38 protein-coding genes, 3 tRNA genes and 3 pseudogenes are annotated in these 50,469 nt (G+C 49.0%); 21 read left to right on the top strand and 23 right to left on the bottom strand.

The genetic code is table 11. The annotated features are described in order from the left end of the window. Window positions 1-164 precede the first annotated feature (164 nt). The 5 genes from BSZ32_RS17425 to BSZ32_RS17400 all read right to left on the bottom strand — a co-directional run bounded on the left by BSZ32_RS17425 (window position 165) and on the right by BSZ32_RS17400 (window position 7,150). Entirely contained in the window at window positions 165-1,895 is a 1,731-nt protein-coding gene (locus BSZ32_RS17425; protein WP_105044597.1) for an AIPR family protein, read from the bottom strand. Beyond that, on the bottom strand, window positions 1,892-3,070 hold the full coding sequence (locus BSZ32_RS17420; RefSeq protein WP_105044596.1) for a restriction endonuclease subunit S: 1,179 nt from the start codon (window positions 3,068-3,070) through the stop codon (window positions 1,892-1,894). The genes BSZ32_RS17425 and BSZ32_RS17420 overlap by 4 nt, the downstream gene beginning before the upstream one ends. Beyond that, entirely contained in the window at window positions 3,067-4,692 is a 1,626-nt protein-coding gene (locus tag BSZ32_RS17415) for a class I SAM-dependent DNA methyltransferase (protein WP_105044595.1), read from the bottom strand. The genes BSZ32_RS17420 and BSZ32_RS17415 overlap by 4 nt, the downstream gene beginning before the upstream one ends. Before the next feature lie 874 nt (window positions 4,693-5,566). Then, window positions 5,567-6,589 carry a class I SAM-dependent methyltransferase gene (locus tag BSZ32_RS17405; RefSeq protein WP_105044593.1) on the bottom strand — a complete coding sequence of 341 codons (1,023 nt, stop codon included), beginning with the start codon at window positions 6,587-6,589 and terminating at the stop codon, window positions 5,567-5,569. Window positions 6,590-6,643: 54 nt separating this feature from the next. Then, the gene (locus tag BSZ32_RS17400) at window positions 6,644-7,150 is read right to left on the bottom strand and encodes a hypothetical protein (RefSeq protein ID WP_105044592.1); all 507 of its coding nucleotides are present in this window, start codon (window positions 7,148-7,150) and stop codon (window positions 6,644-6,646) included. A 76-nt stretch (window positions 7,151-7,226) separates the two neighbouring features. On the opposite strand from BSZ32_RS17400, the pseudogene BSZ32_RS19920 reads away from it, so the two are divergent. Then, window positions 7,227-8,215 (top strand): annotated as a pseudogene (locus BSZ32_RS19920) (histone deacetylase family protein). Between the two features lie 638 nt (window positions 8,216-8,853). Here the strand turns inward: BSZ32_RS19920 and selA are convergent. Beyond that, window positions 8,854-10,236: an L-seryl-tRNA(Sec) selenium transferase gene (gene selA, locus BSZ32_RS17385; protein WP_105044589.1), complete on the bottom strand. Its 1,383-nt coding sequence runs from the start codon at window positions 10,234-10,236 to the stop codon at window positions 8,854-8,856. Continuing rightward, entirely contained in the window at window positions 10,236-11,036 is an 801-nt protein-coding gene (locus BSZ32_RS17380; protein ID WP_105044588.1) for a rhomboid family protein, read from the bottom strand. Before BSZ32_RS17380 ends, selA begins: the two co-directional genes overlap by 1 nt. Window positions 11,037-11,237: 201 nt before the next feature. Here BSZ32_RS17380 and gcvT point away from each other — a divergent pair, with 201 nt between their 5' ends. From gcvT to BSZ32_RS17335, 9 genes are all read left to right on the top strand, one after another. After that, window positions 11,238-12,323, top strand: coding sequence for a glycine cleavage system aminomethyltransferase GcvT (gene gcvT, locus BSZ32_RS17375; RefSeq protein ID WP_105044587.1), 1,086 nt, complete (start codon window positions 11,238-11,240; stop codon window positions 12,321-12,323). Between the two features lie 46 nt (window positions 12,324-12,369). Beyond that, window positions 12,370-12,750 (top strand): glycine cleavage system protein GcvH, encoded by a 381-nt coding sequence (gene gcvH / locus BSZ32_RS17370; RefSeq protein ID WP_129589820.1) that lies wholly within the window; start codon window positions 12,370-12,372, stop codon window positions 12,748-12,750. A 102-nt stretch (window positions 12,751-12,852) separates the two neighbouring features. Further along, entirely contained in the window at window positions 12,853-15,684 is a 2,832-nt protein-coding gene (gene gcvP, locus BSZ32_RS17365) for an aminomethyl-transferring glycine dehydrogenase (protein WP_105044585.1), read from the top strand. Between the two features lie 202 nt (window positions 15,685-15,886). Next, window positions 15,887-16,312, top strand: coding sequence for a DUF5069 domain-containing protein (locus BSZ32_RS17360; RefSeq protein ID WP_165788923.1), 426 nt, complete (start codon window positions 15,887-15,889; stop codon window positions 16,310-16,312). Window positions 16,313-16,389: 77 nt separating this feature from the next. Then, entirely contained in the window at window positions 16,390-17,406 is a 1,017-nt protein-coding gene (gene pyrC / locus BSZ32_RS17355; protein ID WP_105044583.1) for a dihydroorotase, read from the top strand. 98 nt (window positions 17,407-17,504) lie between these two features. Next, complete coding sequence (locus tag BSZ32_RS17350) at window positions 17,505-18,353, top strand: hypothetical protein (protein ID WP_105044582.1); 849 nt, start codon at window positions 17,505-17,507, stop codon at window positions 18,351-18,353. A 149-nt stretch (window positions 18,354-18,502) separates the two neighbouring features. Beyond that, window positions 18,503-18,579 (top strand) — tRNA-Met (locus tag BSZ32_RS17345). 187 nt (window positions 18,580-18,766) lie between these two features. Beyond that, window positions 18,767-20,101, top strand: coding sequence for a sulfatase family protein (locus tag BSZ32_RS17340; protein ID WP_206018893.1), 1,335 nt, complete (start codon window positions 18,767-18,769; stop codon window positions 20,099-20,101). 130 nt (window positions 20,102-20,231) lie between these two features. After that, window positions 20,232-20,816: a pyroglutamyl-peptidase I gene (locus BSZ32_RS17335; protein ID WP_105044581.1), complete on the top strand. Its 585-nt coding sequence runs from the start codon at window positions 20,232-20,234 to the stop codon at window positions 20,814-20,816. A 171-nt stretch (window positions 20,817-20,987) separates the two neighbouring features. Here the strand turns inward: BSZ32_RS17335 and BSZ32_RS17330 are convergent, their stop codons facing one another. After that, window positions 20,988-21,395 (bottom strand): metallophosphoesterase family protein, encoded by a 408-nt coding sequence (locus BSZ32_RS17330; protein ID WP_105044580.1) that lies wholly within the window; start codon window positions 21,393-21,395, stop codon window positions 20,988-20,990. Window positions 21,396-21,598: 203 nt separating this feature from the next. Beyond that, window positions 21,599-23,734, bottom strand: coding sequence for a hypothetical protein (locus BSZ32_RS17325; RefSeq protein ID WP_129589818.1), 2,136 nt, complete (start codon window positions 23,732-23,734; stop codon window positions 21,599-21,601). A gap of 444 nt (window positions 23,735-24,178) precedes the next feature. On the opposite strand from BSZ32_RS17325, the gene ftsY reads away from it, so the two are divergent. Continuing rightward, window positions 24,179-25,030 (top strand): signal recognition particle-docking protein FtsY, encoded by an 852-nt coding sequence (gene ftsY / locus BSZ32_RS17320; RefSeq protein WP_105044578.1) that lies wholly within the window; start codon window positions 24,179-24,181, stop codon window positions 25,028-25,030. A gap of 262 nt (window positions 25,031-25,292) precedes the next feature. Continuing rightward, the gene (locus tag BSZ32_RS17315; RefSeq protein ID WP_105044577.1) at window positions 25,293-25,496 is read left to right on the top strand and encodes a hypothetical protein; all 204 of its coding nucleotides are present in this window, start codon (window positions 25,293-25,295) and stop codon (window positions 25,494-25,496) included. Window positions 25,497-25,643: 147 nt separating this feature from the next. Here the strand turns inward: BSZ32_RS17315 and BSZ32_RS17310 are convergent, their stop codons facing one another. Further along, window positions 25,644-26,561, bottom strand: a complete 918-nt coding sequence (locus BSZ32_RS17310; RefSeq protein ID WP_165788922.1) for a thioredoxin family protein — start codon at window positions 26,559-26,561, stop codon at window positions 25,644-25,646. A gap of 125 nt (window positions 26,562-26,686) precedes the next feature. On the opposite strand from BSZ32_RS17310, the gene BSZ32_RS17305 reads away from it, so the two are divergent. Together BSZ32_RS17305 and BSZ32_RS17300 are read left to right on the top strand one after the other, a co-directional pair. Further along, window positions 26,687-28,441: a putative Na+/H+ antiporter gene (locus BSZ32_RS17305; RefSeq protein WP_105044575.1), complete on the top strand. Its 1,755-nt coding sequence runs from the start codon at window positions 26,687-26,689 to the stop codon at window positions 28,439-28,441. Window positions 28,442-28,495: 54 nt separating this feature from the next. Beyond that, window positions 28,496-29,080 carry a riboflavin synthase gene (locus tag BSZ32_RS17300; RefSeq protein ID WP_105044574.1) on the top strand — a complete coding sequence of 195 codons (585 nt, stop codon included), beginning with the start codon at window positions 28,496-28,498 and terminating at the stop codon, window positions 29,078-29,080. Window positions 29,081-29,339: 259 nt separating this feature from the next. On the opposite strand, the gene BSZ32_RS17295 is transcribed toward BSZ32_RS17300, so the two are convergent. The 4 genes and pseudogenes from BSZ32_RS17295 to BSZ32_RS17280 form a co-directional block, all read right to left on the bottom strand. Beyond that, on the bottom strand, window positions 29,340-29,909 hold the full coding sequence (locus tag BSZ32_RS17295; protein WP_338066261.1) for an FAD-dependent oxidoreductase: 570 nt from the start codon (window positions 29,907-29,909) through the stop codon (window positions 29,340-29,342). A gap of 42 nt (window positions 29,910-29,951) precedes the next feature. Further along, window positions 29,952-30,338: an FAD-dependent oxidoreductase gene (locus BSZ32_RS17290; RefSeq protein WP_105044572.1), complete on the bottom strand. Its 387-nt coding sequence runs from the start codon at window positions 30,336-30,338 to the stop codon at window positions 29,952-29,954. Window positions 30,339-30,547: 209 nt separating this feature from the next. After that, a complete protein-coding gene (tmk, locus tag BSZ32_RS17285) occupies window positions 30,548-31,156 on the bottom strand; it encodes a dTMP kinase (protein WP_105044571.1) in 609 nt (202 codons plus the stop codon). A 98-nt stretch (window positions 31,157-31,254) separates the two neighbouring features. Continuing rightward, window positions 31,255-32,837: pseudogene (locus BSZ32_RS17280) on the bottom strand (SulP family inorganic anion transporter). 650 nt (window positions 32,838-33,487) lie between these two features. On the opposite strand from BSZ32_RS17280, the gene BSZ32_RS17275 reads away from it, so the two are divergent. Then, a tRNA-Arg gene (locus tag BSZ32_RS17275) sits at window positions 33,488-33,564 on the top strand. Between the two features lie 257 nt (window positions 33,565-33,821). On the opposite strand, the gene BSZ32_RS17270 is transcribed toward BSZ32_RS17275, so the two are convergent. From BSZ32_RS17270 to BSZ32_RS17260, 3 genes are all read right to left on the bottom strand, one after another. Continuing rightward, window positions 33,822-33,897: transfer RNA gene (locus tag BSZ32_RS17270), tRNA-Phe, on the bottom strand. 157 nt (window positions 33,898-34,054) lie between these two features. Continuing rightward, window positions 34,055-35,038: a M28 family peptidase gene (locus BSZ32_RS17265; RefSeq protein WP_165788921.1), complete on the bottom strand. Its 984-nt coding sequence runs from the start codon at window positions 35,036-35,038 to the stop codon at window positions 34,055-34,057. 104 nt (window positions 35,039-35,142) lie between these two features. Beyond that, on the bottom strand, window positions 35,143-36,060 hold the full coding sequence (locus tag BSZ32_RS17260) for a ParB/RepB/Spo0J family partition protein (protein WP_105044569.1): 918 nt from the start codon (window positions 36,058-36,060) through the stop codon (window positions 35,143-35,145). A gap of 170 nt (window positions 36,061-36,230) precedes the next feature. Between BSZ32_RS17260 and BSZ32_RS17255 the strand changes: the two genes are divergently transcribed. After that, window positions 36,231-36,845 carry a hypothetical protein gene (locus BSZ32_RS17255; RefSeq protein WP_129589817.1) on the top strand — a complete coding sequence of 205 codons (615 nt, stop codon included), beginning with the start codon at window positions 36,231-36,233 and terminating at the stop codon, window positions 36,843-36,845. An 18-nt stretch (window positions 36,846-36,863) separates the two neighbouring features. After that, window positions 36,864-37,397, top strand: a complete 534-nt coding sequence (locus BSZ32_RS17250; protein ID WP_240610677.1) for an SET domain-containing protein — start codon at window positions 36,864-36,866, stop codon at window positions 37,395-37,397. 732 nt (window positions 37,398-38,129) lie between these two features. Here BSZ32_RS17250 and rlmN read toward each other — a convergent pair. Together rlmN and BSZ32_RS17240 are read right to left on the bottom strand one after the other, a co-directional pair. Then, a complete protein-coding gene (rlmN, locus tag BSZ32_RS17245; protein ID WP_105044567.1) occupies window positions 38,130-39,212 on the bottom strand; it encodes a dual-specificity RNA methyltransferase RlmN in 1,083 nt (360 codons plus the stop codon). Between the two features lie 272 nt (window positions 39,213-39,484). Next, a complete protein-coding gene (locus tag BSZ32_RS17240) occupies window positions 39,485-39,982 on the bottom strand; it encodes a methylated-DNA--[protein]-cysteine S-methyltransferase (protein WP_105044566.1) in 498 nt (165 codons plus the stop codon). A 124-nt stretch (window positions 39,983-40,106) separates the two neighbouring features. Between BSZ32_RS17240 and BSZ32_RS17235 the strand changes: the two genes are divergently transcribed. Genes BSZ32_RS17235 through BSZ32_RS17225 form a run of 3 tightly spaced genes read left to right on the top strand, consistent with a single transcriptional unit; the run spans window position 40,107 to window position 43,115 of the window. Beyond that, window positions 40,107-41,600 (top strand): cryptochrome/photolyase family protein, encoded by a 1,494-nt coding sequence (locus BSZ32_RS17235; protein ID WP_105044565.1) that lies wholly within the window; start codon window positions 40,107-40,109, stop codon window positions 41,598-41,600. Window positions 41,601-41,625: 25 nt separating this feature from the next. Further along, window positions 41,626-42,066: a deoxyribodipyrimidine photo-lyase gene (locus BSZ32_RS17230; protein ID WP_105044564.1), complete on the top strand. Its 441-nt coding sequence runs from the start codon at window positions 41,626-41,628 to the stop codon at window positions 42,064-42,066. Further along, window positions 42,063-43,115 carry an FAD-binding domain-containing protein gene (locus BSZ32_RS17225; RefSeq protein WP_165788920.1) on the top strand — a complete coding sequence of 351 codons (1,053 nt, stop codon included), beginning with the start codon at window positions 42,063-42,065 and terminating at the stop codon, window positions 43,113-43,115. Before BSZ32_RS17230 ends, BSZ32_RS17225 begins: the two co-directional genes overlap by 4 nt. An 84-nt stretch (window positions 43,116-43,199) precedes the next feature. Here BSZ32_RS17225 and BSZ32_RS17220 read toward each other — a convergent pair whose 3' ends face one another. Continuing rightward, entirely contained in the window at window positions 43,200-43,448 is a 249-nt protein-coding gene (locus BSZ32_RS17220; RefSeq protein ID WP_105044562.1) for an HP1242/YdcH family protein, read from the bottom strand. A 944-nt stretch (window positions 43,449-44,392) separates the two neighbouring features. Here BSZ32_RS17220 and BSZ32_RS17210 point away from each other — a divergent pair. Next, complete coding sequence (locus BSZ32_RS17210) at window positions 44,393-45,766, top strand: sulfatase-like hydrolase/transferase (RefSeq protein ID WP_105044560.1); 1,374 nt, start codon at window positions 44,393-44,395, stop codon at window positions 45,764-45,766. Window positions 45,767-46,968: 1,202 nt separating this feature from the next. Here the strand turns inward: BSZ32_RS17210 and BSZ32_RS17205 are convergent. From BSZ32_RS17205 to BSZ32_RS17200, 3 genes and pseudogenes are all read right to left on the bottom strand, one after another. After that, window positions 46,969-47,643 (bottom strand): annotated as a pseudogene (locus BSZ32_RS17205) (nuclease-related domain-containing protein); the annotation flags it as partial. 12 nt (window positions 47,644-47,655) lie between these two features. After that, window positions 47,656-47,823: a hypothetical protein gene (locus BSZ32_RS19010; protein WP_165788919.1), complete on the bottom strand. Its 168-nt coding sequence runs from the start codon at window positions 47,821-47,823 to the stop codon at window positions 47,656-47,658. Between the two features lie 50 nt (window positions 47,824-47,873). Then, window positions 47,874-50,402, bottom strand: coding sequence for a DUF3427 domain-containing protein (locus tag BSZ32_RS17200; RefSeq protein ID WP_484592880.1), 2,529 nt, complete (start codon window positions 50,400-50,402; stop codon window positions 47,874-47,876). Window positions 50,403-50,469 lie beyond the last annotated feature (67 nt).

The following is a 50,469-nucleotide window of genomic DNA, read 5'->3' as shown; positions in this document are numbered from 1 at the left end:
GGGTTAATAGAACAAAAGTCGTCTGGTAGGTAAACCAATCATCCCAACTCTCTTCCACTAAGAAAAAGTCAGTATCATGGGGGACAGAATTTGGATAGTTGCTGTAGGATCGAAAGATCATGGAGTTAGGTGGACGTGGGGGACGTGGAGGTTTGTGTATATTATTAAATAGGTAGGAAGCCTTGAGATAGGTTAGATGGCGCCTCTGGGTATGAGCCTTGATGCAAAATTCTGGTTATTTCAGTCTCTAGTATGTTGGACTTCAAAGCTCCATCGAGGTCTCTCATGAATACATTATTAGACTCAATAAGTTCTGTTAAAATAGTGAGAGTTTGAGGTAGGTGACTAACTAAAACTTCGGGGGAGTTTAAAACTGCGGAGATGTTCTCACTTAGGTTGTTAGTAGTCCAAGAATCAGTGCCTCTCCATAAGAAGGCTACTATCCTTGTGATGTGAAATATCCCATTGTTAACAAGTTTTCGTTCTAGATTATTAGTACTTTTAGAAATGTTATTGTCATTAATCCATGATTTAGCTCCTTCATAAATCAGGAAGCTCAATAGATGCGGCTCTATGGAATTTCCTGAAAAAATATGGTTATAGTAATCAGACCAGACTTTATACTTACGACGTCTAGCGTCGGCTGGTTTCTTCATTACGGTAGCAAGATAGCATTGGCCAATAACCTCGTTAGCGACAACCCTTTTACCCTCTAGGGAGATACTTCTGAATTGGTTTACTTTGCGCTCATACAGAAACCCATAAGTTAAGAAAGCTGCTTCCATATCAACTTGCACAGAGTCGTTGGCTTTAAGGTCACGATTACTGATCCTATTTTGGTTGTTTGTAGTAAGGACGATTTTATCAATCAGCTCAGGGTCCTGTGTTTCGTAAATTCTTAGTAGCACTCGAGTATCAGCTTTCAGGCTGCCGCTGTTAGCTGCAATTGCTAGGGCTGACGCAGTTTGGCAGCCGTTTACAATTTGGAGATTTGTAACCTTTACGTGGGGGTTGTCAGGGTCGGTCGTCGGGTCGAACTTGTCACAGATGATTGTGATACCATTATTAAGGAACCAGAACTGGTAGCTTGAAGATGCGTCAGAGCAAGTATTGTTTATGTCCCTATTGACCTCTCCTGAACTACCTAAAAATCGTCGAATGTTAGAATCGAATATTACACCGCTTCTATCTTGATTAACAATTGTCGCGATATCGGTTGCTGCGGCGGAGCACACTAGACCTTTTAAGCCTTCACTGTGATACCGAATAAGTGAGGGGTTGTTGGTGTCGTACCTTATCGGGATTTCGGCGTCGATTGATCGATCTGTTTTTTCAAGCATATTAAGCATGCTGATAAGTTCATCAGCGCCAATACTTTCGAATGTGAAATCCTGAAAGGTTGAGTTGTCGTACTCTTGAAGAATTGTCAGCACCTCACGGTCATACTCATTAGATAAATTGGAACTTAATCCGTTAGTTATAAAGGCACAGTGGATCCTTGCGTTGGAGTATCCTATACCGTTGATTGTTGATCTAACTTCATTGATTTTATCTTTAAATCGGACGTTTTCAATGGATTCAATGTCAGATCGTGATTTGTTGAAAATCCAATTCAGGCCATTTCTGAATTGGATGATCGCGTTAGAAGAGAAGGATTTAACGAATTTCGTAGAGATGATGTAAATGTCGGCTTCACCTTCATTGTCAACGATTGTAATCAAGTCTATCTGTTTGTCTTCAGCCCCATCTACCCAATCACCAGCTTCAAATGCGTGAGAGCTAATACCAGTATAAGTAGTGTGGCAAAATCTTTCAAAAGCTTCGTCACGAGGTAGGCCTAGATCTTGCTCTGTTATGCTTACGCGTTCTTCAACTAGTTGCTGTCTTAGGTTCATGATGATGGTGTGAGTAGTTTCGGGAGGAGGAGGTCGCGGGTGGAGCGGAGGTTTTGGTTCTTGTGGGCGAGCGTCTGATGCTCGTCGAAAAGGCTACGCCTGATACTTGAGTAACGTTGAAGAATAGCAGAGGGTGGGATCACGAATTCAAGGTTGTTTAGAGTTGTCTTCGTGAGCGCTTCTCTAGTAGCTCCGCCTTGTGCCATGGCTAAAATAGCTCGTTTCCTTTCGTCGCTGTTTATTCCATCTAGGATATAGAATGAATCACAATCCTGATTGGCTCTAATAATTGCAACGTGCTGATTTACGCGTGCTGGGAGAACCACTGGGGGCACCATCGTACATCTGGCAACAGAGGCCCCAGTAATGTTGAGAAGTACATCGTTTTCCTCGACAATGACGTTGTTCAGTTTCTTGGCCTGAGCGTCGTCAATGAATGCGAGATTCTTGTGCTTAAACTCGTGGTCGAAAATATTAAGACTGCGGATTAGGCTGATACCTTCTGATTTGTAGGCGTCCTTACCTCCTTTGGGAGTTGCTCCGCTTCCTATCTTAGAGGTGACATCTTTAAGTTTCTTTACTTCCCAGCCTTGGGGGATGGGGCCTTGGGGGGAGTCGGTTAGGGGTGTGTCTTGGTGGCCGGGGAAGCGGAAGTGGACGAACCATTCGCGGTAGAGGGACTGGGCCATGTCTTCGAGGATCTTGATGCGGCGCAGGTTGTTCTCGATAAGTTCATCGTAGGCCGAAAGGATGCCAGCAATACGCTTCTGCTCAGCGAGTGGGGGGACTGGTAGTGAGAGGCTATTCAATAGGCCCATCGTTAAGAATTTAGTGGCAGCTCCAGTAGAAATACTGCGAAGGTGGTCTAGTTGAGGCCTAAGGACGTAATAGAGGTAACGAGTCGAGAGAAACTTGGTGTCTATCGGGCGTATAACATAAGTTCTTTGATAGGCGTCAAATTTACCTTTGAAGTATTTTAGCGGAAATACACCGTTAGCATTGTTACCAGCAAGTAAGACTACCTCGTCATCGAAGCTGTATGTATCAGTTCGGAAGGTGTCACGTGAGCAAGTGAAGAAAGGGTAGGCCCCGTTCTCAGTGGCCGCATTAGAATCCAGCTTACCTGTTTTAAAGGTGGCCAGTTCTCCTAAAGGAATTTCTTTCCACTCACTCATGCTCCCAAGATCTCCGTTACGTTTGCAGCAATAGTGTCTTCTAGCTCACGAGCTTCGGCGTTGAGGACGACGAGTTCTTCGTTGAGGCTGATGAGCTTCTCGTTGAAGTCTTCGTCACTGAGCTCTTCACCCGGTGCAGCACCGACATAGCGGCCAGGGTTCAGCGAATATCCCTGTTCGGCGATCTCAGCACGCGTTGCCGCGCGGCAGAGGCCGGGGATATTCTTGAATGGTGAATTTTGAATGGTGAGTGGTGAATTGTCTGAAGGATCACCAAAGACCTCCTTGAGCTTGGCTTCTGAGCCGTGGGTGAGTTCGGGCTGCTCGCCTCGGTGGAGGCGGACGATATTGGCAATGAACTCGGTCTGGGCGGGGGTGAAGTCGCGGTGGGCGCGGTCGATCTGGCGGAAAATGTTGCGGGCGTCGATGAAGAGCACTGTGTCCTCGCGTGGTGTGGCGATGGCTCCTTTATCAAAGAACCACAGAGTCGCTGGCAGGGTGACGGTGTAGAACATGTTCGACGGGGCGGCGATCATGACATCGACAGCACCGGTCTCGATGAGCTTCTGGCGGATGTCAGCCTCTGACGAGCGTGCATCGGAGGCGGAGTTTGCCATCACAAACCCGGCTCTGCCCTTTTCATTTAAAGAAGAATAGAACTGCTGAATCCACAGGTAATTGGCGTTATCCGTCTTTGGCATCCCAAATGGATACCGCCCGTGCGGCCCGCACTCTGTGCTGAGGCGTTCTTTGTCGACCTTGCTGACGTTGAACGGTGGGTTCGCCATTACGAAGTCGAAGCGGCCGGGGCAGTCGTGGAGGTCCTCGTAGAAGGTGTTGCCCTGGCGGATGTCGCCAGTGAGGTTGTGGACGGTGAGGTTGAGGCGGGCGAGCTTGGAGGTGGCGGAGGTTTTCTCCTGACCGTAGACCGAGAGCTCGGTGGTGGGGTTCTTCTGGTGTTCCTCCACAAAGCGGGCGGACTGGACGAACATGCCACCGGAGCCACAGGCTGGGTCGAGGATGCGGCCGTGGTAGGGCTCTAGGATCTCGACGATGAGCTTGACCATGGAGACTGGCGTGTAGAACTCGCCGCCCTTCTGGCCCTCGCTCATGGCAAACTTTCCAAGGAAGTATTCGTAGATGAGTCCAAAGGTGTCGCCGCTCTCGCTGAGTGGGATAGAGGCGATGTCCTTGAGCAGGGAAGTGAGCGTGCGGTTGTCGAGGATGTGGTAGGTCTTCGGCAACACGTCTGCGAGGTCCGGGTTGTCGGACTCGATGGCTTTCATCGCCTCGTTGATAGCCTGACCGATAGCCTCGCCCTCAGGCAGCTCTAGAATATTCTGGAAGCGTGCAGATGCCGGCACGTAGAGCACGCCCTTTGCATGGTAGTCAGTAGGCCCAATAGCCCGGCGACGGCGCGAACCCTCGGCTGGCTGGATGTCGGCCTCGACCGCTGCGAACTTGGCATCGGCAAAGCGCAGGAAGATGATGCCGAGCACGATAGGTGAGTACTCGGAGGGCTTGAGGTCAGCATCCGCCCAGAGCGTGTTAGCAGTCGCCCATAGGCGCTTCTCTAGCTCGGCGGATGTGTCAGATGTGTCAGCAGGTTCGTTCCAGATCATGAAAGTAGTTTAGGGAAAAGTGTGAAGTGGTGAGGAGAAAGGATAAAGGTGTGAGTGATCGCGCAGTTGCGCGTGGGAGTAGTGATAGATTGTTAGGGGGAAGGATAAAGGAGAAAGGGGGATGGCTGTGGCAGCAGTGTTCAGAGTTCAGTTTTCAGACAAGACTGATGAAACGGGTGAGTGACGACATGGGAGTAATGATGCAGGGTAGTAGCAAGTTCTAGCAGGTGTGTGAAGGGGGAAGTTTCGACGGGCAATGTCGCTGGTTGGCTGCTGATATTGCGCCGTTTTGATAGGTGTGCTGAACGAGCTATTGATTAGTGTGTTAGGTGTTCCGTTTGTTTCACGTTCCGTTTCAATTTTTATTCAAGTGATGAGGGGGGGATGCCTGCGGCGGTCGTAGATCCGCGTATAGAGCCATAGGCTCACGCGATTGGCGGACAGAGTTCGAGTGCAGAGTTCAGACTGAACTGAACTGAACTGAAAGAAGACCAGCCAAACTCAAGGCCCCTGCAAAATTATCCGCCTAACTGATAGAATGTTAAGCGATGTTATTCGTTGGTGCATTGTCAAGAATGATGGGTCGCGTAAAACGCCTTTGGCGCACGCGATTTGAAGTTGAGTTTTTAACTTTCATTTTTCAGAGAGCCTGTGGCGGTCATTAGTCAAGAGTCATGGGTCCACGTATAGAGCCATAGGCTCACGCGGTGACACACGCGGGTCATTGGTATCCCTGCGGGAAGAGTTCAGAGTTTGAGTTCAGGCAGAACTGATGAAACGGGGGGCGTATCACGTATAGAGGCTAAGCCTCACGTGACTATATGCACGCGATTGGGTGTGGGAGGTCAGTTCGCACATTTCGCGGCTAAAAAAGCTAAGCTCTAGCAAAAATGCACTTAAATCCATTCTCCTCACCTAGGAGCTTGTGGGATCTAAACTCTGTGCGGATGAGTTCTTCATACGGGAGGTGGAGATTTGCCACGAGGTAGAGACCACCACCGGGCTTGAGAATTCGGGCAGCCTCGCGGATGAATGTTTTGCCAAGCTCATAGCTCTGGTCCTGCGCTTCGTGGAAGGGTGGGTTCATCACTACCCAGTCGAACTTGCGCTCGTGGTGGGTTCCTGCTGTGACATCACACCATTGGAAAAGGGTTTTGTCGTGGTCTGCTAGATTTTGTTGGGCACAGTCGAGAGCTCGCTTATCGAGTTCGTAAAGAACGATTTCGCGGATTCTGTTGCGAGGTGTTTCCAGTACTGATTTGCTAAGAAACCCGTAGCCAGCACCGAGGTCGGCGCCAGATCCATAGAATGATTCCTTCTTAAGAATCTCTGCGAGCAATTGTGATCCTTTATCAATCTTCTCAGCGGAAAATATTCCAGGAGTCGTAAGGAACTCGGTGTCCTTGATCGCTTTGATCTTACCGAGGCTAGCCCACTTGCGAGCGAGTGGTGCATCAATCGTAGAGTAGGTGTCGAAAATCCGGCACTTTGATTTGCTGCAGGTCTCGACTTCATTGAAGAGTTTTTTGATGTCCTTCTTTAAGCGGGACGCACCCATCTTATTAGGGACGACGGAAATCCAGCGACCATTCGGGTTAAGTTGCTGGCTGAGCTTGCCGAGTGAGCTTAGATTCTCGGTGGCAAATTTTGTAGCAAAATGGATGATCAGATCATACTTCTCGTCACTATTCTGTAGGGGAGTGACCCCAGCTTGTTGCCACTGCGCGTTCTCATTTGCTAGATAGCTAAGCACGTCGGGGGTGTCGCATTCTAAGTAGTCGAGCCAAGTTCCAGGTGTGCCTTGTACGATCAAGGTCTTCCCGCACGGTTTGGCTACTTCGTCTTGTTCGAAGTAGTACTTGAGGGCGCTAGCGGAAAGTTTGGTGGCTTGAGACATAGTAGTGAGACCGCTGGAGTAGTCGATAATCGAGACTTTGGCTAGAGCGATTTATTATTCAAATGTGGCTTGATCCACCAACCATCGGTTGTTGACGTACTGGAAGCTAAAAGTCCCTTGCATTGCTGAGGATTGCTCGGGTTTACCCTTGAGCTTGGCCGCTAGATCGAAGCTTACCTTCACCTCGGCTGATTTATCATCGGTTTTGAGGACTTCTATCGATTCATTCTCGACAGTGATCCACTCGGCCATTTCCGTGAGATAGAGCAGCGTAGTCTTGGCGCGATCTTCACTGAGAGTGATGGGCTCGTTGCTTGATCGGCTGTGAGAAAAAGTGGATTCCATCTGCGGGTAGGTGATGGTGATTGCGCTGGCCACCAGATCGCGCAGGTTCTCAGCCTTGAAGGCTCGCTGAATACGTCCCGTGTCCTTTTCCATTCGCACACAGTCGATGAGATCCGCGCTGCGACGGAGCAATACTTGGGTGGTGGAAAACCACCACATTAGAAAACCAATGATGCAGACGAGGGGGAGAAGGATAAAGATGAGTTTCTGTTTCATGGTAGCAAGCTGAGACTAATAGTTGTATTGAATAAATCAATTGTTGGAGGGGTTCAATCTATGTTGCTATAAACTCATGTTGAAAAGGATATTGTTAGCCAGTGTCGGGCTCGGAGCCATGACGAGTTGTCAAAGTGTGGGTCAGACACCTCCAAAAAAGCTCATCCCTGTCGTGTATTCTAGCAAGTCGACGATCGAATTATTTGGTTTAGAAAGAATGCATCCATTCGACATCAAAAAATACGATAAAATCCATAAAGGATTGAAGGCTGGGGGATTTATGACCGAGGAATCCAGTCATGCGCCAGAGGAACTCACACGTGAGGATTTGTTGTTAGTCCACTCTGAGCAATACCTAGAGAATTTAAAAGATAAGCAGCTCGTAGCTACTTATCTAGAAGCACCGATCATAGCTAAAATCCCAGGGATCAATATTGAAAAAAATGTGGTCCAACCATTCATCACCGCATCCGGTGGAACATTGACTGCTGCGCGTTTAGCATTGAAGCTGGGTGCCGCTGTCAACTTAGGAGGTGGCTACCATCATGCCATGCCCGACAAAGGTGAAGGTTCTGCATCATCGCCGATGTGCCTATCACTATCCGTAAGCTACAAAAGGAAGGGGTGATCAAACGAGCTCTGGTGATCGATACAGATATTCACCAAGGCAATGGTACAATTGTTTGCCTGCAAAATGACCCGACCACCTACACTTTCTCGATGCATGAAATGGATATCTATCCATGGCCAAAGCAATTGGGAAATCTTGATTTACCCGTGCAAAAGGGTGTGACCGATGCGGAATTCAATGCCTCTTTAGAGAGGGTGCTGCCACGTGTTTTCGCCGAATCTAAGCCAGATATCGTTTTCCACGTAGCTGGTTGCGATTCTCTAGCAGGAGATCCGCTAGCCAATGGGAGGATGAGTGCCGCAGGCATCGCCGCTCGGGACCTTCTCGTCTATCAATATTGCCAGAGACACAATGTTCCCTACGTGATGACTCTAGCAGGTGTGGCTACAGCAAGAACGCGTGGAAAGCCCAAATGGATAGCATCAAAGGGCTGATGAATGCCGAGTAACGTGCCTCCACATTTCTCAACTGACTGTAGTCGCGCTCTTTCAGGTTGAATCTCCAAATTTAATACAGAGATCGTTTCGGTATAAACTTAATATGGGATGTTGTTTTGTTCGGCAGATTTTTAGATAATGTTTGGATCTGGGAGTCATTCTATTTGGCGCAATGCGGGGTTAGATTTGACAGCGAGGAGCAAAGCTTTAGTGTCACGCACATGCAAGCAATTTGGAAACTCTGTATCGCGACTCTAGCCCTTTCAGCTTTGAGTTCTTGCAACGCCCCTTTGGTTAGAAATACTCTAGCTTTACCTGGGAAGGTTGTCCGTGGAGCGGCACAAACTGTTGGCATGGGTGGTGTAGGTGGCTTGTAGGCCGCCAATAGGTAAGTATCCAATCTCACTCAGTTACTTAAAATAGCTGATCGAGCAGTCACGATTTTTTCTGATTGAGTCCATCGACTTGGTAGATGGTGGGCGTTTCACTAAAGCAGTGAGAAAACCTGCAGCAAAGACATTGGTGACGATGATGCAGAGTGCGTTGTTTTGGAGCTTGGGTATTCCATCAGTTTGTCTTTTTTGACCACAAACAACAGTTTCACCCAGGGATGTGTGCTGCCGCGTTGCTTATGTTTACCCATTGAGAACTTCTTTAAGCCTTTGACTAACAAGCGGATCTTGCCAATCGAATAGCGTGCGGAGGTCTAACTGCAAGTTGTCATCCTGTGTGTAGCCGACGATGGCTGGTGAGCCTGTACGCAGGAGTTTTGCTAGCTTATTGAGGCTTATCCCAGTGGGTGTGATTCGTAGAGCGATGGAGGGTATTTTTGATCGTGGCATGGTGCCGCCACCCGTGGTCGCGACAGATTCGGCGATGCTGATATCGGCTTTGTCGGTAGCGCCAATGGCTTCTAACATTATCTCAGCACGTGCTCTCAGTTGGTCAGAGGAAATGGCGAGCGCTTTGAGGTTGGGTACGTCAGTGTCCTTCGGTGAAGCTTGGGTTCTGAGGTATTCATCGATGCTTTCTTGCAGCACGGTGAGGATCAGCTTGTCACAGCGGACGGCTCGGAAAAATGGCTCAGACTTAATTCCGGCAATTAGGTCACCCCGGCCTGCGATGATTCCTGACTGTGGACCGCCTAGCAGCTTGTCACCAGAGAAGCAGATCAGGTCGACACCTTTTGTGAGGGCCTCTTGCGGGGTCGGCTCGTGATCAATTGGAGCAAGCTCGTCGGTATTCATCATAGCTCCTGAACCGATGTCTTCAACGAGCGGGATGTTGTGCTCTATACAAAGGGTGGAAAGCTCGGAGATGTCTGGCTCAGAGGTGAATCCTTCGATGTAAAAATTAGACCTGTGTACTTTGAGAATAAGAGCTGTGTTAGGGGTGATCGCTTTGGCGTAGTCCTTTAGGTGTGTTTTGTTAGTGGCTCCTACTTCGACTAACTGTGCTCCCGATGTCTCGAGGATTTCAGGAATTCTGAAGCCACCTCCAATTTCGACTAGCTCAGAGCGTGAGACGATGACTTCGTTTTTTTCGCCCTTACACAGGTGTTTGAGAATGAGAACCAGAGCAGCAGCGCAGTTGTTTACAGCTGTGGCGGCTTCTGACTGAACCAGACATGCGAGTGCTGTTTCTAAATAGCCAGCGCGCTTGCCACGGGTTCCTTGTGGCAGGTCGAATTCTAAGTTTGAGTAGCCTGTAGCAATTTGCTCGAGCGCGGCGGCAGCAGTTTTGCCAAGTGGCGACCTACCTAGGTTGGTGTGGATCAAAACTCCGGTGGCATTGATCACTGGCTGCAGTCGAGAGTTAGCAAATTCCTGCAGCTTCCCAGCGATCGATTCCTCGATGGCTGCGCGTGTGCTTTCCACACCAGAGAGGATCTCTTTACGCCAAGCTGTCACTTCATTTCGGACGAAGGACACCACCAATGGCTTGGGGAGTTTTACCGTGACCGCGAGCTTGTTGGAGAGCGGCTCGATAGGTGGTAGGATTTTTAGAGCGGAAGACATTATGATTTAGGAAGGTGGTCTGAGCAGTAGTCATTGCCATCTGGGGCTACTCTAAATTCGGCATCGGGATGGGTGATGTCATTGGCTCCACAGCTGTGGCAGGTGTGGAAAGCCTCTCTTTTGTTGGAAAACTGGTGAGCGTGGCGCTTCCTGCGTATGTGAGTGGAACTGCGGTTTTTTGAATGGGCTATGAATAGCGGGATTGCCACGAACAGATAGTTGGAAATACAGATGGTTAGGAAGAGGAAAGTCAGAGGGCTGCCTAGCGATCCTAACACCATAAGCCCACCAGAGATAGCTGCTATGACCCAGATAGGGCAGGGGATGAACATCATCAGCATCAGTGTGTAGCGCGGATTATAGGTGGCGAAAGCAAACAGGATAGAGCTGGCGAGATAAATACCACTCATGCTGGAGGGTTGGTTAAATACAATGGCGAAGAGCAGATTTGCGCACAGTGTGCTGAGAATTCCCCAGTAAACAAAAAGGTTAGTTCTGAAGACCCCCCATTGTTGTTCGAGTCCGTCACTGAACATGAACATCAGCATGGTTCCGAAAAAGAGGAAAAGTATGGAGAGCCAGTTAAATGAGCCTACTTGCGATGCAAAGATGAACGTGAAGAGTCGCCACCATTCACCGGCTTGAATTTTGGGGTAATCGAAATCGAGCGTTTCAGCAAATGCCGGGTTGAATGCTGTCAGTAAAAACACACCAACAAAAAGAATGGCGAGATAGCGTATAAGGCCCGGAATGGACCATCGGGAGAATTTACGTTCTAGTTGATCGAGTAAGGTATTCATGTGGTGGAATGACTGGACTATACGTTGCTCTATGTAGAGGAGGGTGCAAGCTAGAAATGTGAGTAAATATCCGAGCGAATTTTAGCCGAATTGTGCTGGAAATGGCGTTTTTAGTGATGAAACTAGCAATCTTCAATAAAGCTAAGCTGGAGTGTTGGACTAGGGTTGACAGAGTATGACACACTTTGCATCTTGCGCTCGATGAGTGCAGACAAAATTCAACAAACTCCTTTGGCTGATCTTCACGTGGAGCTCGGGGCTAAGATGATACCTTTTGCGGGCTGGAACATGCCGGTGCAATACACAAGCATCATGGACGAGCACGCAGCTGTGCGTCAGGCTGTTGGAATTTTTGATATCTCCCATATGGGCCAGTTTTTCCTCAGTGGTGCTGGTGCAGAGGAATGGCTCAATACCATCCTAGCGAATGACGCGAAGAAGCTCGCGATCGGCGAAGCCCAATACACATTCATGCTAAACGAGCAGGGTGGAGTGATCGACGATCTTATTATTTACCGTTTCGGTGACGACCAAATCTTCCTCGTGGTGAATGCATCGATGATCGATGTGGATTTTGCCTGGCTCAATAAGCATCTAGTAGATGGACTCACACTGACTAATGAGAGTGACGCATGGGCTGCTATGGCGGTGCAAGGACCAGACGCTGTCGCTTGCTACGCTAAACTTTTCCCTGGCCGCACGCTTCCTAAGCGTAACGGTATTGATACCTGGGAAGAAAATGGTGAAAAGTGCATTGTTTGCCGCACCGGTTACACTGGCGAAGACGGCTTCGAGTTCTTCAGCTCAGCGGAGAGTGGTTCAACTTGGTTTAAGAAATTTGTCGACGCAGGCGCCAAGCCATGTGGTCTCGGTGCGCGTGACACCCTTCGCCTAGAAGTGTGCTACCCGCTCAACGGCTCTGACCTCTCACCCGAGCGCACACCGCTCCAAGCTGGTCTAGGTTTCTTCTGTGCACTCGACACCGACTTCATTGGAGTTGATGTGTTACGTAAGCAAAAAGAAGAGGGGCTCATTGAGCGTCTTGTCGCCATTAAATACACTGGTAAAGGCCCGCCGCCACGTGCGCACTACGGTGTCTTTACTAAAGACGGTGAGCAGCTAAGCGAACTCAGCAGTGGTGCCATGTCACCAAGTCTTAAAGAAGGTGTCGCGATGACTTACCTTCCTGTCGACTCGGCAAAAATTGGCACTCTCGTTGACATCGATGTCCGAGGCCGGCGCTATGAAGCAAAAGTTGTTAAAAAACCTTTTTACAAGAAGGACTAATTCTTATCCTATCCATCTATCAATATAACAAAAAATAACTAGTATTATGAGCGTCCCAGAAAATTTCCGTTACACGTCTGATCACGAGTGGGTTCTTCTTGAAGGAGAAGTCGCAACTGTTGGTATCACACACCACGCGCAAGATGAGCTTACTGATATCGTATTTGTAGAGCTTCCAGAAGTTGGCCGCGAGTGCGAAACCGAAGAAGCCATCGCTGTGGTTGAGTCCGTCAAAGCGGCGTCTGATATTTTTGCACCAGTTGCGGGTGAAATCGTAGAAGCAAATGGAGAGCTCGAATCTGATCCAGCATTGGTAAACACAGATCCACATGCCAAAGGCTGGATCTTCAAAATTAAGGTCAGCGATCCTGCTGAGGTGGCGGCTCTTATGGATGCCGCTGCATACTCCGAGTTTATCGGGGCTTAATTCTCATCTGAATTTAAATTTACCTAGAAGACAAGGGCGTGCTGCGTACTCAGTACGCCCTTCGTACTACTCTTTAATCTAACAAATAATACTATTTAGAATATGTCAGTTTATACAGACTTCTGTAGCCGTCACGTAGGTGTACACGGTGAAACTCGCCAGCAGATGATCGAATCGCTTGGCTATGAGCGCATTGTCGATCTCATCGCAGACGCTGTGCCTGCTGAGATCCGCGAGGAAAAAGAAATGGATCTTCCCGCAGCTCTGAGCGAATCAGATGCTCTCGATCTATTGAATATGCTGATGGATCAGAATGAAGTGGTAAAGTCCTTCATTGGCCAAGGCTACTATGGAACTAAAGTGCCAGCAGTGATTCAGCGTAATGTGTTAGAAAATCCAGGTTGGTACACAGCTTACACGCCATACCAGTCTGAGATCGCTCAAGGCCGTCTCGAAGCATTGCTTAATTTCCAGACTCTGATCACCGATCTCACTGGTCTTGATCTAGCAAACTCATCACTGCTCGATGAGGCAACAGCTGCTGCAGAAGCTGTCGCTCTCGCGCGTTCCACAAAGCCAAAAGGAACGACAGTTTTCGTTTCTGATAAAGTTTTCCCACAGACAATCGACGTTGTTAAAAACCGCTGCGAGCCACTCGATCTCAAAGTGATCGTCGGTGATTGGAAGTCATTTGACCCAAGTAGCTGCGACGGACTTTTTGCAACCATCGTTCAGTACCCAGATGCTGATGGTTCCGTTGAAGACTACACGGCATTCCACGAAAGTGTGCACGCTGCAAAAGCGACAACCATCGTTGCTGCTGACATTCTAGCGCTCACAGTTCTCACTGCTCCGGGTGAATTTGGGACAGACATCGCAGTGGGTAGCAGCCAGAGATTTGGTGTGCCTCTCGGATTTGGTGGGCCACACGCTGGTTACATCGCATGTATCGATAAGCTCAAACGCAAGCTTCCTGGCCGTATCATTGGTGTCTCTATCGACCAGCAAGGCAACAAAGGATATCGTCTAGCTCTCCAAACCCGTGAGCAACACATCCGCCGTGATAAAGCGACTTCTAACATCTGTACAGCACAGGTATTGCTCGCAGTGATGGCTTCTATGTACGCAGTCTACCATGGTCCTGATGGCCTCCGTAATATTGCGTATAATGTGCATTACATGGCGCAGGCATTCGCTTCTTCAATTTGCGCGAACGGCTACGAACTCGTCAACGAAAGCTTCTTTGACACACTCACTATTAATACTCCGGGTAAAGCTGAGGATCTCCACGAGCAAGCGCTCGCAGCGGGCTATAACCTGCGCCGTATCGATGCTGACCACGTAGGTATAGCATTCGACGAAACCACAGTGACCGACGATGTCGTGACACTACTCGCCATCTTTGGTGTTGAGGAACCAGTGCTTCCTGGAGAAGACGAAGTTGCTTGGGATGAAGTCAACGAGCGTACTTCTGATTTCTGTACGGCAGAGGTATTCCATAGCTATCGTTCAGAGACCGAGATGCTCCGTTACCTAGCACGTCTCGAGAAGCGTGACCTAGCACTCAATGAGTCAATGATAGCGCTTGGTTCATGCACTATGAAGTTGAACGCGACATCAGAAATGATTCCACTCAGCTGGCCTACCGTTTCTAACATGCACCCATTTGCGCCTGAAGATCAGACTCATGGGTACCTGGATATGCTCGACAGCCTGTCTGATTGGCTCGCTGAAATCACAGGATTTGCGGCTGTTTCACTTCAGCCAAATGCGGGCTCCCAAGGTGAGTACGCTGGGTTGTTAGCGATCCGCCGCTATCACCATGCAAATGACGATAAACAGCGTATAGATTGCCTCATTCCAACATCCGCTCACGGAACTAACCCTGCCTCCTCGGTTATGGCTGGCTTCAAGGTGATTCCTGTAAAATGTGATGAGCAGGGGAATATAGATGTGGCTGACCTTAAGGCGAAAGCTGAGAAGTCTGGTGAGAATCTTGGCTGTTTGATGGTGACTTATCCGTCCACCCACGGTGTTTACGAATCTACCATTAAAGAAATCTGCCAGATCATTCACGACAATGGCGGACAGGTTTACATGGATGGCGCCAACATGAATGCGCAGGTTGGTCTCACTAGCCCAGGTGCAATTGGGGCAGACGTATGCCACCTCAATCTTCATAAGACATTCTGTATTCCACACGGTGGTGGTGGTCCAGGTGTTGGGCCTATCGGTGTTGCTGAGCAACTTGTGCCATACCTTCCTGGTCACGTTGGTGAAGAGAACAAGGTTGGAGCAGTCAGTGCTGCAGCCTATGGTTCAGCTTCCATCAATGTCATTTCATGGATGTATATCGCTATGATGGGCAGCGAAGGTCTCACTGAGGCAACCAAGATTGCTATCCTCAATGCCAACTACGTGGCTAAGCGCCTCAACGAGTTCTACCCAGTTCTCTACACAGGTAACAAAGGTCTCGTAGCCCATGAGTGTATCATCGACCTCCGTCCGCTTTCTGCTGATTCTGGAATTACCGTTGAAGACGTATCTAAACGTCTTATGGACTACGGCTACCATTCACCAACCATGTCTTTCCCGGTAACTGGAACACTCATGATCGAGCCTACTGAGTCTGAGTCAAAGCAGGAGCTCGACCGCTTCTGTGACGCACTCATCAACATCCATGGCGAGATCCAAGAAGTGATCGATGGCACTGCTGATAAAGAAAACAACGTTCTCAAGCTCGCACCGCACACCGCACAAATTGTGATCAGTGATGCCTGGGATCGTCCATACTCACGCGAGAAGGCGGCTTATCCTGTGGATAGCCTTCGTAGTCATAAGTTCTGGCCATACATCGGGCGTATCGACAACGTCTACGGTGATCGTAATCTCGTCTGTTCCTGTGCAGGAATGGAAGAGTACGGCGATGCCTAATTATTGAAATGAATTCAAATATTTCAGCCCCTTTAGCAGATCAATGCTGGAGGGGCTTTTTTGTGTAACGAACTGACTCTGAGTCGCAGGGGTGAGAGTAAATTAGGCATTCAATCGACTCATTGAAATATGCTGTCGGTTGGCGGTGTCTGAGCGGGACATCCAGCTTGACGAAAGGGTGGTAAAATTGATGATGACTTCTATGGCTGAAAACATCACATTTCCACGTAGTTCAAAAGATGAGATCGATGAACTCCCGTATTTTCTTAGAATGTGTCACAAGATCCGCCTTCGCGCAGTGGGGGAGCTACACCAAGATTATCACAAGAACTTAGGTAAAGTACTCGACCTCTATACCTGCCAACTACTTAAAATTGAGTATGCGAGTCTAGTAGAAGCGATAGTCACACAGGGTCTAGACGATCAAGGAGCTCTCGACTGGGCCTACGAAAATGGAGTAAAGCCAGAATCTCCTCAGAAAGATTGGTGGTGTAGTTTTGCTCGGAATCTGGGTTTCCGTGATCACTTGTCCGAGCGTCTTGCTGACCGTAAGAAAACTGCTGGTCTTGCCCACCGTAACGACATTTGCAGCTTCTTTGATTTCATGGATGCCGAGGAGGGCCGCTAGGGGATAACTCCAACTCACGCATAACTTTTCCGTGACACTTTTATAAGCTGTGTCACCTTCACTTGTAGACCATTTATATGCCTAAGCAAATCACTCTCCGCTCACCACTGGATATGCACCTTCATCTGCGCGATGGAGATATGCTCAAGCTGGCCGCGCCATTGACTGCTGAATCCTTTTCAGGAGCAGTCATCATGCCAAACCTTGTGCCACCAGTGGACAATCTTGACCGATTATTGGAATATAAGCAACGTATCGTAGATGCTGTCGGTCAGCATCAATTTGATCCTTATATGGCGTTGTTCTTCCGTCAGTACTCAGAACAAGAATTAGCGATAGCGAAGGAACACATGATAGGTATTAAGCTCTATCCAGCTGGAGCTACCACAAATAGTGAAGCAGGCGTCAAAGCGATTGATGCAGTTGAGCCGACTTTCAAAATGATGGAGGAAATGGGAATCCCACTCATGGTGCACGGTGAGACACACGGTTTTGTGATGGACCGCGAGAAGGAATTTCTAGAAAGCTACGACTACTTAGCAAAAAAGTTCCCCAAACTAAATATCACCATGGAGCACATCACCACCGCTGATGCTGTGGAAATGCTCGATAAACACGAGAATCTCCGAGCCACAGTAACTCTCCAGCACCTCATTATTACCTTAGATGATGTCGCTGGTGGTATGCTCGATCCACACCTTTTCTGTAAGCCAATCGCTAAACGACCTGAAGACAGGGAAGCTCTTCTTCAGGCCGCTTTAGAGGCTCACCCAAGATTGATGTTTGGTAGTGATTCTGCACCTCACCCGATTGAGAAAAAAGAATGCTGTGGGTGTGCTGCTGGTGTCTTTACCGCACCGATCGCCATCGCCCGATTGGCACAACTCTTTGACAAACACGATAAGTTGGATAACCTACAGGTGTTCATCAGCGATAATGCTCAGAAACTCTATGGAATAAAACCTACAGAGAAGCTGATCACGGTCACTAATGAGCGTTTTCAAGTGCCGCCAGCCTATGTCGGACATAATCAACATGTAGTCCCCATGCATGCAAATGAGGAACTAGAGTGGAGTATTAGCCAGATTGGTTAAGCTTTGTTCGGAGTATCAAAAGCCGCAGCCAGAAATCGACTTGTCTCTTTCTGGTAGATAACCCAGAATAAAAATTCCCCCAAACATGTTTACTAACAATGAGCGACGACGTTCTTAAAAATAAAGTACAGGACCTCCTGGAGAAGATAGAGCGCGTATTCCACACGGAATGGCGTAAAACGAAGTTGAACCTAGATCATGAAATGATTGAACATTTCATTGATGGGAAAGGTACATTTTTTGAACCTGAGGGTTCAAATACAGTGATACCTTGGACCAGCAGAGATGAATTACTCATCAGCTATCGCAGCCTACTCGAAGAGTTTGGCGGCAGTGTTGAAGGTGCTGGTGTTGTTTCTGAAGAAGCCGCAGATCGTAACTACGCTGATGTGGTCAGCGCTGTAGATCACGCAGTGGAGGAAGAGACAAAGCAACAGGCGACTAAGTCAGCAATACCCAATCCAGCTAAGGCTGAAATCCCAGGACCTCAGACCGGGACTCAAGCGATTCCTGGACCGGGAAATGTTCAGTGGCCTGGCCCAATAACAGGCCCAGTAGCCATTGGCCCCGCCAGCGCTCAAGGCTTTCACAATCCATTCGCCGCAGCAGTCAATGAAAAGGAGCCTAAACCCCCCACTTCCATGCAGGGGCCAGATACTGGTATGCCCAAGGTCGAAGTTGACCCGGCTGCACTTCGTGCAATCGTATCGATGGAAAAATTTGCGCACTTACTTAAAGGTGTAAAACACGAAGTTATCAGAAACTTTGTGTTAGCTGAGGGAACTAACTCAGGAACAGGCAAGCCAACTATCGTCATTTACACTCTTGAGAATGTTTGGATGGAATTTGCGTTCCCATATGAAGAGGGGCAGCGCATCCTCAATAAATATCCTCAGCGTGATCCTGAGCTCATCGAATTCATGAAGTCATCTGGCCACAAGGAGTAATGAAGATTTACTCTTCACTGCTTAAAGAAAGTTTACTTTTTAATGCAGAAAGAGCTTGCGGAATCCTAAAATCAGTACTAGCTTCCGGCGCACCCGAGAGGGTCTCGCCACTGGGGTTTAACCACTCTGGCGACTGGCAAAATTTCAATCGCGGGATGGAGCAGCCAGGTAGCTCGTCAGGCTCATAACCTGAAGGTCGTAGGTTCAAATCCTACTCCCGCAACCAATTTAAACGCTGTAACTCTAAAGGTTACAGCGTTTTTTTTGTCGGTGTTGATTTTGTAAGAATACGCCTAAAGTGCACCGAGATGAATCCAAAAGTGTGGGGGGTAGGCTGTGACTTCCAAGTTTACTATTTCAAAGAGTTCTTTTTTACTGGCAACGGAAATAAGACGGCATAGCCTGCCAAAGTTATGAAGAATTTTCTAATCAAATGTCAATATCTGTGGATGATGGCATGGCTCGTTGGCTCGTTAGCCGATGCGCGGACGGACCAGCCCAACGTCATCCTAATCATGGCCGATGATCTGGGTTTCGAGTGTATCGGTGCCAACGGATCCGATGATTACCAAACCCCAGTGCTGGATAAACTGGCAGCCAACGGTGTCCGTTTTACCAACTGCTTTTCAAATCCGATTTGTACTCCTAGCCGGGTGAAGATCATGACGGGTATGTTCAATGTCCGCAATTACGTGCGCTTCGGAAAATTGGATCGGACACAAAAGACGTTTGCTCACGCGTTCAAGGCGGCCGGATACACTACCGGTATCGCCGGAAAGTGGCAGCTTGGTAGTGAAAAGAATGCCCCGCAACATTTTGGCTTCGACCAGTCGTGCCTCTGGCAGCACACGCGTAAACGCACCCGCGAGGGGCAAGACCATGACACTCGTTTCAGCAATCCAAGGGTTGAGATCAACGGTGAGCTCAAAGATTATGACAACGGCGAATACGGCCCCGATGTCTGCGCCGACTTCATCTGCGACTTTATAGAAAAAAACAAAGCAAAACCCTTCCTCGCTTACTACCCGATGCTGCTGACCCACTGCCCGTTCACCCCGACTCCGGATAGCAAGGACTGGGATCCCAAATCGAAGGGGGCGGAAACCTACAAAGGCGATCCGAAGCACTTCGCCGATATGGTTCACCACATGGACAAGGTGGTCGGACGCATCATCGCCAAACTTGAGGAACACAAACTGCGGGAAAATACCATCGTCATTTTCACCGGAGACAACGGCACTGACAGGCCCATCATCACTTCACTCAATGGGAAAAAAATCAAGTTTGGCAAGGGACAGATGAACGACAACGGCACGCGCGTCCCTCTCATCGTCAGCTACCCAGGGAAAGTCCAGAGCGGCGCCGTCAGTGATGCCCTGGTCGACTTCTCAGACATGTTTCCCACCATGTGTGAGGCCGGTGGAATCGCGATTCCGACTGCACGCCCCATCGATGGCGTCAGCTTCTGGAGCACCCTCCAGGGGAAATCTGGTCGCAAAAAACCGTGGACCTACGTCTGGTGGGAGGGCAAGGTGTTAGCCCGAACCCAGACGCACATGATCCGCCGGATGAAGGGGGAGGGGAAGATCGAGTTTCTCGACTATTCGGTTCCCTACCAGCCAAAATCGTTAGAGATCGACCAACTAGAGGGAAAAGCAAAGGCCAGTTACGAAACCCTGCTTGGCGTCATTCGCAAACTCGACCAGGCCCGACCCGCAGAATTATCCGAGTCATATAAGAAAAAATAACCTTGATCACCTTAGCCAAAAAACAAATTCCTAGCAGTCGGATCATATTGGGTTTGAGGACTCACTATCGGTTTTCTGGGGGATGGTCCATGGGCAACCCCGGGCCAAACTTTTCTGAACGTTTTTGACGATGCCAATCATTCTTGTCAGTGGATTCGATGCTTGGGGTGATCTCACCGCCAACCCTGCATGGCTTGCCGTAGAGGCCGCAAAGCCCGTTCTCCCTGCTGGTTGGGAGCTGTGCAAAGTGCGACTTCCTGTATCATGGGACGAGGCATTGGATCTCCTTCTTGAAGCCTGGACTGAGGACGTAGCTGCCGTCCTTGCCTTTGGCGTCGCCCCCATCGAAGGCATAGCACTCGAACAGATCGCCATCAATTTGACTGGAGGTGAGGACGTCGACGGTAAGCTCCCATCCAACACGCAGGTCATCCCCAATGGCCCAGCCGGTTACTGGAGCACCCTGCCCATCGAGCTTCTCAACGAAGCCTTGGCCCACGCCAATCTACCCGTCACAAATTCCGCCCACGCTGGCACCTTCCTCTGCAACTTTCTCTTCTATCAGATCATCCACCAGGCACTCTGGGTGTCACCGGAAATCCCCGCTGGGTTCATTCACCTGTCGAATCTGAAAGGGGAATGCCTCGTCGACCAAGACGCGCTGACTAAGACGGTCGAGGTTGCCGTAGAATTCACAGCGATGAGCCGGAGCTGACGGCAAACCAATCGCCGCCTGCCAGCTATCATTGATGTGGCTGAGCAGGTGCGTCACTTCGCCTTCGTCATTCCCTCTAATTCTACAAATTGGTGACGCAGCCCGTTCTTGGAGTCAACATTCCAGAGCCGGAAACCCATGGGGCGGCGGTCATTGTTCCTACTGGTTGTTTCACCATTCACCATTCACCAATTGAATGCCTTTGTATTCGTTGGTGATCTGTTTGTGGGTGTGTCCGGCGGCGCAGTGGCAGGGTAGCACGAAGCCGGCTTTTATGGCTTTGAAGTCAGCGAAGGACTTGTCGTTGGCCTTTTGCACAAGATCGCCACAGATGACGACAAAGTCGGGTTTCATCGCGTTGATCTGTTTGACCGCCAGTTTGAAGGTCATGACATCGTGTTCGCAGCCGCCCATACCCAGTTGAGTATCGCACATTTGCACGAATGAAAACGGTGCTTGTTTCTCCGCTGAGGTTTTTATTTGAGCTGAGTCTTCTGCCAACAACGACGAGGCGAAGAGGAACAAAGTTACGGCGACTGGGAAATGCGCCAGGAAGTTGCACCATAAATAATTTTTCATCTTCGATCACATTAGTGTTGGAATGAGGAATATGTCATGAAATTTCTGACCAGCGCTATGGGTGAATTTTCGTGCGGCCAATGACAAACTGGACGGACGGTCGGCAATGTTCATCTCAGTGACCAACCAGCACATAAACCGGCAGACAAAAAACGGCGGAGCCTTAGCCCCGCCGTTTGAGATTAGATTAAGATAATCGTTTCTTAGTTCAAGGGTGTCAGTGTGAAATCCTTGATGGACACTCCCTTGAGGCCTTCATGATCGCGTGAGAAAGCCAGTACGTTCTTGCCTTTGACGAGCGTAACATTAGCCGGTTGGGTCTTGTCCCACATACCGACGGTGTGAGGTAACGCGATATCTGTCTGCTTTTCAGAGCCATTCACTGCGAGCTGTAACTGCTGTTTCCAGCTAGGTGAAACTACTCGTGCGGTGAGCACGTATTCGCCTGCAGCAGGGGCGTCGAAGGTGTATTCGAAGGTCTGATTTCCGCCGGTACGGCTGTAGTGTAGTTGCTTACCGCCGAGATGGCTGTTCATGAAGATAAGTTTGGCTGTACTCTTGGTTGGCTTGCTGGTGGCCACAGCAGGGATGGTGATCACGCCTTGACTGTCGACGGAGACCTTCCGGTCTTTATCGGACATAGTCACCTTGGCTATGACAACTTTCTCTTTAGTCTCGTTAGCTTCGCCGATGTCCTCGCCGACGGCGGCTAAGGTTTTAGTCTTGGCCGCTTCGATCATACCTTTCTGAGTATAGAGAGAGGCTCCATACCATAAGCCGGGCTTGGTTTTGGATTGGAAACCGAACACCCGCGACTCACCTATGCTGTCACCAATCCACTGAGCACGCTTGACCTGCATGAATGGTTTGCCGACTGCACGCGCTTGCGTGGTGGCGAGGAAATCAAGATCTTTGTTATATTGAGTCTTCGTCCATCCGCTACCCCAGCCTGCGCCGAGGCAGACCACCCAGCCCTTGGGTGTCCAGTGTGCCAGTGCAGCATGACCGCGCTGAGGACGCGCCGTGACCGGGATTCCGAAGGAGCGAAGAATGAAGCGGCCGTAGAAAGCGCGCCGTCCACAGACTCCGCCATTCATCAGGATATTTTGGAAGAATTGTAGCTCAGGTTTGTCGTATTTGTTGTCCTGTGATCCATAGCGAATATCGCTCCGAACTGCCTCGACGTAGCGCCAGCGGTAGTCGGGCTTGGTGATTTGGTCGGGACGGTAGTTGCGCAGCATCTCGCGACCCCAGGTGAGGATTTCATCCGGTTCCTCGCCATCGATTACCATGCGGTAGTCCCATGTGCTGAGATCCTTGAAAGCTGGATCGAGATCACCAGCCAGAAAAGCCTTCTCAAAATGCAGGTAGCGTTTGACCGGATCTACGGTGGCGGCTGCCTCTGTATTGGCGACAGCGTTGCGCTGCTTAACGGGAACTGCGTGTTCCAAGCTGATCGCTAGTGCTAATCGGTGCAATGGACCTTCAGCAACCTTTTCACTCGCCTTAGAGATGTTTTGGTAGATCTGCATCGCCTGGCCGTATTTGCCACCCTTGGCACCGTCTGCGACTGCCATTTGCACCAGCAGATCGTCAGTGGACAACATCTTATCAATAAGCTTCCGCTGCTCATCACCTTTTTGGGAGAAGGCCGCCAGACCGCGTGGAGTGGCTTCCATAAGTACGACATACTGCGCAAGTTTGGCATCCAGTTTATCACTTGAAAGTAAAGAATTCAGACCGAGGTTCTTAATTGCCTTCGAAGTAGCGGCCTTGGCCTGAGCAAGCGCTTCCTGCGCATCCTTCAATGCCTTCTTCGTTTTGGACTCATCACGTTTGGCCTCGTCCAAGATTGCCTGGCGCTCTTTGAGCGCTGAGACTCCGGCTTCGCGATTCTTCTGCCATGTGACTAATTCTTTTTGCGCGGCTTGGCGTTCGGCATCCGTTTTAGCCATTTTCAGCTTTGCTGTCGACGCTTTGATCCCCTTGTCGGCTCCACCGATCCACTTGCCTGTTGCATGCTTGACTGAAGCTTCCGCCTTATGGATACCACTCATAAGATTCTGAGCCGCACTGACCGCAGCCTCTGCAGCCACTTCGACCTCACGAGACTTCAGAAAGTCATACTTCTTCCGCCCGTCGACTGTCGGTAAGGCCTTGGATATTTCTGCCTTGAGGGATTCGAGTTGCTTGGAGTACTGAGACTCGAGTTGCTGGCCCGCTTGGGTAAGTTGCACTTCGGGCGTTTTGGGATTCTTTTTCTTTGCCCATACGTTTGGTGTTCCGATCACTGTGGCGACCAGTAAAACGCAGATAGCTGTCATCTTCTGTTTTTTCATAAGTTTGTTTATGCTTTGCAGTTGAGTTGATTTTTTCTGAGGGCTTAGGTTCTTGTAACGTATTTCATAAAAGATATTTCGTCTGATGAGACCGCACAAGTGAAGAGTCATACACGGATTCCAACGGTAATCTTTCGGTAATCTATGCTTGATTACTTATCCAGCAGGGGGCAAAGCCAGAAAATTCTGAAGCTGATAGAAAGTCAAATTGAATTGAATAGACAGAGCTTGAGACGGAGATTGCTAGAAATTGCTTTTGGGATGGCGCCCTTGAGGGCACCGCTGATGGTTTTTAACGGAGGTTCCCTCTAGTGAATTTTCGTGAGAATTTTCGTAAGTCCAGAGGGATCCTGATAATTCAGTCTAATAAATTGCTGTGTCTGCGATATTCAGTGCCGAGCAGTTCTTGACCAGATCTGGATCTGGGCGTAAGGGGGACTAGTTATGGCAGGATTTTTTAAGAAGTTCATCAACAAGGTCCGCAACCGCGCGGAAATCGACTGGGAAGAGCTAGAAGCAGATCTCATAGGGGCCGACCTCGGCGCTCGTCTGACAATGACTATTGTCGATGAACTACAAGACCTTGGACGCAAAATTTCTGGTGAAGATGTGGTGGAGTCTGCTAAGAAGCACATCGCTGAGATTCTTCCTGATGATCTCAGCGATTTGACTCCGCGCACTGATGGACTACCTCACGTCATTTTGATGGTGGGAGTCAATGGTACTGGTAAGACCACTTCGACCGCTAAACTGGCGACCTCATTTAAAGAACAAGGGTATTCCGTAGTGGTAGCCGCCGCGGACACCTTCCGTGCTGCAGCAGTAGAGCAGCTCGAAGTCTGGGCTGAGCGAGTGCAAATCCCTATCGTCAAGGGTGCTCCCAAAGCCGATCCATCTTCCGTCTGCTACAAAGCCCACCAAGAGGCAATCAACACGGGTGCACAATTCCTGATTCTCGATACTGCTGGCAGACTCCACACTAAGCACAACTTGATGGCTGAGTTGAAAAAAATCGAACGCACCATCGCTAAGCAAGACCCTAGTGCACCACACACAAAGATGATCGTGGTAGACGCTACTACGGGTGGTAACGCGCTGCAGCAAGCACGCGAATTTAACAAGGTAATCGAGCTCGATAGCCTAGTTGTCACCAAACTCGACGGCTCGGGTAAAGGCGGCATTATCGTCTCGATTTACCAAGATCTCAATATCGCCCCACGCTATATCGGCATGGGCGAAGAAGCCCACCAATTCAAACGCTTTAATAAGCAAGAATTCGTGGAAGAAATCATGTAGTTTCTCCTCTCACAGCTAAAGGCTGTTGCGATGATACTCTTTACAACAAATAGCACGAAAGCTGCCGGAACGATGAAGCTAGTCTCAACCACAGATTTAGCAGACTATACAGATTACTTGTTAGTGTTACTCACACTGCTGAATGTTGTTGCGTTGAAATTCCTTTACCACTCATAACACGAAATCCACGAATACTCGAGATTCCCTAGGCTGGCTACTCGCTAGTTAAAGGGGAGAGATTTACCACACATTATACTACACCATGATCATAAAAATCGGACTCATCCTCTTTCTTCTCTTTTGGTTTTCACTCGGAGCTTGGCTGGTGGCTCGCTACAATGTTTTGTTTGGCCCCCATAAAGATGATCCAGCCGAAAGCCCTGGTGCACGCTCCTTTGGTGTAGCCCACATCATTGCGGTTTGGATTGGCGGCGCTGCAATCGGGTTTTACTTCCTGCTTAGGTAGTAGGAAAGAACTCTGCTCAACAATCGCGACCACGCGATGAAACCTGACTTTCGACTTTTAGACCTTTGACATTCCCACTGACCTCGGACTTCATCCGTGTCGAACGTCTACTCAGCCTATAGCTATTATACCACTCGGTGTTAGAGACTACTTCTTTTGCTTTTTCACATAGTCGGCGACCCAAGCTTGGTCAGCGGGTGATAGCTTTTTGAGGCTTGTTTTTGAGCGTTTCCCCTCAGGGTTTTTGAGGGTAATTTCGCCAGATTTTAAAGAAACGGGCTTGGCAAAAACCTTACGGCCTTTGTTGTCGTGCCAAATCCTGTAGCCTTTTGCTTCATATTCTTCGCGCCAGTTGCCGTAGTCAGCCAGAGCATTGCGATGGGCCGACTTCAATCGGCCAAAATAGAAGAGAGACCCTCCTGTCTTGTAGCCTCTGTACTTGCCGAATTGTGTCCCACGAGGTGACAGCATCAGTACAACGGGTGAGCCCATAACCTTGTATTGCTTGCGGAGTTGGTTGATGTACTTTTGTTTTTTATCTTTCCGCCGCTCATCATCCTCGTTAATATTACTATCCATGCGCAGTCGTACGACATTTTCGGCAGCCCAGTCCTCAAATTCTGAATGAGAAAAGAGCTCATTATCCAGAGACTTGGCCGCTGTATTTCGGTGTGAATTGGTGAACCATAGCAGAACCGGTTTGCCATTTTTACGCGCTAATCGCATGGCCTCGGTATAGCTCTCGTGCCAATTATCTTGCGGGCCTATTTTCCAAATTTCTTCGAGCTCAGCCATCGGCTTGTCAGGATCTTCGTCAGCCCAGACGATTTTATCTTCACTGTAGAGCTGGCTAGAGTCGGTCGTCAAGGTAGCTTGGATGTCTGCTAGATCCTTCAAGCTCGAGCTGTTTTCCTTTTTTTCATCGTCCTCGCCGAACCCCGTGAGGTTCTTGAGCTCATCCCCTACACCTTGCGCATTTCTACCGATGACAGCACAGCTAGTGAAGCCAAATGCTATGGTGCATGCCGTGGTTGCCAGAGCGAGTAGACGAAGGAGTTGCTGCATGCTCTCAGGCATATCAAAGCGGGCAGGCAATTCAAGCCACCATTCTCGGAAACAACGACACAAATAAGCATTGCTGGATTGACAATATACGTTTATTTCACAACACACACAAACTTACATTTATTATGAGCACCTACAAACACCTCATTTTCGCCATGATGGCCCTCATTGGGCTTAGCTCACTAGCCATGGCGTCCGCACAAAAGCAACCAGCCTACAAAGCTGGTGAATACGGTCTCACAGAAGACCAATTTGCCGAATTCCCACTCCCCTTGGGCTACTATGATAAAAAACTCACCGATGATGGTAAAATCGACCTTGGTGAGACTCTTTCCTACCGCTCAATGCAGCAAAATGGCTTCAACCTTGTCGCCTCAATCATTTTCGTTTGCGCTATCCTTCACACATTCTTGGCTGGATTTTTTGTAAATATGGCGCATCACCATCAAGAAAAACACGAGGTCCGCATCAAAAAAGAAGGTCGCACAGCCTGCGCTAAACTCGAAGATGACGCGCAGGATGATGTCTCATTCAGAGCTCAGGCTCTGCACTTCCTCGGAGAAGTCGAAGTTATCTTCGGTCTCTGGGTAGCAGCTCTGGTTATATCCATCTACTATTTCTTTGGTTTCCTCGGTGAAGGTCTTGATGGATTCCTAGATGGCTACCATCAGATCCAGCTCTACTTCGGTAGTGACGTGAACTTTATCGAGCCTGTGTTTGTCGTGGTCATCATGGCGATTGCTGCAACTCGCCCAGTGGTTCGATTCTCAGAAAGAGTCATCGGCTCAGTGGCTCGACTCTTTGGTGGCGGCCCAGCAGCTTGGTGGATCTCCATCATCACTATCGCTCCGATTCTTGGTTCATTTATTACCGAACCTGCAGCGATGACAATCGCTGCTATGTTGCTCGCTAAGCGATTCTTCGATAAAAATCCACCAGCGAACTTCGCCTACGCCACACTTGGCTTGCTCTTCGTCAACATATCTGTCGGAGGCACGCTCTCACACTTTGCGGCTCCACCAGTCTTGATGGTTGCTAGTAAGTGGAACTTCGGACTGGAATACATGTTCCTCAACTTTGGACTCAAAGCTGTGGTCGGTATCTTCATTGCCAACGCCCTCTACTTCTTCATCTACAAAAAACATTTCAAAGCATTGGCTGCAGAAGACGGTCAGGAAACACGACGTCCACTGTGGGCTGAGCGTGAAGACGCCATCCCATTTTTTGTCACATTCATCCACATCGTATTCCTTGCATGGACTGTGCTCAACGCGCACGATCCACCACTCTTCATTCTTGGATTCGTGTTCTTCCTCGGATTCACCCAGACTACTGGTCATCACCAGAATGAGGTGAGTATGAAGTCGCCACTCTTGGTTGGTTTCTTCCTCGCAGGTCTCGTGATTCATGGTAAGTGCCAGTCCTGGTGGATTGAGCCATTGATCACATCAATCGATAACAAGTACATCCTCATGATCGGCTCCACTGTGCTCACAGCATTCAACGACAATGCCGCGATCACCTACCTTGCCTCACAAGCGCCAGGTCTCTCTATTGGAGCAAAGTACGCTATCCTAGCAGGTGCTGTTACTGGTGGAGGTCTCACGGTCATTGCCAACGCGCCTAACCCAGCGGGTCAGTCAATCCTCGGTAAGCATTTCAAGGGTGGTGTAGTGCCGTTCAAGCTGGTGAAAGCAGCCCTAATCCCAACGGTCATTATGGGAGCATGTTTCATGCTTATTCCATCCAAAGGTATGACTGTGGATCCTCTTGACGGTGTAGAACACCACGACGAGCATGCTGAAGACCAGCACGATGCTGAACATACTGATGCAGGCCTCAACACTCATCACGACGCTCACAGCGGTCTCCCTCACTAAAATCAATCTACAGGCCTCGACAATGTCGGGGCTTTTTTTTACCATCACATCATCATGTTTACAGGACTTGTCGAAACTACCGGCACCATCACTCACATCGAAAACCTTGGCGAGCAATCACGCTTCACCATTGCTATACCTTTCGCTAGTGAACTCGCACTCGGTGACTCTGTAGCCACCAATGGATGCTGTCTCACAGTCGCTGAATTTGATGATGATTCAGCCAAATTTGATCTCCTAGCTCAGACGCTCAAAGTCACCTCACTAGGTGAGCTAGAAGTGGGTTCTGTGGTCAACCTCGAGCGCGCTCTTAGAGCACACGACCGCCTCGGCGGACATTTTGTACAAGGCCACGTCGACGACACTGGCTCGATTCTCGATCTCTCCAAACACGGGCAGGACCATCGTTTCGAAGTCGCTCTCCCTGAATCAATTCACAAGTATTGCATCGATAAAGGCTCCATCGCTATCGATGGTATCTCACTTACAATCGCTGAACTCACAGACAGCAGTGCGGTCTTCTGGATCACACCGCACACTTTCGAGCACACACACTTACACGCTTGTCCCGTAGCCAAGCCAGTAAACCTCGAGGCTGACCTTCTGGCTAAGTACACCGAAAAATTACTCGCCAAATAGCTCCAAGCCTTTAGTGCTTTTTGTCGTATAACATGATTCTCATGATATGGATAGGTGCGAGTTTCTATTCGCTAGTGACCTCCGTGGCGGTGGTTTCCAACCGCCAAACCAAAATATATCAACTACGGACTAGGCGGTTAGAAACCACCGTCACACGACCTCTCCAACGGAGAAATCAAGGCATCGTTTAAGATTTTTTGAATTCTGTCAAAATTCTGATAACCCTGCATAAAATAAATACATTCGACTAGCTCAGATGCTAAACGAAATTATCCGGAGACAGTATGCCGAACGGGCCGGTCTTCAGCCCAGCCATTGTCGCCGTCATCTGCTTTCTTGCCCATGGCAGAGAATTCATCACTGGGAAGGAGAGATCTCTGGCTGTTCCTAACAACCTGTAGTCTGATTGGAAAAATGGCGTCGCCCAGCGTGTGGCACGTTGGTAAAAGGCGAGATGCTTTTTCCGCCTCTCGGAGTAACTCGTGAGCGCCTCGGGGAGATCTAACTCTCTTAGGCATTGCGCTAGGGTGCTAGCATCCACCAAGGCGAGGTTGACTCCTTGTCCCAATTGCGGGCTCAGAGCATGGGCAGCGTCTCCTAATATAGCCACATTGTTAGTGTGCCATTTTTTCATCACCACATCGTGGTAACTAGCGACAGACAAGTCATCGTGGCTGTTGATTTGCTGTAGAAATCCCTCTGCCTGCGGTGCGAGCTTGAGAACCGACTCCTTCCATTCATCGAGCGGGGTGTCACGCCATTGCTCGACTTTATCCATCCGTATCGACCAAAAGAGGCTTAGTAAATCGTGCTCGGTTCCAGTCGGCAGCAGCCCGCAGAGCTTATCGGTGGAACTGACCGGCTGCCACAGCTAATTAGAGTGAAAGGCCTCAGTGCGTTTCCCGATAAACCACAACGCCCCCCACGGGAATTGTCTATGCGAGTAGGGGAGACCTATTTGGTCACGCAGAGTCGAGCGCGATCCATCACAGACTAAAAGTAAATCAAATGGGCCATGGCCGTTAGCCTCTGTGTCGATCAGCTGATCGATATTTCCCTTCGTCTGAATTTTGGAGATTTCGGTCCCCCAGTGAAGACGAACACCAGCCTGAATGACGGCTTTCTCCAGATGCTCAAAAAGTGTGCAGCGGTGGGTCCCAGCCCCAGCGATGCCCTGGCAAAGTTCTCCGTAGTGAAGGTCTGGCATGGTCGCTCCACGGTCGTTGATGCAGTGGAGTTGGTTGATGACCGTCGTCATAGGCAATACATCATTGTATATCCCAAGCTCTTTGAGGACTGCTAGACCAGTCGGTTGCAGTAGAAATCCAGCGCCGATGGGGGAGTTTCTGGAGCCCTTTCAAATAGGCTCACGGCATGGCCATCGCGTGCCAGTAGAATAGCACTCGCGGCGCCGGCACTACCGAAGCCAACAATAGCGATACGAAGTGGCTTGCTTATCGCGTCACACTAATGAATTTCAGCCAGAGCTAATTTCAGCATCTCAGCATGAATCGTCTCGATCGATGGGCTGGAGTCGATGACCCTCGCGTAGGACTCATCTTTCACACTCAGAAAGACATCGCGGCAGAATTGAAGGGCATCGCGTTGTTCAAATTCGTTGGCCTCGTCGCCACGTGTGCCAATGCGTTCGAGCGCTTGGTCGACATCGAGATCGAGGATAAATAAAATATCGGGAGCTGGAGCGAAGGACTCATTCGTCTCGCGCAACTCAGCAACATCAAAGCCATTAGCACCTTGGTAGGCCATGGTGGAAAAGTAATACCGATCCAGCACCACATGCGTACCAGCCTCAAGAGCAGGAAGAATGACATCATTCACATGTTGCCTACGGTCTTTATGAAACATCTCGAGCTCTGCATCAGGAGAAAATCGGCCCTCAGTCATTGAAGCCCGGAGTATTTTTCCAAATGGTCCATCGGATGGCTCACGGTCCTGGAGGGCGTCCTCACCGATTGAGCGTAGCGCATCAGCTAGCATTTTGACCTGCGAGGACTTTCCTGTGCCGTCAATTCCTTCCACCACAATCAATAGCCCACGCTTCTTTTGCTCATCCATTGGATTGTTAGTACGAAAGCCAAGCTAGTGGCGCAAAACAAAAAAACTCCAACGTGAAAGAATCACGTTGGAGCTGTAAAAATGGGCACTGCGCGGACTTACTTGTCTGAACGAAGACGCGCCACGCTGTAGTCTGGATCGTCAGGAAGAACCTCGATATCTACCAAGGTGCCAGCACGCTTGATCATGTTGCGGCAGTCGGCCGAGAGATGACGCAGGTGCAGTGTCTTGCCAACCTTGCGGTAGCGCTCGGACATCGCATGGATGGCATCAATACCTGAGTGGTCACAGATGCGCGCCTTCTCAAAGTCGATTACTATGTTTTTGGAATCGCTCCTCGCTTTAAAATTCTCAACGAAGTCACTGACGGAGGCGAAGTAAATCATACCTTCGACCGCGTAAACTTTCTCATCGTCCGTGTCCTTGACCACATCAACTGTGACGTGCTGTGAGCTCTTCACTGCAAATGCGAGTGCTGAGACAATGATGCCGCAGAGCACTGCCAGTGCTAAGTTGTGTGAGAAAATGGTCACTAAGGTCACCACTAGGATCACGAAGATATCAGAGTTGGGAACCTTGCCGATTGTCTTGAAGGTCGACCACTCGAAGGTCGCAATAACAATCATGAACATCACACCCACAAGGGCGGCAATAGGAATCGCTAGGATGAATTTAGATCCGAATAGAATGAACGCTGCCAGCGAAAGCGCACCGACGATGCCTGATGTTCGGCCACGACCACCAGACTTCATGTTGAGAAGCGATTGACCAATAGTAGCACAACCACCCATGCCGCCGAAGAAGCCTGAAGCCATATTAGCAGCACCCTGAGCCAGACACTCACGGTTGGATTTACCTCGGCTGTCAGTGATCTCATCGATCAGTTGGAGAGTAAGTAATGACTCGATCAAACCGACAATCGCAATTGTGATAGAGATCGGCAGGATGCCTTTCCAGAAGGCCCAATCAAAAGTCACACCGCCGAACAGGCCTCCTTGAAAGGTTGGAAGGCCTGTATCAAAAGTCCGTGAGCCATCTTTAGAGAGAGTTTCCAAGACGTCAGCCACAGTACGTCCATCCACTACTCCGAAGTACGTGGCAAGACCCACTGCTAAAATAGCCATGAGTGAAGGAGGGACAGCCTTAGTGAGCTTAGGTAGGAACACGATGATAGCCATCGTAAGAACCACCAAACCAACCATCATTGCTAGTGACGATCCCTCAATCCACGAGCCATCCTTATTTTTAAAGAAGACTAACTGGCCCAGCGCGATCACTACCGCGAGGCCATTAACAAATCCCATCATAACCGGGTGGGGGACCAGTCGAATCAGCCGTCCCAGTTTGCACAGGCCAATAGTCGTCTGAATGATACCAGCCAGAATCAGCGCGATGAAGAGGTACTTGTAGTCCATCCCTTCGATCCCAGTAGCGGCGCCGAGCTGGTATGCCTGAGCAGCGACGATTGCGATAGCACCAGTGGCACCACAGATCATGCCTGGGCGGCCACCAAAAGCAGCTGTGATGAAGCCGACAAATACGGCTGACCAGAGGCCAATGATCGGGCTAACCCCCGCAATAAACGAAAAGGCAATAGCTCGGGGACAAGTACTAGAGAGACAGTGAATCCCGAAAGACAGTCGTCCTTCAGGTTGCCGCGTTTTTTTTTAAATTGAAACATAGAAAAACTTTGTGTGTGGACTGGCTGGACTAAAGAGAAAAACCCACACAAGCAACCCCGAACTCAGTAATCAACAGAATAGATCGACCCTACACCGCTTTAGACAGAATTATCAGAATTCCACTGGATTCACAAAACTCATCAGCTGATACCCACTAAAATGAACTAGGAATCCATGGCTCTATCGATGAGTAATTATGATTATTTACTCAATTCTGAAAAAGTTGGTTAATCCTGTCGAGCGCCGCAGCCACCGAGCACTCACATTTATTGGCTCTTCACGCGCTATGCATGACGTATGCCTACGCATCTCTCCAGTCTGCAAATTAAAGAGAATGGATCAAAATCTACCGCCATATAGCTTAGCGGTAGTTTTGTTCGATCTGATTCAACTCAAGTTGAAACCTAAGAATATTGAGTAATATCTAATATCCACCAATCTCTAGCAAACCCAATTCGTATATAGGAATTCTTCAGCCTTTATCTAGTTTGATCATGCGTAGCGCGTGAAGAGCCCATTTATTGTCGTATGGAGGAAATTTTACCGCAAATACAAGATTCAGCTTGCCATCGACAAATTATGGAAGTACCAAATCCCCGCTGCCTCTGGCTCCACTCCGGGGGTGGCACTTTTTTTACTTTTTTAATGCGCTCCCTTAGCTCAGCTGGATAGAGCAACGGATTTCTAATCCGTAGGTCACAGGTTCAAGTCCTGTAGGGAGTACCATTGATTCGCCCTTATACCGTATAGGTTTAGGGGCTTTTTTTCATGGTTTTCTTACTCTATAGCCGTGAGGCCGCTTCCAATTTATCACTAGGCTCGACTTATTGGCCAATAGAAATTGGTATTGAGAGTGTGGGTTGGGCGTCTCACACTTTCCATCGAAAAGGCGAATGGTTGGAGTGCCACGGAAAGGACTACCACCACTCCTCCGAAGCTACAATCTGGACACAAAAAACCCTGCGTAGAAGCAGGGTTTAAAGTGGTGGCCCATCTCGGATTCGAACCAAGGACACACGGATTTTCAATCCGTTGCTCTACCAACTGAGCTAATGGGCCACTTTGTAGTGATTACCGCTAGCAAACATTAGCTGCTTTGCGGTGCGCGTTGTGTAAGGGGTGGCGCTGGATTTGACAACCTAAAAGTGCTGTGAAAGTGTTCTTTTTTTCGCTGTGAGAATTACGGTAATGTCAGTATTTTTCGCGTGTCATTCACCTAGAGATGGTTGGAGAGGATTTCCAGAGTCATATGGATGCTCATGCTGAGACTCTTTTTCGAAATGAGGTCCATGTTGTCGGCAGAGGTATGCCACCATTTATTGGCGGAAAAATCACCGATGAGGTCGATTGTTGGGATATCTGCGATGACAATCATGGGGTAGTGGTCGTCGAGGAATGAGCCAGAACTTTTGCCAAAGTGGTTTTTGAGCTCAAGCTTGCTGCGTGCGGCATCATAGCTGCGTGCGAGTTTCTTAGGAGTGTCGGAGGGGATTTTGATGGTGAGGTTCTTGTGACCGATCATATCGAGCACGATACCGAACTGTGGTGCTTTCTTGTAGGGGCTGATGGCTTGCGCGACACTTGACTGAACGGCGCGTGAGTAATGGATGCTGCCGTAGAGTCCATCGACCTGAAATGCCATGTTAGGTCCGACCGCTTCTTCGCCATCGAAGAAAACGAGTTCGAGTTGTTTGGCTGCGGTTGGATGGTTTTTGTGCAGGTGCTCAGCGAGGGCCACGATGGTGGCAACACTGGACGCCGCGTCGTCGGCTCCGAGGAAGTTTGGCAGGATCTTAGAGTCAATATGGGCGGCTAGGACACCAGTGACACTGCGGCCCCATGGGTTTTGGCCAGGGTTTGGAGCGTAGCGGGCGATGACGTTAGAGAATTGAATTTCTCCTTTGGGTGTCATCTTTTTGAATTTCTGTTCGACGCTAGTCCAGCCGTGCTTTTTAAGTTCAGCGATGACATAGGCTCGGGATTGATCGAGTCCAGCGGATTCTGGCTGGCGGTGACCGAAACTAAGAATAGTTTCGGTGTGGGAATAGGCTTTGCGCGCTATCCTATCGGCAATTTCTTTTCCGCCGAGCTGAAGTGGGACACCTTGGCTGACACTTTGTGGGGAAGACGAACTGTCTTTGCAGCCACAGAGTAGGAGAGAAAGGAGGGAGAGTGCGAGAAAACGCGCTGGAATGAACATAGCTTTAAATTGAAATGAAAAGCGTGCTCGAGTGCTTAGACTCTCGATCATGCTTGTCGTGGATCGGTGAGAAGGTGGGCAAGCAGAGGGTTAGGGGAAGGGGATCAATGCGCGATTGATACTCCGAGGAGTTCGAGGATGCGATTGAGGTCAGCGTTGCCGCTGTATTCGATCTCGATCTTTCCTTTTTTACCGGTGTGGTGGAGGTTGACCTTGGTGGCGAAGTCCTTTTCTAACTGACATTGAACCTTCTTGATGATGGCGAGGTCGGCTGCTGAGGGGGCGTGTTTGTTAGGAATTGGCTCGGCTGGCGGATTGTTGAAGTCCTGAGCGAGCTTCTCAGCTGCGCGGACAGTGAGCTTCTTCTTGATGATGATTTCAGCGGTTTGGACTTGGGCGACTGGTTCTTTGATCGCTAGGACAGCCTTGGCGTGACCTACAGTGATTAGCCCTTTTGAGAGGAATACCTGAACTTCAGGGGTGAGGTCGAGCAGGCGCATAGCATTGGCTACGCTGGCACGGGACTTACCCACGCGCTCAGCAATTCTGTCCTGCTTCATTTTAAATTCCTTGGCGAGGCGGATGTAACCGGCTGCTTCTTCGATAGGATTGAGATCTTCACGCTGGAGGTTCTCGATGAGTGCCATTTCTAGCACGTCTTGGTCGTCTACCTTGCGGATGATGACTGGGACTTTCTTGAGGCCAAGTCTCTTGGACGCGCGCCAGCGGCGTTCGCCAGCAATAAGTTCTAATTTATTGCCAACAATCCGAGTGATGAGTGGCTGAATGATGCCGTGCTGACGAATAGAATCCATCAGGTCATCTAGCATGCTATCGGTGAAATGTTTACGTGGCTGAAGTGGTGAAGGGATGACAGAGCCAATGGTAACCATGCGAACATCATTATCGTGGGTGCCGGGAGCAGTGTCCTTTTTAGGAGCCGTCTTCTGGGAGATGGGAGATGGCGATTCCTGCTTGCTGATAAGCGCTCCGAGTCCTTTACCTAATGCCTTTTTTGCCATGAACTAGGAGCATAGATCTAGTGGTGGAGAGAATGCAAAGCTGAATTTCTAGAATTGAAGGTTTTTGTACGAGATAGCGCTAGAAGTGCCGTATAAGGTGAATTTCTACTCGATGTCGCGCTCGTAGGCTTGACGTGAGGGCCATTGCAAGGAATCAATACCGTAGTTCTATGATAAAACGATTCCTTTTAGTCTACTTTAGCCTTGTGGCGAGCCTGCATGCCCAGCAGCTCTTCGGTGGTGAGTTCGCCCTCAATGAAGCCTCGCGCCAGTCGGTACAAGAATCAGTCCAGAAGATGGGCAACGAAGTGCTGAAGTCAAATTTCCGCTTTGCCGTCGATAAGATGTATCCACGCTGGAAGATACTTCAGGCAAAGCAATTAGGGAGTGAAGTCAAATTATTAGAGGCATTCAATAACGCGGGTGCTCAGATGCAAGAGGCAGGGGTCACGCTCAATTCCTTTGTGGCTGACCCACCATTGAAGGCGTACCGAGTGCATCCTAAAATGAAGGCTGGCCGAAGCGAGATTCGTTCGTCCGAGGATGTAACCTACGAGTTATTAGTTTTTGTGCCAACCAAGATGAAGATGACGTTTTTATTAAAAAATCAGCCCAAGCTTAGTTTTTTACGTGAGAGTTTCCAGATAGCAATTGCGAAGGAGGGGACCAACGAGTGGACATTTCTCGATGGGGCCACTATCAGTGTGAAAGACCTCCGCAGTCTTTTTCCGCTGCTGCCGCACAACCTCGAGTTGCCGAAGAAGGTTGACACTGAAATCAAGTAAATTTTGTAGAGGTGAGAGATGTCTAAAAAAGAGAAAAAGGAGAAAAAGAAGGAAAAGCGCTACGACCATCTAAAGAAGATGGCTCGTATCACGCGCTTGATGAAGGAAATGTATGAGCGCGGCCAGAGCAAACTCTGCGATGTGCGCAATTCTGAGATTCACGGTCGCGGAGTCTATGCTGCAGCAGATATTGCCAATGAGACTCAAATTATTGAATACATCGGCGAGTATGTCGACAAAGACGAAAGTGAAAAGCGAGCTTGGGATCAGGCGGCCGTGGCAGAAGAAACTGGCGATGCCGCGGTGTATATTTTCACCCTTGATAAGAAGTGGGACATCGATGGCGATGTGCCATGGAACGATGCACGATTGATCAACCATTCCTGTGAGCCCAATTGCGAGGCTTGGATCGAAGATGACCAAATTTTCATCTACTCACTACGTGACATTAAAGACGGTGAGGAGCTTACCTTCGATTACGGATCGATATCGAATGTTATCAAGATCATCCGTGTCTCTGTGGCCGCCCATGCTGTGTCGGCTACATTGTGAGCCGCGAGCAATGGCCAAAACTTAAAGAGAAGCTGGAAGGCCAAGAAGAAACCGAGAGCGAGCAGGAGCTTCAGCAACAGATAGAAGCGTAGGGAAGTGCTGAAGCTTTGCGATTTTTTGTTAGTGTCGAAGGTCGAAAGTGTGGTTAGCAGAGTCTGGTGACTTTGACTTTTTGAATCGCGCCCACGCGCTCTAGCTGGGCCTTTCTCGAGCCTAATAGACCCTGATCACCCCGTCTGAGTCGCAGCACATTCGGGTTTCGGGAGAGCGCTAGCATATCTAGCAAATGCGCACCCGTGCCTGTTGATGAATAACTTCATACTGTCACTATTATACGAATCATGTTGCTAGCTAGATGAAGCACGGGGTGCCGAGAGTCGGCACTGTTTTTACGTGTTACGTCTATTCCGATGGATGAAACCTTGGATGATGAAGCGATTTTTCACCACGAAATAGGCGAAATGCTAGAAAGTATAAAATTCCTCATTCTCAATTGGAGCAAAGCGACCTCTACCACGAATCGCACGAAATTTCACGAATGGTGTTGCTCGATAGATGAAGTTTTCGGACTCAATTTCTGAACGCTTTCCAATTTCATCGTAGGAGGAGTAGCTATTATGTAGTAGCAAGCATCGCGAAGCTCCAAATAAATCTATATAAATCAGTGTGATCTGTGGTGAAAACTCGCTCCATTGTCCTAGCTCGGAACACTAAAATCTGAACACTGAAACCTTAAATAGCGCTCTGCGCCTCCGCCGTTTTCTTCATCTCCTTGAGCCGGAGTTGGCCGCAGGCGGCGTCGATGTCGTGGCCTTTTTCCAGGCGCATGGTGGTCATCACACCGAGGTTTTTGACGGTGTCGCGGAAGAGTTTGCAGTGCTCGTCGGATGGGCGCTCCCACTCGAGCCCTTCAACAGTGTTGTAGGGGATGAGGTTGACGAAGCCGCCGAGCTTGTTGGCTTTCTCCGCAAGGATAGTTGCTTGCTCCAGGTCGTCGTTAATACCTTTGATGAGAATGTACTCGAGCGTGATGCGCTGGTTGTTCTTTTCTTTGAAGTCGTGTAGCGACTCGAACAGTTCGTCGATATTCCACTTCGAGTTGACAGGCATGATTTTGTTTCGGACCTCGTCGGTCGCACCATGAAGGGAGATAGCGAGTGAGACTTGGTTCTCACGCTCGGCGAGCTTGTAGAGCATCGGGACTAGGCCAGACGTAGAGACCGTGACCGAGCGTGGTGCCAGATTGAGCGCCCAATGGCCGGTGATGATATCGAGCGCTGGATCGAGATTCTTGAAATTAGCGAGCGGTTCGCCCATGCCCATGAATACGACATTGGTAATCGTTTTTCCGGAGTGCTCGGAGATCGCGATCAATTGGCTGATGATTTCAGCTGTGCTGAGGTTGCGGGTGAGTCCGTCGAGGCCAGAGGCGCAGAATTTGCAGCCATAGGCGCAGCCGACTTGCGAGGAGACACAGACGGTCATGCGGTCGGATCGATCTCCATTAGCTGCCTGGGTGGCAGGGATCAGCACTGATTCTATGTAGCGGCCGTCGCGGAGTTGAAAGAGGTACTTGCGCGTGGTGTCCTCAGAGCCTTGGACCTTGATGATCTTTGGTAGCTCAATCGAGAAATGCTCAGCAAGCAGGGCACGGTAGCGCTCGGTGATCGAGTCGATGAGTGAAAAATCACGGACATCACGGCGGTAGACGGCATCCAGCACTTCGCCGGCATGGTAGGTGGAACCTCCGTGCTCGGTGAAAAATGTGCTAAGCCCTTCTTTGGTGATTCCTAAAATGCTCTGTTTCTCGCTCACAGCTGCATTGCATGCACAGTCAGAGGTCCTTGGTCAAGAGTCATTGGGCTAGAACGAGCGATCTTGGGATTGAGTTTTTAGTGTTCAGTCGGCAGTTTTCAGAGCCAGTACGATGAAAAGTAGGTAACGCGAAAATATGAATTTTTGGAATACCGTGACTAGACACCGCTCAGCTGTAGGCTCGGCCAGAGCTGGACGAAAGCTATCGTTTGTAAGCTTACCACGAGAGTCGCGAACATTTACTAATCTAGATGTGTTGGAGTAACTATGATTCACAGTAAATGATTCATTGGAGCGTAGCGGCTCTCAAGCTCGAGCAAGATTTGTTTGTTGGAGAGCCCGCCGGCGTAGCCAGTGAGTGTGCCATTTTTCCCAGTGACTCGGTGGCAGGGGACAAAGATCGAAAGCGGGTTGCGTCCATTGGCCGCTCCCACAGCACGGACTGCTTTAGGATTGTTAATGCGTTCAGCAATCGTGCTGTAATTGACTATTTCTCCATAGGGGATCTGAGAAAGCGCATCCCAGACCTTGAGTTGAAATGGAGTTCCCTCAGGTGAGAGAGCAGTGGTGAAGGATTTACGTGAGCCAGCGAAGTACTCAGCTAATTGCGTGGTCGCTTTGAGCAAAATGGGGTGTCGTGGGTTTTCAATCCATTCAGCTGACGTGGTGCCCTGTTGGTTCACATGGTCGAGAGCTATCAAACCTTCGTTCCAGGCGCGGAGCCGGATCTTACCAATCGGACAGTCAAAGTAGCTGAAGTAAATCTGCATAGCTTTTTATACCATAAAGCTCGAAATAATCAGAGCTGAATTGGGTAGTGCTAGGATCGGCTGGTATCTTGTGGTCTAATTGTTTTATCACTTGCTGATTAGAGTAAGTGTGCGATGATTTTTCATGCTGCATGTAGGACTTATTTTTCCACATCAATTATTTGAAAATCACCCAGTCATTGAGGGAGTAAATAGTTGTTTTTTTATCGATGAACCCTTGCTCTATTGGGGGGAAGGAAAGTGGCCGGTAGTTCCACACGCTAAACGCATTTTATTACTCAAGGCGGCTGGCCTAGCATTTTCTGAGTCGCTTCAAAAGTCTGGCAAGCGAGTGGAAAATCTACCTAGCCTTGATGCCATTCCCGATTCGGTTAAGTCTGTTCTAGTATGCCGAGTTGTCGACGATATGCTAGAGCGGAAGCTTATAGAGTGGGCGAGTAGCCGTGGAATTACGATCGAGTGGCTCGATTCTCCATGCTTCGTCACCCCCAGTGAGTGGCGCGAAAACTTTTTTAGTAATGGCAAGAAGCCGTTCATGAAAACATTCTACGAAGCTCAGCGCAGGAGGATGAATATTATGATTGATGCTGAGGGGAAGCCCGAGGGCGGGAAGTGGAGTTACGATGCGGATAATCGCAAGAAGCTGCCCAAGAAGGTCGCAGTCCCCGAGCCGCCCGCTGCAATCGCTGATGCTATTGAGATAAATCATCTAGCAGCTGCAAAATATTGGATGGAAGGTTCTGGTTCTGTGACTGGTGATACTGAAGGATTCCGTTACCCGATTACTCATTCAGCGGCATCTCAATGGCTCGATGATTTCCTAAAGCTACGGTTTCTTGACTTTGGCACCTACGAGGATGCTCTCAGCACTCGGGGGGATTTCCTCTACCACAGTGTGCTCACTCCAATGCTAAATATCGGATTGCTCACTCCTCAGCAGGTCGTAGAGCGCTGCATTAATTACGCTAAAGTTCATGCAGTACCGCTCAACGATCTAGAGGGATTCGTCAGGCAAATCATCGGCTGGCGAGAGTTTGTCGCTATCATGTACTTACGCCACGGTCGGGAAATGCGGGTCCAGAATTTTTGGCAATGCAAGGAACCAATGCCTGCGTCCATTTTGAACTGGCGCACCGGCATCGAGCCGGTCGACTATGTGTTAGATAAAGTCCAACGTGAGGGCTACGCTCATCACATTGAGCGATTGATGGTGTTAGGTAACTTTATGTTGTTGCTACGTATTCACCCAGACGCTGTCTACCGCTGGTTCATGGACATGTTTGTTGACGCCTATGATTGGGTGATGGTTCCAAACCTATATGGAATGAGCCAGTTCAGTGATGGTGGCACGATGGTGACCAAGCCTTATATCTCGGGGTCCAATTATATTCTGAAAATGTCCGATTTCAAGAAAGGCGAATGGTGTGCGGTTTGGGACGCGCTCTATTGGAGCTTTATCGACGACTATCGCAGCTTTTTTGAAGGCCAATACCGGATGCGCATGATGGTCAGCCACCTCGATAGAATGGGGGTAGAAAAGCTCGCAACCCACCATGCTCTGGCAAAAGAATTTAGAGAATCTATGCGCATGGGTAAGACTTGGGGAGCCATGCTCTAGTGAAATATGAAACGATTAGTAAGCGGTGCACTTAGTTTGGTTTAAGCGGGATCTACGAGTAGATGACCATTGCTTGTTGGCTGAAGTCGGCCGTGCCTGTAGGGCAGGTGAACAGATGCTCGGCGTCTATGTCTACGAACCTATTGTCTACCAAGCTGATGACTTTGATGTCTGCCACCTCTATTTCATCAATGAAAGTCTAGTAGAACTTCGTGAATCACTACGCAAAATTGGTGGCGAATTACTCATCCTCCATGGTGAAATTTTGCGAGTATTTGAGCAAGTACGCCGCCACTTTGGTGTGAGCAAGCTCTGGAGCCATGAAGAAAATGGTAACTCTGTCACATTCGACCGTGACCTCCGTGTCGATCAATGGGTCAAAAAAAATGGAATTCAATGGGTCGAGAAGCCACAAAACGGTGTCATTCGCCGGCTGAAAAATCGCGACGGTTGGGCCACATTGTGAATAAACGTATGTTGTTAGAGGTCGTTGATCCGCCAGCTCTTCTTGTGTCGCCAGCTTCACGGTTTTGTGGTGAGGTTTTAGCCGCCGCCGAACTAAAACTCAATGATCGGCCGATGGTGGACCGTCAGCGGGGCGGCAGTGAGCAAGCATGGCAATGTTTTGAGAGCTTTATTGGTGGACGCGGTGAGAGTTACCGATCTGCCATGAGCAGCCCAGTTACTGCCTATGAAGCCTGCAGCCGACTGAGTCCATATTTAGCATTCGGTAATATTTCGGTTAAGCAAGTATTCCAAAGGGTGTGTATGATGCAGCTTGCCATCAAAAATAGCGAGGCACCACGTGGTACTTTCACTCAATGGCGAGCGAGTCTGAAATCATTCCAATCGAGGCTTCGTTGGCATTGTCATTTCATCCAAAAGATGGAAGACCAGCCAGATATAGATACCGTAAACATTGCTCGCAGCTATGATGGGATTCGCGGTGAAGATGCAGCTAAGTTAGAAGCTTGGCAAGACGGTAAGACTGGTTATCCGCTGATAGATGCTTGTATGCGGGCTCTGCGAGCAACCGGCTGGCTTAATTTCCGGATGCGAGCGATGGTGATGTCCTTTGCTAGCTACCATCTATGGATTGATTGGCGAGCAAGCGGCTTGGTTCTCGCGCGCTATTTTGTCGATTACGAACCCGGCATTCATTGGAGCCAAGTGCAGATGCAGAGTGGCACCACAGGCATCAATAGTGTGCGAGTTTATAGCCCAATCAAGCAGGTTACGGATCAAGACCCAGACGGAACGTTTATTCGTAAATGGGTTCCCGAGCTAGCAAATGTTCCCAGTGCTTACCTTGCTGAGCCACATACGATGCCAGTCATGGAGCAAACCTTTGCCGGCTGTCGGATTGGAGACGACTACCCAGAGCCGATCGTAAATCACACCGAGGCATACCGATTGGCTCGTGATAAAATCCATTCTATACGTAAATCTAACGATGCCAGAATTGAAGCCACTGCTGTGTACCGCAAGCACGGTAGTCGCAGGAAAAAAAGATGATTTTTTGATAATAGCTGAAAACGAATCAGCTGCCAAGAGGGGGGATCGGCAGCCATTTCGTAAGTGATAGTCGTAGCTGATTGCCTAGTTAGCTATGCTGGCTAGAATCATTTTTTGCAGCTTATCCTTGAGAGCGAGCCTGTCGTGCTTGCGCTGATTGGTGTAATCGTCGCTCGGAGTCTCGATATTCTCCTCGATACGGTGCATCTCCTTGTCCACCTGGTGGTACTCGTCGAACAGGCGAGCAAAGTGGGCGTTGCTCACTTTAAGGTCATGGATTGTGTCTTTGTGCTCTGGAAGTTCGTGGATGAGGTCGTGTTTTTGTATTGTCATAATTTTGATAGTTAAATCATCTAAAGTAATAGCGGAGCACGGCTCAAATAGCTTAGCGTATCTTGCCAATGTTTGGCCAAAATATGCCGCGCTTAGGTAATCTGCTACGTCCTCAGATATTCTGCCGCGAAAGACGCGAAAGTTTCAAAAGTAGGATGAAGCGACTTCCGACCAAGAATTGCGCTGATTAGACAGCTTTCCCGTTGCAGTGCTGTTTTAACCGCGCAAAGTGCGTAATTTTTCTTGTACGATGAAGCTGTTTTATACCACTGATTACTCAGATTTCACAAACTAGTGTGATAGGGTATTGATAGGTAGGGACGTTCCTACCAACAACGTCCGAGTGGGTGGATCTTGTAAAGCTCCTGCGGACAGAGTTTACCCATTATTCACCTACCCAGAGTGAGGCAGTTCCACCAAGAATGGCACTAATCCCACGGATAAATTGATCTGGAGTGCGGTGGCTTGACACCGCTCTGCGGCAGGCTCGGCTTGACGAGCGAGGGGGGGAGTGGACTGCGGGTGTAGATATTCTACCGCGAAAGACGCGAAAGTTTCGAAAAATGGCCAGCAGGGTGAAGCTATTCTACCACGAATGACACGAATGACACGAATGACACGAATGACACGAATCTCACGAATCTCACGAATGACACGAATCTCACGATAAGCTTGTGAGGATAGCGAGGCTTTAGAATGGATTTTCTGAAATCTGAACACGTCGTCCAGTTTCATCGTTCTGGCCCAATGACCAATGACTCCTGACTATTGACCGCCCGCAGGGCTCACTGAACACGTCGTCCAGTTTCATCCTACGAGGTCTCATCGTTCTGGCCCATTGACTAATGACTCGTGACCAATGACCGCCCGCAGGGCCCTCTGAATTCATAATTCCACGAAGCGACCCTGTGCAACTTTTCGATGCGTGTGTGGTTCAAGTTACTATGAAGCATCTGTTATTTTTACTTGCGATCTCGATCCCGACTTTGAGTGGGGCGGCACAGCCGAATATCATTTTCCTGCTGTCCGATGACCAACACTGGAATGAGACCTCGGTGCAGATGCATCCAGAGTATGCTAACTCTAAGAACTCGGACTACCAAACTCCCCACCTCGAGGCTCTGGCATCTGAGGGGATGCGGTTTTCAGCAGCCTACGCACCCGCACCCGTTTGCTCACCCACCCGTGCGAGCATCCAGACTGGATTGAGCCCTGCCACTTTACATTGGTGCAAGGCCGGCCCCCCAGTTTCGGCATCGGGGAATTATAAATTACTCCCACCAAGCTCTAGAAAGTCGCTAGAGAAGGAACAAACATTTGCTGGATTTCTTCAACAAGCTGGCTACGCGACAGCGCACTTTGGCAAGTGGCACATCGGTGGCGGTGGGCCAGAAAGCCGTGGCTACGATGTGAGTGATGGCGACATCGGCAATGAGGCAGCCGTGAAATTTAAAGACTCCAACCCCGTCGATATCGTAGGCATGACGACACGCGCTGGGGAGTTTATGCAGCAACAGGTGATGTCAAAAAAGCCATTCTACCTACAGATGTCCTACCTCGCATTGCACCAACCAGGAAATGCTTCGAAGAAGAATATTGCTAGATTCACCAAGATGCACCCAGAGATGAAGCAACGCAGTGTCCAGAGGATGGCTCTCACTGCGGATCTCGATGACGGCGTGGGGGCGTTGTTGGATAAAATAAAGAAACTTAAGATCGAGAACGACACCTATGTGATTTACATGTCCGACAATGGAGCCGGCGGTAGGGGCAATGCACTCATCAAAGGAGGCAAAGGAAGCTTGGATGAAGGGGGGACGCGGGCTGTATTTATTGTGAGAGGACCAGGGGTCCCTGAAAATTCTTGGTCACACCAACGAGTCGTCGGCTATGACCTGTTTCCTACATTTTGCAGTCTAGCTGGCGTCAAAGGCGCATTGCCTAGCAACCTAGAAGGTGGGGATCTAACTAAACTTTTTAAAGGGAAGCAAACATCGGTCGAACGCTCACAGCCAGGATTACTATTCCACTTCCCGCATTATCAAACCTCGACACCCGTGAGCGCTCTCTACCACGATGACTACAAGCTAGTTCGTGACTATGAATCCGGATTAGACCATCTCTTCGCGATCACCACCGATATAGCTGAAAAGAACGACCTTAGCGCAGCGAAACCACAGATCTTGCAGTTGATGCAGAAGATGCTCAGCCAGCAACTCACATCAACCAATGCCACCATCCCTCAAAAGAATCCAAACTACGACCCCAGCAAACCAACGACAGCAATCAAAAGAGGCAAGCCAAGAAGGAGAAAGTAGGAAGTAGGAAGTGAGGAAGTGACCTCTACCGCGAAAAACGCGAAAGTTCCGTAAGATTGCCAGAACGATGAAGCGGTTTTAGCGCAGATCTCTCAAATTTCTCAAATTTCGCGAATGGCTTGATCTGGAGTGCGTGTGGCTCGACACCGCTCTGTGGCTGGCTCGGCTCGACGAGCGCGGGTCGTGTGCTGCGAGACAGTTACCCTACCGCGAAAGACGCGAAAATTTCAAAAAGATGGCCAGCAGGATGAAACGGTTTTCACCACGAATCCCACTAATCTTACCAATGGATTTTCTGAAATCTGAAATCTGAACGCTGAACGCTGAACGCTGAACACGTAAATTCTTAATCGAAGCATTTTATAGAATGCTCAGCGAGTTGTTCCTTAGGAGCGCCGAGCCCTAGCTCGGCTAATTGTCCTTCCTCATTCTCATCATTTCAGCCAATACTTGAGCATCAAATATCAGTTAACATTCTAATAGTTAGGCGGATATTGTAAGAGGATTATTAGAGTTGAGGATTATTAGAGTTGAGGATTATTAGAGTTGAGGAGGTTGGAGAAAGGGGAAAGGGGAAAAGGCGCTTCGTTAAGGCGATTTACCGAGTTCTCCAACGGAGAAAAACATACAAGCCTAGGGAAAAGGCAGAGCCTGCATCCCTAGGTTAATCGCAAAAAAAACGTATGTTGGCTGAAGGCCAACTTCAATGCGTCTGTGATCGTACTAACACATTGTGGTGAAAGTCAGCAAATGAAGCGAGTGTAGAAAGCACATTAGTCGATGGTAACTGGTCACCGTGAAGGGTGCGATCTGTGGGTAACACTGGCAGTCATATACGGACTCAGGATCAGACCTCTAGTAGCTCCATTGTTAATTCCTAACTGGAGCGAGGCGCGTAGAAGAGCGCTTCCAGCCTCTTTGCTCTAGGCCAGATAATGAAGCGAGTTCCCACCACAGAATTCACAAAATTTACAGAATTGGTTTATGAGTCGTAAGACTTTAGCCCTTAAAACATCTGTGCTAATCAGTGGAATCTGTGGTGGGCTACATTTTTAGTTTTCCGAGCCAGCACGATGAAGCGAGTGCTGAGCGCGGCTTACGCGTTTCTAATCACAAATCTTAAATTACAAATATCAAATGGAGTGTAGCCACTCTTACGATGAAACCTTTCTACCGCGAAAAAGACGAAAGCATAAAAATTCCTAATTCTTAATTGGCGCAAAGCTCCCCGTGCCTCTGCATTTAGGGAATTGGGCGCAGCCCCAGAAGCGGTTGCCTGCGTGAGTTCCTTTATTGGCGATGTGTTCAACCATCGGTTGAGCGCATTTGGGACAGGATGGGGGAGAGGTGTTGGTGCCCTGCGTTTGTGGCGCGACAGGAATCGCGGGAGGTGCTTTTGGTGCTGGATTCTGTCGCTTCCTCAGTTGTTGGACGTGGTTTTTTGCGACCACGCGTTTGTTGTCGATGGTGGCAAGTGGTTCTAGTGTGCTCAGGCAGCTCTGCACTTCATCAGCTGTGAGCAGAGCGCTTTGGTGTTTCTTGATGAAGCGAATCAAGCCGCGCGTCATCACGTTCGCTGGGAGGTCAGTTTTGAAAGTGCAGTTGCCGATGAAGAAGATCAGATTGTGAAAGGCTGATTTATCCAGCTCTAGCAATTTTACCAATGCATTGATGTGTAGAGCATTTTGATGCAGCGGGTTCTGGAACTTGTGCTTCACCTTGTAGATAAGCTGAGTCCATTGTCTTTGCTTCTCACCGCCAAAGACCCAGCCTTTGTAGTTCTTTGTCTCGATCACAAATAGCCCAAAGCGCGACACCACAAGGTGATCGACCTGCGCCGTCCCTTTGCCATCTGGTCGCGGCAAGTAGAGATCATGGAAAACGTGGTACTACTCGGGGTTGAGTTTTTTGAGACCACGCTCGACAACCTTCTCACCGAACCAGCCTTTGATATTTGGGAGGCGACAGATTTTGAGGGTGAGAATGAATAGTCCAGCAAGCGTGAGGATTTGCCAGTGGGAGGTAAGGTAATCAGTAATGATTGAATCTAGGTTCATGGTGGAGAAGCTTCGAAGATGTCGTGGATCCAGTGGGCGAATGAATTCTGCTAGCTCAGACCTGTAGCTATTTTTGCTTCATGAAAGAAGTTGTGGCTAACAGGGCAGTCTAGTTCGTAAATAATTGAAATAGGTCGATCTCCGTGAGCGCTGATAAATTGTGTCGATCCAAGAAAGGTGAAAGGGCTTGTGAGCTTACCTTCAGTTTTACGTATCCGAGCAAGGACTAGAATTGTATATCCGCGTCTTTTCTGGTGAATGTAATTTTGACCAGTAGGACTATGTTGGCTTGTACTCGATTGGCTTTCCCAATGAAGAGTTGTTCTTGAACTGAGATAATCTCGATACATGGTGCTCTCGGAAAATAATTTCTCATTTTTCTCAAAAGTGACGAAATGGAGGTAAGTTTTCGAATCTTCAATATGAACTACGCCTGTGCCGGTCGGTCCAGATGTGACTACGTCGGCTCTACCGAATGCTGCCGTGACTTCACGCATAGTGTAGTTTGCGTGAAGACGTAATCTGTGAGTTTCTGGGGGCTTCTCAAGCTTAGTGGGAAGCTGCTGAGTTCTGGCGTATCCAAGGATTTCTAGAAGGTCGCTGCTGTAGCGTAAATTGGAGCGAAGCTGTTTAAATGCTTGTAAGTAAGATTTGAATCCGAGGTCTGCACCTTTTTTATTCCATAATAAATAGTAAGCTGAGGCTGTGTATTTACTGCCTATGAGAAGTTGTTTGAGGCTGGTCTCATCGGCCTCGATCAAGCGTATGAGAAAATTAAGATATTCAGGGTCATTAGTCATGCTAGCTCTAGCTAGAGAGTTCAATTCTGGTGATTTACCCTCGTAGAATGGAACAGTTGTCAGCTTAGCTAGCTCTTTCCACGAACTCCACGATCGCTTTGTAAGGAGCTCGGCAGGAGACTCTTTTGTAGCTTGAATGAATTCAGTGAAACTCGGAGGAGTCGAGTATGCTGAAAACGCATCAATGATCCGATTATCTATATTTTTATATGTCTGTCGGATGTTGTTCAGAATGGTCTCTTTCGCGGTTTTTTCAAAGCTGATGTAACAGCCGGCGGGAAGGTGAGGGAAACCTTGTGTGATCTCTTTTTGTAAATTGTGCCTCTTTCCCGGAAGTAATGATTTTAGGCGGAGGTCGAAGCGAAAGTTTTTGTGAGCTGCACCGACAAAATCGAGGACGATTAGTTGGTCTTTATCGTCGTAGTTTCTTAAGCCTCGACCTAATTGTTGTTGGTAGATGACATGGCTTTCCGTTGGTCGCAGGAACAAAATTCCATTCACAGCTGGGATGTCTATTCCTTCGTTGAATAGATCGACTGTGAAGATGAAGTTGATTTCACCATTGGTTAGACGGTGACGGGCGTTGTCTCTTACCTCTGCTGGGGTGTTCGCATCTAGTGCTATAGCAGGAATGTTTGCCGAGTTGAATTCATTTGCTAGTTCGTGTGCGTGCTCTTGGCTAACGCAGAACCCAATTGCTTTGACTTGTTCACGATCAAAATCGTTGGGATCTAGCGGAGCTGGAAAGTATTCTACTATTTTTTTAATAATCAGTTCAATACGGGCTCTGTTGCCTGTAATAATCTTAGATAGCTCGGCTGAATCATATTTGCCTTGGCGCCATGATAAACGAGAGAAGTCTACAGTGTGATCGCTTACGGCGTAGTAGTGAAATGGGCAGAGGAGTTTTTGCTCAAGTGCGTCGGGCAAGCGAATCTCGGAGGCTAGTGGGGTATCGAAATCTTCAGCAATAGAAGATCCATCAGTTCTTTCAGGGGTGGCAGTCAGTCCCAATAGTATTTTAGGTGATAGTTTGGTGAGGATTTCTTTATAGCTAGCAGCCTTTCCATGATGGGCCTCATCGAGAATGACGATGTCCCAACGATCCTCCGAAAAGCGGGAGGTGAGTTGACGTGAATTGAAGCTGGAAACTGAACAAAATAAGTGGTCGTAGTTTTCAGGAACTTTTCCACCGTAGAGCTCATCTCCGAAGTTTCCATCAGAGAGTACATGGCGGAATGAATCACGCGCTTGTCGGAGAATTTCCTTACGATGCGCAAGAAACAGTAGTTTAGGCCTTTTTCCTAATTGTAGAGGGAGACGTTTGTAGTCAAAGGCTGCAATCATCGTCTTACCTGTTCCAGTAGCTGCTACAACAAGGTTTCGGAAATGCTCTCTATCTTCTCTAGCTTCATGCAATTCACTGAGGACGATTTTTTGATGTTCGTGTGGCCTTAGTTCAAATGGAGTTAGATTGATTCCCTCTGATGGAGTATACCTTTCAGATTTTGTGGATTTTACGAGATATTCGAAATCGCCTTCTGAGTAAGAGCTAAATGAAGCGGCTTCCCAGTAGCTTTCAAATTGTGCCTCGCAGCGTCTGAAAAGATCGGGTAGTTCGGGCTTGGGCAGTTTAACTGTCCACTCGAGTCCACTTGTCATGGCTGCATGGGATAGATTAGCTGAACCGATGTAGGCACAAGATAGTCCGCTGTTGCGATGGATGAAGTACGCTTTTGCGTGCAGTCTAGAGTGCTTGGTGTCGTAGCTGATTTTTATTTCAGTATTGGGTAACTGCGCTAATTTTTGGATTGCGGCTGGGTCGGATGCTCCTAAGTATTAACCC

This window comes from Rubritalea profundi (assembly GCF_002954445.1).
GTDB classification, from domain to species: domain Bacteria; phylum Verrucomicrobiota; class Verrucomicrobiia; order Verrucomicrobiales; family Akkermansiaceae; genus Rubritalea; species Rubritalea profundi.
The sequence above is the reverse complement of the archived record's forward strand: the minus strand, read 5'-3'. Positions and strand labels throughout refer to the sequence as shown.

Coding starts and splice junctions, on each gene's coding strand:
- BSZ32_RS17425 (WP_105044597.1), bottom strand. CDS start 1,895: ATGAACCTAAGACAGCAACTAGTTGAAGAACGCGTAAGCATAACAGAG.
- BSZ32_RS17420 (WP_105044596.1), bottom strand. CDS start 3,070: ATGAGTGAGTGGAAAGAAATTCCTTTAGGAGAACTGGCCACCTTTAAA.
- BSZ32_RS17415 (WP_105044595.1), bottom strand. CDS start 4,692: ATGATCTGGAACGAACCTGCTGACACATCTGACACATCCGCCGAGCTA.
- BSZ32_RS17405 (WP_105044593.1), bottom strand. CDS start 6,589: ATGTCTCAAGCCACCAAACTTTCCGCTAGCGCCCTCAAGTACTACTTC.
- BSZ32_RS17400 (WP_105044592.1), bottom strand. CDS start 7,150: ATGAAACAGAAACTCATCTTTATCCTTCTCCCCCTCGTCTGCATCATT.
- selA (WP_105044589.1), bottom strand. CDS start 10,236: ATGTCTTCCGCTCTAAAAATCCTACCACCTATCGAGCCGCTCTCCAAC.
- BSZ32_RS17380 (WP_105044588.1), bottom strand. CDS start 11,036: ATGAATACCTTACTCGATCAACTAGAACGTAAATTCTCCCGATGGTCC.
- gcvT (WP_105044587.1), top strand. CDS start 11,238: ATGAGTGCAGACAAAATTCAACAAACTCCTTTGGCTGATCTTCACGTG.
- gcvH (WP_129589820.1), top strand. CDS start 12,370: ATGAGCGTCCCAGAAAATTTCCGTTACACGTCTGATCACGAGTGGGTT.
- gcvP (WP_105044585.1), top strand. CDS start 12,853: ATGTCAGTTTATACAGACTTCTGTAGCCGTCACGTAGGTGTACACGGT.
- BSZ32_RS17360 (WP_165788923.1), top strand. CDS start 15,887: ATGGCTGAAAACATCACATTTCCACGTAGTTCAAAAGATGAGATCGAT.
- pyrC (WP_105044583.1), top strand. CDS start 16,390: ATGCCTAAGCAAATCACTCTCCGCTCACCACTGGATATGCACCTTCAT.
- BSZ32_RS17350 (WP_105044582.1), top strand. CDS start 17,505: ATGAGCGACGACGTTCTTAAAAATAAAGTACAGGACCTCCTGGAGAAG.
- BSZ32_RS17340 (WP_206018893.1), top strand. CDS start 18,767: ATGAAGAATTTTCTAATCAAATGTCAATATCTGTGGATGATGGCATGG.
- BSZ32_RS17335 (WP_105044581.1), top strand. CDS start 20,232: ATGCCAATCATTCTTGTCAGTGGATTCGATGCTTGGGGTGATCTCACC.
- BSZ32_RS17330 (WP_105044580.1), bottom strand. CDS start 21,395: ATGAAAAATTATTTATGGTGCAACTTCCTGGCGCATTTCCCAGTCGCC.
- BSZ32_RS17325 (WP_129589818.1), bottom strand. CDS start 23,734: ATGAAAAAACAGAAGATGACAGCTATCTGCGTTTTACTGGTCGCCACA.
- ftsY (WP_105044578.1), top strand. CDS start 24,179: ATGGCAGGATTTTTTAAGAAGTTCATCAACAAGGTCCGCAACCGCGCG.
- BSZ32_RS17315 (WP_105044577.1), top strand. CDS start 25,293: ATGATCATAAAAATCGGACTCATCCTCTTTCTTCTCTTTTGGTTTTCA.
- BSZ32_RS17310 (WP_165788922.1), bottom strand. CDS start 26,561: ATGCAGCAACTCCTTCGTCTACTCGCTCTGGCAACCACGGCATGCACC.
- BSZ32_RS17305 (WP_105044575.1), top strand. CDS start 26,687: ATGAGCACCTACAAACACCTCATTTTCGCCATGATGGCCCTCATTGGG.
- BSZ32_RS17300 (WP_105044574.1), top strand. CDS start 28,496: ATGTTTACAGGACTTGTCGAAACTACCGGCACCATCACTCACATCGAA.
- BSZ32_RS17290 (WP_105044572.1), bottom strand. CDS start 30,338: ATGACGACGGTCATCAACCAACTCCACTGCATCAACGACCGTGGAGCG.
- tmk (WP_105044571.1), bottom strand. CDS start 31,156: ATGGATGAGCAAAAGAAGCGTGGGCTATTGATTGTGGTGGAAGGAATT.
- BSZ32_RS17265 (WP_165788921.1), bottom strand. CDS start 35,038: ATGTTCATTCCAGCGCGTTTTCTCGCACTCTCCCTCCTTTCTCTCCTA.
- BSZ32_RS17260 (WP_105044569.1), bottom strand. CDS start 36,060: ATGGCAAAAAAGGCATTAGGTAAAGGACTCGGAGCGCTTATCAGCAAG.
- BSZ32_RS17255 (WP_129589817.1), top strand. CDS start 36,231: ATGATAAAACGATTCCTTTTAGTCTACTTTAGCCTTGTGGCGAGCCTG.
- BSZ32_RS17250 (WP_240610677.1), top strand. CDS start 36,864: ATGTCTAAAAAAGAGAAAAAGGAGAAAAAGAAGGAAAAGCGCTACGAC.
- BSZ32_RS17240 (WP_105044566.1), bottom strand. CDS start 39,982: ATGCAGATTTACTTCAGCTACTTTGACTGTCCGATTGGTAAGATCCGG.
- BSZ32_RS17235 (WP_105044565.1), top strand. CDS start 40,107: ATGCTGCATGTAGGACTTATTTTTCCACATCAATTATTTGAAAATCAC.
- BSZ32_RS17220 (WP_105044562.1), bottom strand. CDS start 43,448: ATGACAATACAAAAACACGACCTCATCCACGAACTTCCAGAGCACAAA.
- BSZ32_RS17210 (WP_105044560.1), top strand. CDS start 44,393: ATGAAGCATCTGTTATTTTTACTTGCGATCTCGATCCCGACTTTGAGT.
- BSZ32_RS19010 (WP_165788919.1), bottom strand. CDS start 47,823: ATGAACCTAGATTCAATCATTACTGATTACCTTACCTCCCACTGGCAA.